Here is a 56,387-nt window from a genome sequence, read left to right as displayed (position 1 = left end):
CGAGGGTTCGGCAAAAAAGCATTCCTGCCTCATGACATCTGAAATGCTCGATGACATCGACCGACGCATCCTGTCGGTTCTCGCCGGCGATGCGCGACAATCACTTAAGGAACTCGCCGCTCAGGTCGGCTTGTCCTCACCCAGCACATCGGAACGGCTGAAGCGCCTGGAAGAGCGCGGGGTCATTCGCGGCTTCACCTTGGACATCGATCCGGCTGCGCTCGGCTATTCGCTTCAGGCGTTGGTGCGCATCCGTCCGCTGCCCGGAAAGCTCCACGTCGTTCAGCAGCTGATCGAGGACCTGCCCGAAATCGTGGAATGCGATAAGGTGACGGGCGAAGATTGCTTCTTCGCAAGGCTCCACGTGCGCACGATCGGCGATCTCGACGGGATACTGGACCGCATCGCCGACAAAGCCGAAACCAACACCGCCATCGTGAAGGCACAACCGGTACGCCGGCGTATCCTGCCGTTGGATCGCTAGAGCACTCGCCGCCGAAGTGAATGCCGGTTCGGCGGAAGGCCGCGCGTCAAACCGAGGACTGAGGGCCGGAATGAATTTCAAATCTCACCCGATCTGAAAATCACGGATCTCGGCGCCCGCTTTCATCGATCGATCGCGGCGACCACGTCATCCAAGCCCGGTCGCCGCTCCGGATCGGACTGCAGGCAAGCCTCTGTCAGAGCCGCCAGCCGGTCCGGCGCCGCGTCGCAGCGGTCGAGCAATTCGCCGAGCAAAATACCCACTGCCCGTACCTCGATCCGCCTCAGCGCCGCCCCGCCCTCCCCGGCGGGCAGCGCCGAGGCGGCGCCGAAATCGCTGAGCACGGCCGCGCCGGTCTCGGCATCCCAGAGCGTGTTGTGAGCGTAGACGTCGCCGTGCAGCAGGCCGCGCCCGTGCAGGTGGGCGACGGCCTCCGCGACGGCGCGGGCGATCCGCAACGCCTTTCCGGTGTCGAGCCGCAGGGCCGGGTCGTAGACATCACGGCTGCAACTCGCGAGGCTCGGCGGGCCGGCCAGCACGCGCCATTGCGCCGGCAGCAGCCGCAGCAGTAGCCCCTGCGCGCCGTCGGGATGGTCCACGAGCCGGCCCAGGGCGCCGGTGAGGGCCGGATGGGTGCCGGCGGCGAGGCAGGCCTCCATCTCGCGCTCGGGCAGACCATCGCTGGTCATCGCGCCCTTGAACAGCTTGAGCGCCACATTCTGTGGCTCAGACGGTCCGTGCCAGACGGCTCGGTGGACCCGGCCCGACGCCCCCTCCCCGAGCAGATCGCCGACCTCAAGCGCCGTCCATGGCACAGGTGTCGCCACAATGGCTTCCGTCGCCGGCTCGGCGGGGTTGCCGGCATAGGAAATCCAGGCGAGGCGCGGCAGGCGCGCCAGCCAGGGCGGCAGGGCGTCGAGACGGTTGCAGGACAGGCGGATCAGCTCGAGGCTGTTCGCACCGGCGAGGCCCTCGGGCAGATGCCCGATCCGGTTGCCCGCCAGCATCAGCTTCTGCAGCAGGGGCCGCTCGCCGAGGGCGTCCGGCAGGGTCTCGATTTGGTTGTCGGTGAGGGTGAGCCAGCGCAGGTCGCGCGGCAGCGACTCCGCCGGAACCGCCCGGATGCCGCATCCGCGGAAGCCGAGCTGGCTCAGCGTCGGGCAATCGCCCAGCACCGGCGGCAGGCGCTCGAAGGGATTGCCGGAGCAGAACAACACGCGCAGGCGGTGCAGGCGGCCGAGATCGGCCGGCAGGTCGGTGAAGCCGCCCCGGCCGAGATCCAGCACCTCCAGGGTATCGGCGAGGCCGAAGATCTCGCGCGGAAACTCGGCGAGCCCGTCGGGCAGCCGCAACTCGCGGGCGCCCGCGAGGTCGCCGCGCCGCAGGGCGGCGAGGGTTTCGGTCCGGTCCAAGATGTCAGTCCCGCTTGAAGAAGGCGTCGGCCGCGCCCTGCGCCGCCTGCTTGGCCGCCCGCGCCGCCTCGATCCGAGCGATCTCCTCCCGCAGCAGCGCGATGCGCGCGTCGAGGTCGGAGAGCGACAGCGTGTCGAGGGGCTGACCGATCTCGTGGGCGACGGCCTTGCGCGGCCTGTCGTCATCGTCTCGCATGGTGCGGCTCCCTACAGGAACGGTCGGCCGGCGCCGTCCCAGGGAAGCCCAAGATGGGCCGCCAGGGTCGCGCCGATATCGGCGAACGTGTCCCGCCGGTCGATCGCCCGGGGGGCCACGCCGGGGCCGAAGGCCAGGACCGGCACCTGCTCCCGCGTGTGGTCGGTCCCCGTCCAGGTCGGATCGTTGCCGTGGTCGGCGGTGATCACCGCGAGGTCGCCGGGCCTGAGGGCCGCCAGGATCGCGGGGACGCTTGCGTCGAACGCCTCCAACTCGGCGGCGTAGCCCGGCACGTCCCGGCGATGGCCGTGCTCGGTATCGAAATCCACTAGGTTGACGAAAATCAGGCCGCCATCGGGCAGGTCGGCCAGGGCGTCGAGCCCGGCCTGCAGGCAAGCGGCATTGGCGCCGGGCTTGATCTCGCGGCCGGTGGCGCGATGGGCGAAGATGTCGCCGATCTTGCCGACGCTGACCATGGCCCTTCCCTCGGCCTCGGCCCGGTCGAGCAGGGTGCGGCCGGGGGGCGCGACCGCGAAATCCTTGCGGTTGCCGGTGCGGCGGAAGCCCGTCTCCGCCGAGCCCACGAACGGCCGGGCGATCACCCGGCAGACCCGGTAGGGGTCGCACAGGCGGCGCGCAACGCGGCACAGCTCGTAGAGCCGCTCCAGCCCGAACGCCTCCTCGTGGGCCGCGATCTGGAAGACGCTGTCGGCCGAGGTGTAGCAGATCGGCTTGGCCGTCCGGACGTGCTCGGCCCCCAGTTCATCGATGATGGCGACACCGGGCGCGTGCCGGTCCCCCAGGATGCCGGACAGGCCGCCTTCGGCGATCAGCGCCTGGACCAAAGCGGGCGGGAAGGCCGGCCGCGTGTCCGGGAAATGGCCCCAGGGCGCCGTCAGCGGCAGCCCGGTGATCTCCCAATGGCCGGAGGGCGTGTCCTTGCCGGCGGCCGTCTCCACGGCATGGCCGTAGACGCCGCTGGGATCTCCCGTGGGCGCGAGGTTCGGCGGGATCCGGCCGGAGGCCCCGGCGGCGGCGAGGCCGAGCCCGAGTTCGGCGAGATGGGGCAGGCGAAGGAGGCCGCTGCGAAGGGCCGCCCGGTCTCCGCGCCCGATCGCGCAGGCCTCGGCGATGTGCCCGAGCGTGTCGGACCCGGCATCGCCGTAGGCGGCGGCATCCGGGGCGCCGCCGATCCCGACGGAATCGAGCACGATGAGGAGGGCGCGGGCCACGTCAGGCGGGCTCCAGCTCATTGGCGACATCAGAGTCGAGGGCGAAGGCGGCCTTGAACAGCGCCTGGGTATAGGGCGTCTGCGGATCGGAGAAAATCGTTTCGGCGGGGCCTTCCTCGACCACCCGGCCGTTCTGCATCACCACCACGTAGTTCGCGAGTGCCCGGACCACCTTCAGGTCGTGGCTGATGAACAGGTAGGCGAGGCCCCGCTCGCGCTGCAGGTCGCGCAGCAGCGTCACGATCTGCGCCTGCACGGAGCGGTCCAGCGCCGAGGTCGGCTCGTCCAGCACGACGAAGCGGGGATTGAGTAGCATGGCCCGGGCGATGGCGATGCGCTGGCGCTGGCCGCCGGAGAATTCGTGCGGATAGCGGTCCATGGCGGCCGGGTCGAGCCCGACATCGGTGAGCGCCTTGGACACCACCGCCCGGCGCTCGGCCCGGGAGCGCGCCGCGCCCTGCACGATCAACCCCTCGGCGACGATGTCGGCCACCGACATGCGCGGCGACAGCGAGCCGTAGGGGTCCTGGAAGACCACCTGCATGTCCTTCCGGAGCGGGCGCATCTGCCCCACGGTGAAACCATCGATGGCCTGTCCGAGGAACACGATCGGGCCTTCGGAACCGGTGAGCCGCAGCAAGGCGAGGCCGAGCGTGGTCTTGCCCGAGCCGGATTCGCCGACGACGCCGACGGTTTCTCCGGCCCGGACCTTGAGCGAGACCCCGTCCACCGCCTTGACGTGGCCGGTGACGCGCCGGAACGCCCCCGATTTCAGCGGGAACCAGACCTTCAGCGGCCCGGCCTCCACCAGGGTCGGCGCATCGGCCGGGACCGGGTTGGCCCGGCCCTTCGGCTCCGAGGCGATCAGGCGGCGGGTGTAGGCATGCTGCGGGTTGGCGAAGACCGACTTGGTCTCGCCGGCCTCGACGATCCGACCTTTGAGCATCACGCAGACCCGGTCGGCGATGCGCTCGACGATGCCGAGATCGTGGGTGATGAACAGCAGCGCCATGCCGAGCCGCTTCTGCAGGTCGGCGAGCAGCGCCAGGATCTGCGCCTGCACCGTCACGTCGAGCGCGGTGGTCGGCTCGTCGGCGACCAGCAGGTCCGGCTCGCAGGCCAGCGCCATGGCGATCATCACCCGCTGGCGCTGGCCGCCGGAGAGCTCGTGCGGGTAGGCGCCCATGCGGCGTTCGGCATCGCGCAGGCCGACCAGTTCCAGCAGCTCGAGAATTCGCTTGCGCGCGGCCTTGCCGGACAGGCCGCGGTGCAGCCCCAGCACCTCGCCGATCTGCCGCTCGATCGTGTGGAGCGGGTTGAGCGAGGTCATCGGCTCCTGGAACACCATGGTGATGTCGGCGCCGCGCACGTCGCGCATCTGGCGCTCCGGCAGGCTCACCAAGTCCCTGCCCTGGAACAGGATTTTCCCGCTCTGGCGGGCCGCGCCGTCGAGCAGGCGCAGGATCGCCAGGGCGGTCACCGACTTGCCGGAACCCGATTCGCCGACCAGCGCCACGGTCTCGCCCCGGTGAATGGTGAAGCCGATCGAATCGACCGCCGCCGTCTCGCCCTCCCGGGAGCGGAAGGCGACGGACAGGCCCTCGACGGACAGGAGCGGCGGGGTTTCGGCCTCGGACATGGCACCCTTATAGCGCGGCCGGGACCCTAGCCTACCCGGCCGCGGATGCGCGATCATGCGCCCAGCCCGCAGCTCGGAGACGCACCATGCCGGATCTCGTCGAAGACTTGGCCGCGCAGATCCGGCTTCCCCGCGAAGACCCTTCGCGGGGAAGCCGGATCACCGGGGCCGGCGCCCTCCCCTCCGCGTTCCGGGTCACCGAGCTTGCCGCGGCCTCGATCGCGACCGCCGGCTTGGCGCTCGCGGACGTTGTGGGCCTCGACGGATCGATCGCGGTGGACCGGCGGCTCGCTTCCGCCTGGTTCGCCACGTCGCTGCGGCCGGACGGCTGGCGGGTCCCCGCGCCCTGGGACCCGATCGCCGGTGACTACCGGACCCGGGACGGCTGGATCCGGCTCCACACCAACGCCCCGCACCATCGGGCGGCGGCCGAGCGGGTGCTTGGCGCCCAGGCCGACCGGGCCGGCATGGAACGGGCGGTGGCCACCTGGGACAAGGGCGACCTGGAGGCGGCGATTCTGGCCGAGGGCGGCTGCGCGGCCGAGATGCGCGGGCCCGACGCCTGGGCGGCCCATCCCCAGGGTCGGGCGGTGGCGGAAGAACCCCTGGTGGCGTTCGAGCCGGCCGCCGACCGGACCGCGTCGCGCTGGCGGCCCCGGCCGGAGCGGCCGCTGGCGGGCTTGCGGGTGCTCGACCTGACCCGGGTGCTGGCCGGCCCGGTGGCGACCCGGTTCCTCGCCGGGTTCGGGGCCGACGTGCTGCGGATCGATTCGCCCGACTGGAGCGAGCCGGCCATCGAGCCCGAGGTGACGCTGGGCAAGACCTGTTCCCGCCTCGACCTGCGCCGGGCGGCCGACCGGGCGACCTTCGAGGCGCTGCTGGCGGGGTCGGACGTGCTGGTCCACGGCTACCGCCCCGGCGCCCTCGACGGTCTCGGCTACGGCCCGGAGGCGCGGCGCGCCCTGGCCCCGGGCCTCGTCGACGTGTCGCTCGACGCCTATGGCTGGACCGGCCCCTGGGCCGGACGGCGCGGCTTCGACAGCCTGGTGCAGATGAGCTGCGGCCTCGCCCAGGCCGGCCAGGTCTGGCGGCAGGCCGAGGGTCCGGTGCCGCTCCCGGTCCAGGCGCTCGACCACGCCACCGGCTACCTCATGGCGGCCGCCGTGCTTCGGCTGCTGGCCCGGCGGCTCCAGGACGGCACCGGCGGCCAGGCCCGCCTGTCGCTGGCCCGAACCGCGGCGTTCCTGATCGCGGCCGGCCCGGCCGAACCTGAGCCGGCGCTCGCGCCCGAGACGCGCGAGGATCTCGCCCCGGAGGTCGAGGCGACATCGTGGGGGCCGGCGCACCGCCTGCGGCCGCCGCTGACGGTGCCCGGGATTGCGATGCGCTGGGACCGGGCCGCCCGCCGGTTGGGGGATGACGCGCCGGCCTGGGCGGTGGAGCCGGCGGCAGCCGGGCGGTAGGAAGCGGATATCGGCCGTCTTGCGGTCGAGCGGACGGCGTTGGCGAAACGTCGGGTTCGGCGCCGTCCGTGTTTCGACCCGTGTCGGGCCTGCCGAAGACCGTCGGGGTTTTGCAAACGCGATCCCGTGTCGGCCGCCGTGCGAGGTCGGCTCGGGATCGAAAGCGAAAAACGAAACCGACCTTGAGACGCCCCGGATCGGTGATCGAGCAGGACGGCGCGTCGAGGCCGGTGCCGCCGTCGCGTCATGCGGCGACGGGCCTCACCACCACATCCTCGGGGTAGACCAGGGTTGCCATGACGCCGGACTGGATCTGAGCGAAAACCTCGCCGAGATCGCCTGTGCTCTGCATCAATAAGGCGCAGGAGAGGGCGATGATGTGCGGGGTGAAGTCGGTCCCATCGGCCAGGAAGTCACGGATCGCGTCGCCGAGGGACGCGCTCGCATCCTCCTCCGACAGGGAACTGAGGACCTGCGCGCAATCCTGCCGGAGTGACGCGATTCCGCCGTCCACGACCGAAACCCATTGCCGGTTATGGTCGTAAATGACCCAGCGCACCGACCCGGTCGCCACGGGGGCTAACCCTGCGAGATAGCGCTGAGCGGCTGCGTCATCGAACATGGCGTGGGCTTTAACGTCCGCCCTTCGGAACGCCAACGTGTCGTCTGACCCATGTGGAGCACGACGGATCCGCCTCGACAAGTCTCCACGCTCGGTGGCGCCTGGAACTCTGCCCTTCGGCTTGAAGCGGTCGTTCCGACCTGGCCGAGTTCACGTGCCGTTTTCCGGAAATCTCGCTAGAAAACTGATCGTTTTTTCGTGTGGAAACGCCGGCTCTTCAGGATGAACGCCCCAGCGCGCGATCTCTCTGCGGGCGCTGAATTAGACCGTTCTCCCTACGAGCGGTATGAGTATCGATGAAAGCCGCCGCAACGGCCTCTAGATCGGAGGCCGGGCTGGTAGCGTCTCCGGCCATACCTGCAGAGCCGCAAGCTCAGAATGTAAATATTTTACCTTCGAGTAATATCATAAGTATAGTATTTTTCTGACGTTTTTACAACTGCTCTTGCAATGCTAGGGTGTATTCGTTGCCGCGATCCGCGGCGTTCTGGCGAAACAGAACCACCATGGATATGCCGACGCCCAGCCCCCCGGGCTCGAAAGCGGATCATAAGTCACGGGCCAAGCTCGATGAATTAGCCAGAACACTCGGTTGTTCAGCGGACACGTTTTTCCGCACACCGAGCTATTCCAAAGCCGCTGATGCTGCTCAGCTTCTCCAGATGTGGCTGGCCATCCGATGCAGCGAAGGACGGCACACCATACTCACTCTTGTTCGTGAGCTGACGAAATCTCAAATACGGTAAGTCGCCACGATCTGATGACTTTCCGTGTGGAAGCCATGCCCAATTCGCTCGATCATGATCACGACGGCGTCGAGCGGTCCTTCACGAAACGACCGAGACCTATTCGGAATCGCGGCAACCCAAGTGCAGGTAAGTCGGGTCGAATTCCGCGATTGCTGTCAGCCGATCCCAGTCGTGAACCGTCAGTCGCCGACTGCGCAGGGTGATCAATCCAGCCTCTGTCAGATCGCCGAGGGTTCGATTGACGTGGACCGGCGTGATCCCGAGCGCATCGGCCAGTTCGTGCTGCGTCATGGGCAACGAACAGGTTCGCTCCGGCGCCAACCCGACCACGTCCAGACGTGTCATCACTTCGCAAAACAAATGGGCCATGCGAGGATAGGCTTCGCGCCTGCCGGTATTGAGGATCCACTGGCGAACGAGGGCGGCATCGATCAGCGAAATTCGCCAGAATACATCGCCGATACGCGGATGAGCCTGAAACAGCGCTCGCATCGCATCGTGCTGGACAAAGCCCACCCTGCACGGACCGATCGAGGAAATGCTGTTGTCGAGCAATTTCAGATGCAGGCTCTGGATATCCGGCACATCCCCAGGGACGTGGAACGCCGCGATCTGCCGCTTGCCCGACAGCGTGGTCTTGTACGTCGAGACGAAGCCGTCCAGCACCGCAAAACAGCGGGCGGGACGATCGCCTTCGCGCACGATGTCTCGATAGGCGTCGAACTGTGCGACCTGCATGGGTAACGCGCAAAGCGCCGCTCTCTCATCCTCGGTGAGGGTGAAGAGGGCGACACTCTCCACCTTGCGCACGAATGGATGGGGGGCGGATCGGCGCGGTAGGGCGGTCATGGCGGCTCCTCCCGAGCGAGGGCGTAAAACCCGAAGCCATCACCGCCTAAATTCAAATATAACAATGATCAATTGCGAACTTTAATCGCGAAGATGCAAATATCAATCTATGTTAGTACATTTCCCGATGTCGCATGGGACGGTATTCGATCGCCGGAATGGTCATTCTAATTCGCCATGGCCCATTCATCAGTTGTCACTTGATCCTTGTCGAGGAAAAAATGCCACGCTATTTCTTCGATATTCACGACGGATCGTTCGCACGCGATCACGAGGGGGTCGATTGCGCTGACCTCGACGCTGCACGCCGGCAAGTCAAACGGACGTTATCGGATTTCGCCAAAGACTTCCTGCCGAAAGATGGTGAGCAGCACTCGTTTTCGATCGTGGTTCGCGATGAGCAGAACCGCTCAGTCTACACGGCCACGCTTGCCTTCAACGGGTTCTGTCTTGAAAATCCCGTCGCGACGTAAGGCAGCCCGTCGAGGGAGCATCCGTTGCAGCGCTCCGGTATGAGCGGGCCGCGATCATCGGCGTCGTGGTCCGGCGCTGATCCGGCTTCCACCGCGCTTCGCTCACGCCTCAGGATGAGGGCCTGGGTGGGATCTCCGGAGGGCCTGCGCCGCGTCATCACCCCCCAACCGTACGGATTGATCCCCCCGTGCGGCCCGCTACAAGCGGTTGTGTGATCGCCCCCCGCCTGCGCGTCTGCGCCCTTCTCCCGCTCCTCCTCGCTGGCCCGGCCGCCGCGGCCCCGTCCGAGGGCGCGACCGAGACCGTCGAGCAGGCGCTCTGCCGCCTCATCGACGCGTCCGCCAAGGCGCGCGGGCTGCCGGTGCCGTTCCTGACCCGGCTGATCTGGCGCGAGAGCAGCTTTCGCGTGGGCGTCGTCAGTTCGGCGGGCGCGCAGGGCGTCGCGCAGTTCATGCCCGGCACGGCGCGCGAGCGCGGGCTGCTGGATCCGTTCGATCCCGAGCAGGCGATCCCGCACGCCGCCCACCTGCTGGCGGATCTCAAGACCCAATTCGGCAATCTCGGGCTGGCGGCGGCCGCCTATAACGGCGGTGCTGCCCGGGTGAGCAAATGGCTCACCGGCGATGGCGGCCTGCCCGCCGAGACCCGGGCCTATGTCGCCGCCATCACCGGAGCGCCCGCCGAGGATTGGCGGGGCGGCGCGGCGATCACCTATCCCGAGGGTGGCGCGCCCGAGGCGAAAGAGAAGCCCGAGGCGCCGGCGACCTGCCTGCAGGTCACCGCCAGCCTGCGCATCCCGTCCCGCGGCGACCGCTTCGCGATCGGGCCGAACGAGGGGCCAGCCGCGCCCTGGGGCATCCAGCTCGCCGGCAACTTCTCGAAGGCTTTGGCGCTGCAGAGCTTCAACCGGACCCGGACCGCCTATGCCGGGGTGATCGGCGAGGCGCGGCCGATGATCATCGGCACCCGCCTGCGCAACCGCGGCACCCGGGCGTTCTACCGGATCCGCCTCCCGGCCCAGAGCCGGCAGGCCGCCGACGACCTGTGCGGCCGGATCCGCAAGGTCGGCGGCGCCTGCATCGTGCTGCGCACCTGATCTTTTCGCCCTCCGGCCGCGCTCCGGTCATGAATCCGCCCCGAGCGGCGCTCTGAATGGGCCGATCAGGGCAACCGGACGGGATATGACACGGCTCCTCATCGCGCTTGCCAGCCTTCTCGGGCTCGGGCTCGCGGCCTACGGCTTCAGCGCCGCCTCGCCGCTGACCCTGTTCGACGCGATCGGCCCGCGCGATGCCGGCGGGCGCCTCGCGGCCCGCGACCAGCCCTTCGGCGAGGGCAAGCGGCGGCGGCTCGACGTCTACGTGCCCACGGTGGCGGCCGAGCGGGCGCCGGTGCTGGTGTTCTTCTACGGCGGCTCCTGGCAGAGCGGCGCCAAGGACGATTACGCCTTCGTCGGCCACGCGCTCGCCGCCCAGGGCTTCGTGACCGTGCTGCCGGATTACCGGCTCTATCCGGAGGCGGCGTTCCCGGGCTTCCTCGAAGACGGCGCCGCGGCGCTGGCCTGGGTGCGCGACAACATCGCGGCCTATGGCGGCGACCCGCGCCGGATCGTGCTGGCCGGCCATTCGGCCGGGGCCTACAACGCCGTGATGCTCGGCCTCGACCCGCGCTACCTCACCGCCGCCGGGGTCGATCCCAAGGCGATCAAGGCGGTGGCCGGCCTGTCCGGCCCCTACGACTTCCTGCCGCTGGACCAGGACACCACGCTCAAGGTGTTCGGCCAGGCCCCGGACCTGCCGCTGACCCAGCCGATGACGTTTGCCGGCCCGCTCTCGCCCCCGACGTTTCTCGCCACCGGCGAGGCCGACACGGTGGTGAAGCCCCGGAACACGATCAGCCTCGCCGCCAAGCTGCGCGCCGCGCATGTGCCGGTGCAGGAGCGGGTCTATCCCGGGCTCGACCACAAGGACACGCTGCTCGCCCTCTCGGTGACGTTCCGCTCCAAGGCCCCGGAACTCGCCGAGATGGCCTCGTTCCTGATGCGCCAGGCGGCCGGGCGGTCGCAGTATACGATGCGGCGGTGAGGGGTTCGGCGCGCGTCGGTCACGCCAGCAGCGGCACGTGCGGGGCGCTCGTCCGGGGCAGGATGCCGGTGAGCCGCGGGTCGGGCGCCACCTCGACCGTGACGGCGCAGGGCGTGAAGCCGGAGCGCTTGTAGAAGTTGAGCGCCCCGGGGTGGTCGAACGTGCAGGTATGCACCCAGAACCGCCGGATCGGCCGTGACCAGGCCCGCGCGATCGCCGCGTCGATCAGGGCCCGTCCGAGCCCCTGCCCGATCGCATTCGGGATGAGGCCGAGGAAGGCCAGCTCGCAGCTGTCCGGCTGGCGAAAATCCAGCTCGAGCAGGCCGAGATCCGTGCCGTCCCGGCGGAGCGCCAGGATCTCCACCCGCGGGTCGTCGAGGATCGCCCGCAGCGCCTGGTCCGACAGGGTCAGCCGGGAGAACCACAGCCAGTCTGCGCCGACCGCCCGGTACAGCCCGCGATAGGTCTCGCAATCCGGCCGCACGAGGCGGTGCAGCGCCATCCCGTCCGGGACGGGTTCGGCCGCGCGCGGGGCCGGCGGCCCGACCATCTCGAGGCTGGTGACGATGGCGGCGATGTGGCCCGGCGGCACCGGCGAGAAGCCGATGGGGAGCGCCGGGGTGGCTGGGTTCGTTGGCATCGGCTCGGCGCTGGGGCGGTCGCGAAGGCCGCGAGCCTAGAGGCGAGCCCGATCGCGTTGCAATCGGGCTCGCCTCCAAGTCTTTGATGTGACGCGCTCGCTTGCGCCGAACCGGTATCCACTTCGGCGGCGCGCGCTCGACCCGATCACGGCCCCTCAGATCTGGATGCAGATCTTGCCGAAATGCCGGTTGCTCTCCTGGTGCCGGAACGCCGCCACGAGCTCGGCCAGCGGGTAGACGCTGTCCACCACCGGCCGCAGGCCGCAGGCCTCGATGCCGCGGATCATCGCGATCTGGTGGCTCCGGCTGCCGACCAGCACGCCCTGGAGCCGGATCTGGCGGATCAGCGCCGGGACCAGCGGCAGCGGGCCGGCCACGCCCGTCAGGATCCCGATCACCGAGATATGGCCGGCGACGCGCACGGCCTCCATCGACTGCTCCAGCGTCCCCGGGCCGCCGACATCGAGCACGTGGTCGACCCCGCGCCCGTCGGTGAGCCGCTTTGCGGTCGCACCCCAGGCTGGCTCGGCGCGGTAGTTGATCAGGTGGTCGGCCCCGAGGCCGCGCAGGCGCTCGAGCTTCGCGTCGCTGGACGAGGTCGCGATCACCGTCGCGCCCGCCGCCTTGGCGAATTGCAAGGCGAACAGCGAGACGCCGCCGGTCCCCTGCACCAGCACCACGTTGCCGCTCTTGAGCCCGGCATCGGCGTGGAGCGCGCGCCACGCGGTCAGTGCCGCCGTGGTCAGCGTCGCCGCCTCGGCATGGTCCCAGCCCCGGGGGGCGTGGGTGAAGGACGTGGCCGGGGTCGTGACCCGCTCGCGGGCGTAGCCGTCGACCCCGTCGCCCGGAACGGTGGAAAAACCCTCGACCTGCGGCGTGCCGTCGAGCCAGGTCGGGAAGAAGGTGCTGACCACCCGGTCGCCGACCGCGAACCCGTCCACCCCGGGACCGACCGCCTCGACCTCGCCCGCCCCGTCCGACATCGGCACCCGCAGCTCGCTCGGCCCCCACAGGCCGCTGACCACGGCGTAGTCGTGATAGTTCAGCGAACTCGCGCGCAGGCGCACGGTGATTTCGCCGGGTCCCGGCTCCGGGACGGGGCGCTCGCCGAACCCCACCGTGTCGAACCCGCCGCCGGGCTGGACGATGACCGCCCGAGATGCCGATTGGCTCATGGTGCACCTGTTCGTTGCGCGGGGCCGGCGGGTGTTCCCACGATCCCGGCCCGACCGAACTGGCCGCTACGCCCGATGCAGGAGCGGCGGCAAGAGCATTCTGCTCGATGAAGCGTCACATCCAAGAAGTCCTGCCTCAAAGAAGTCCTGCCTCAGCGGATCAGCTCGATCGTGACACCGGCGGCCCCGGCGATGTCCGGCCAGCGCCGATCCGCAGTGAGAGCGGGCACGCCTTCTCGCTTCGCCAGAGCCAAGCAATAGCGGTCCCCCAGCGATAGGCCGCCTTCGAGCGTGATCGAACGTAAGAGGCCCGCATCGTAGGACAATGCCGCATCGACGGGAAACAGGCGGATCGGCAGGGGCTGCAGCAGCATCTCGATGTCGTGGCGTCCAGCGCCAAGCTTGGCGTAGTGGCTGACCACCTCGGCGAGGTTGACGGTCGTCATGACGGAACCGTCGAGCCCGGCCTTCACCGTGTCGGCCCCGCGCTCTCCGAGCAGAAGCGCGAGCAGCGCGGAGGCATCGAGGACGAAGCGCGTCATTCGCGCTCGGCCTCGCGGGTGCGGTCGACCAGGAAGTCTTCGACGGAGGCGCCGACTTTGCCGCCGATCAACCGGCGGCTCATGTCCTGCGCGCGTGCCACCACCTGATCCAGCGTCCGGAGCACGATGGCGTCGCCGATGTCCTCGACGATGACCTCGCCGCCGTTGCCGAGCCCGTGCCTCCTGCGAAGGTCGGCGGGCAGACTCATCCGCCCATCCGGCATCACCTTGGCTTTCATGGGGCGCCTCCATGTTATGCCGTAAACGGATCTATACGCCAGGAAGTATCTTCAATGCCAGATCCGCCACTCTAAGCCGTCACCGTCGCAGGCCCCCTCCCGCGATTGCCCCCGCTAAGGTTATCGCCAGATCTTCCGCTGCAACCGCAGATCGCCCCATCGCCCCGGCGAGCGCAGCCGCTACAATGAGCGGTGCCGCATCCCGCGGCCCCGGCGGTGGAACGGCATGGCTACGGCGGACGCGGCGATCGGGATTCCGGCCGGGACGGCCCGGCACGACAGAGTCGGGCGCGACGTGCCGGATAGCCTGCGCGTGCTTCTGAACGGCGTGGTGTTCGTTCTGCTGTGGAACCACGTCTGGTTCGAGGACCTGTCCGACCGCTCCGCGCTCGCGGCCTCCGAGGCCGGAAGCCTGCTGACCCAGGTGCTGTTCGTGGTGGCGGGTCTCGGCATGGCGGCGGCGCTCCACCGGATCGGGTTTCGCCACCTGCGCCCGCTCGCGACCTGGCCGCTGATGCTCTGCGCCGCCTGGCTCGGGCTGACCGCGCTGCTGTCGGTCGAACCGAGCCTGTCGCTGCGGCGGCTCGCCCTGTTCGCCATCGCCGCCATGCTGTCGGCCGGCGTGCTGCTGGTGGCCCGGTCGCCGCGGCAGCTGGCCCTGACCCTGGCCGGCTCCGCCCTGGTGATCCTGGTGTCGTCGTATCTCGCGGTGGCCCTGGTGCCGGATCTGGCGATCCATTCGGCCTTCGACGTGAATTCCGATCCGAGCCATCCGGGCCTGTGGCGGGGTATCTTCCCGCACAAGAACGAGGCCGGGGCCGCCATGGTGATCCTGGTGATCGTCGGGCTCTACGTCGCCTCCGCGGCGAGCCGGGTGCTCGGCTGGAGCATCGTGCTCCTCGCCATCGGCCTGCTGGTGGCGAGCGGCTCGAAAACCGCGATCCTGCTGCTGCCGGTGATCCTCGCCATCACCGGCCTGTGCCGGATCCTGACCGGCGGGATCTTTCGCACCCTGCTGCTGCTCGGGCCGATCGTCGGGTTCTCGCTCATCTCGATCGGCTCGATCCTGGTCCCGGCGATCCAGGACGCGATCGGCGCGCTTCTGACCGACGCGACCTTCACGGGCCGCAGCGAGATCTGGCAATTCGCCCTCGACAACATCCTGGTCCGCCCCTGGCGGGGCTGGGGCATCGGCGCCTTCTGGATGACCGAGCGGACCATGTATGGCGGCTCCGAGGAGCTGACCTGGGTCAACACCGCCAACCACTCGCACAACGCCTATCTCGACACGGCGCTGATCGGCGGCTTTCCGTTCCTGGCGCTCACGATCGTGGCGTTCGTGCTGGCGCCGATGCGCGACCTGCTGCGCGTCGCCGGCGGCCGAGGGCTCGACGCGGAGACGCTGCTGTTCCTGCGCCTGTGGTTCTTGGGGCTCGTCTCGGCCTCGTTCGAGACGGTTTTGTACAACGGCAACAACGCCACCTGCTGCATGTTCATGATGGCGGTGTTCGGCCTGCGGCTGCGGACGTGGTACGCGATCGCACGGGGGGCGCCGCAGCCAGACGGGCGAAATCGAGCGGGCTGCTGAAATCGTCCGACAAAGTGGAAAAATCTTCTTTTGGCCATTCAAGTCGTCAGCGCGCGAGACCACTTCCCGACCAAGAGGTTCGCCAGCGACGTGGCTTGTCGGCATCATGCGCTGGCCGATGGAGAAGATTCTACCCCGATCCGGGGCTTTTCCCTCAGCCTGTTAAAATATGCGCGGAATCCAGCACAACAAGATCGCAACAAGTACAGAAAATAGGAGAAGCCCAATCGACGCAATGCCGATAAGAATTTTTATAAGTAATGAGTCGCTTAATTCCGCGCCCTCGTACCAGAGTGGATTCTCGTTGCGCGGGAGCGGGTCTTCGTCGCGCATGGCCAGATCATCCTTGTGCATGATTTGTTCTGGGCCGGGACGCAGACATCCCCAGCCCCCACTGGAGTGGGCGCGACATTTATCGAGTACAATTGTATTGATTGATTGTCGAATACCGTACTGTCCGACGATTCACAAGCCGGATCAAAAATATTAAAGCAAGTTAATAAACAATCGTACTATCACGAAGATTTATTTCGTCAATATTTTTGTAATGGCGTTTTGCTGACGTATAAAACTCGAATAGATAAGTCCATTTCCAAGATGGCCGAGGGCGTTGCAATCGTGGCCGTCAAGTATGTCGTGTGAGTTGTCGTATCCGTATTATCAATGAAACGACGTGCCGGCAAAAATACATAAACGATTTGGTTTTATTATTAAACATACGCAATTTTTCTATCAAAAATTAATTTTAGTGTTGAGATATGAATGATTGCCTCGATGAATTCAAGAACGGTCGGACTTTACGCAAGAAAAAATCAAAAATATTCACATAACTGCTCTTTTCGTCTTGTTGTCCGCGCACTGACTTTCTCGAGAGAATCGACGTCATGCGACGGGATTAGCCCGCGTTCGGCACCTGCTTCTCCTCAAGGCTCACCACCATGGAGAGCCTCATTCAGGACACCGGCTCTGACCGGCGACACCCACGGCATCCTGGGCTGCGCCGGAGCCCGCCTCCTGCGGACCGGTTGAGCGGGGATCCAGCGCCGGGTTCGACTGTCCTGGCACACCGAACGGACTAGGTTCGTGCATGCGCCTCGATCGCCTCGCAATGGTCGCAAGGCTGGGACGGTCAACCCCAAATCCTCCGCTCGGGTAATCCGCTCAGATCCCACCGTCTTCCGGCGGCACCGGGCGCGGGCGCCGATCCTCGCCGATCGCCACGAAGGTGAACGTCGCCTCGGTGACCTTCATGGTGATCTCGCTCGCCCGCTCCCGCCGCCAGACCTCGACCTGGATGCGCAGGGACGAGCGCCCGACCTTGATCAGCCAGGCGTAGAGGCTGACCTCGTCGCCCACGAAGACCGGGTGGTGGAAGGTGATCGCGTCGACCGCAATGGTGGCGCAGCGCCCGCGCGAGCGTCGCGCCGCGACGTTGCCGGCCGCGAGGTCCATCTGAGCCATCAGCCAGCCGCCGAAGATGTCGCCCGCCGGGTTGGTGTCCGCGGGCATCGCGATGGTGCGGATCACCGGCGCCCCGCGATGGCTCGGCTGCGTGTCCGCACCCGCCTGCGCGCGGTTTGCGCTTCCCTCGTCAGCCATCGTCCGGATGAGTCCCCACCGCAATCGGCTGGAACTCTTCCAGTTAAGCTGAGGGGCGGTCAATCGGGCAGCGCGAAGACCAGCAGTGCGTCGCCGGTGCCGAACCCGGCCGCCTTGGTGTAGGACGCGCCGCCTGCTGCCACCGCCAGGTACTGCTTGCCGTCGAGCGCGTAGGTCATGGCCGGGCCGCTGATGCCGGCACCGCACTGGAACTGCCAGAGCAGCGTGCCGTCGCGGGAATCGTGGGCGTCGAGATGGCCGTCCTCCTCGCCGGAGAAGACCAGGCCGCCGGCGGTGGCGAGCGTCCCCCCCGAGAGCCGGCTGCCGGAGCGCATCGTCCAGGCGATCTTGCCGCCGTCCGTGAGGTCGACCGCGGTGAGCGTGCTGAAGGACGGCTCGCCCTTCGCCTCACCAGTCTCGGTGTAGCGGATTTCCGGCCTATCCCCGGAAGCCGGCACGGTCTTGACCGTGTAGGTCGTCGCGCCGTGGCGGACCTGCACGTAGGCGAGGCGCCCGTCATAGGCGGTGGGCGGCCACGAGACGGCGCCCAGCGGCCCCGGCGCCACCACGGTCCCCTGCGGGGTCGGCGGCGCGAACAGGTTCTTCTGCTCAAGCAGCGGGGCCGAGCGTTCGAGCAGCTTCCCGGTCGCGCGGTCGTGGACGTAGATCCAGCCGGTCTTGCTCGCCGAGGCCACGGCCTTGGCGCCGCTCGGCCCGTCGAGCAGGAACGGCGGCGCGGCGACGTCGTAGCCCCATTCGTCGTGCGGCACCTGCTGGGAATACCAGCGCAGCTGCCCGGTGCGGACGTCGAGCGCCACGAGGCACATCGTGTAGAGGTTGTCCCCCGGGCGCGAGAGGCCGAAATTCTGCGGCGCCGGGTTGCCGGTGCCGAGGAAGATCAGGCCGAGATCCGGGTCGTAGGCCGGGGTCATCCAGAGGGAGCCGCCGCCGACCCGCCAAGCCTCGCGGTTGGCCGGCGCCGCCGCCTTCTCGGCGGCGATGTCGCGCTGGAGCGGTACGCCGTCCACGGTCTGCGCGACGAAGCCGCCCTCCCAGCCCTCGGATGGGGTAACGTACCAGCGCCAGCGCTCCGCGCCGGTCTTGGCATCGTAGGCCGCGAGCCAGCCGCGCCGTCCGTAGCCGCCCTCGATCCCGACCACGGCGCCGCCGTCGAGCCCGCCGGCCTCGTCCTCGACATGCAGGCCGTAGCCCGCCCCGGTGACCCCGACGATCACCAGCCCCTCGGCCACCAGCGGCGGCATCTTGAAGCCAAGCCGGCTCGACCCCTGCACCGCCTTGCCGCCGAGCTTGCCCGCCAGATCCGAGGCGGTCTCGCTCTCGCCCTCCTCCGGGCGCACCGCCTCCTTGTCCCAGACCACCCGGCCGGTCTTGGCGTCGAGCGCGATCAGCCGCCCGTCCATGGTCGCCTCGAACACGAGGCCGTCCGACACCGCGAGCCCGCGATTGGAGGGCGGGCCAAAAATCTTTTCCGTGCGCGGCTTGTGCACGTAGGTCCAGAGCGGCCGGCCGGTGCGGGCATCGAGCGCCGCGACGTTGTTCTGGGTCGTCGACATGTAGAGCGTGCCGTCGACCATCACCGGCTGGGCCTGGAAATAGCCGGTCACCCCGGTCTGGAACATCCAGGCCGGCCGCAGCCGCCCGACGCTGGCGCGGTCGATCTGGGTGAGATCGGAGAAGTTGCGGTTGCTGTGGTCGTGGCCGAAGGCGGGCCAGGGGGTCTCGGCGGCGATGGCCGGGAGGGGTAGGAACGTCGCGAGGGCGATCAGCGCGGGGCGAAATCCGGTCATGGGCGGCACGGCGTTTCCTTCTTATGTGTCGTTTCTCTAGTCATTCACGCGCTTGGCACGCGAACACAATGCGCGGCCTCCTAAACCCGCAGGGCCCTCGCCATCCCGGGCAAGATCGAACGGCGCCCATGCCTTTGGCTCGTCTTCGCATTGCAGTCGTCGCACCGAGTTTCCATCCTCGATGGGATCGCCGCAGCGGATCGCCTGGAAAGCTTCGGAGAACAGATCGGTTCGACGTCCTGGATTCATCATCCCATTCGGACAGCGATCGACGACCCGCACCGGCATCTATGCTACGATCATCTTTGGCCCGATATCTGTTTCGAACGTGGATCGTCCTCATGCGCGGTAGGGCACGGACATGATCGGTACTGAAATCTCCCCGACGCTACAGGCTGCGATCGAAGCCGTCATTCGGCAGGAGCTTGGCCGTTTTGGTGTCAGCGAGGTCGAGGTCATCGACTCCGAGGATGCCGATGGGGACCCCGTCATCCTCGTCAACGTCCATTATCGGGATCCCGAAGCCGAGCCGGATTTCAAGGTGGCCTCCGAGGCACTCACGAAGCTCAATGACAAGCTGTTTGAACTAAAAGAGCCGCGCTTCGCCTACATAAGGCACAAGGTGCCGGAAGCCACGCCTGAGCCGCGCGGCCCGCGGTGAGCCGAGAGCTTCTCGGGACTGCTCGGCGATTGGCGCGGGCGCATCTCGGCAAACCGCGGCAGTCGGATCTCAAGCGCGCGATCAGCACAGCCTATTACGCGCTCTTCCATGCGCTCGCGAAAGAATGTGCGGATCGGCTTGTCGGCACGGGGCGGGACCGCCCCGACAAGGCATGGCGGCACGCGTATCGCGCCCTGAATCACGGGGACGTCAAGAATGCCTGTAAACAGCTGCGCAGCCTCGGGTTCCCGCCCGAGTTGATCCAGGTCGGCGACATCTTTCAGGGGCTTATGGTCCAGCGACACAGTGCGGATTATGACCCGACGCATCGCGTGACCCGTGCCGATGCCCTCGCGGTTATTGCACTGGCCGAAGAGGGTATCGCAAAGCTCGGGTCTGCGCCCGTCAGGGATCGCGTGGCGTTGGCGATCCAACTGCTCTTGAAGCAAAGGTCGGCCTGACCCTCGCCGTCGTCCCGGCGGCGCCTGCCAACACTCCCTGACCCTCACCCCGCCGGCCGTGCCGCCGCGTCGAGCTGCCCTGGTGTCGCTTGGGCGCCCATGGCCCGGGCCATGTCGGCGGCGCTCTGGCCGGAGGCGTCGCGGTAATCCGGGTCGGCACCGTGCTCGAGCAGCAGGGCGACCATCTCGGTGCGGTCGAACATCGCCGCGGTCATCAGGGCGGTGCGGGTTCCAGTGCCGGTGCCGTCCACCGCGGCGCCGTGCCGGAGCAGCAGCCGGGCGATCACGATCTCGTTCTTGAAGGCGGCGCCAGCCAGCGGGGTCTGGCCGCGGTCGTTGGCGAGTTCCGGGTCGCCGCCGGCCTCCAGGATCACCCGGGTCGCGTCCGCCTGGCCGTTATAGGCGGCGAGCATCAGCAGGCTGTCGCCCTTGTCGTTGCGCAGGTTGGCCGGAAGCCCCTGACCGAACAACTCGGCCAGCTCCTCGGCATGGCCCATCCGGGCGTACTGGAAGACCCGGCCCGCGAAGGCCAGGGTCTCGTCGTCGAGCACCGGGGGCGTGTTCGTCTCGGGATTCATCGTCGCTCGCCTGATTCAACCATCGGCCGATCTGGGACGGGACCACGATCCTGTCCAGCATCCCCCGGGAACGTTTTCGCCCGGATGGCCGTTGCAGCCGCCACCCGGGCCATCCTGTCCCGACGCCGTCGGAGCGACGACCATGCCGCGCCCCTATGAGCCGTTCGCCGATGCCCTGCGTATCGCCCGCGAGATCGTCCGCGACCGGGTCGGCGCGGTGACGCGGGCGGCCGTCCAGGCGGATCCGCATGCCTATGACGAGGCCTGCAACGCCCTCGCGCTCCGGATCGCCGAGGCGCTCGTGGACGAGGGCGAGGCGGTGGCGAGCCGCTATGCCGGCCGGGACGACCGGGCCGCCTGAAGGCTGCGGGCCTATATACGGGTCTGAGCCGCAGTCGCTCCTGCAGGGCTCGACGCACCCCCTCTCCCGAGCGGGAGAGGGTTGGGGTGAGGGATCAGGTCTTTCCGGATAAAGCGCATCCCTCACCCTGTCCCTCTCCCGCACGGGAGAGGGGACTCGCGCCTCCTACGCCTACGGCATCACCGCGGCTACGACCGAGACCTGTGTAGCCCGTCAGGACCTGACGTAGGCGGTCAGCCCCGCTTCCGCCCGCCCCCGCCCTTGTATTTCGGCTTCTGGCCGCCGAGCCCCTGCGTCGAGCGCGGCTTGGGCCGATCCTGCCACGGCACCGCGTCGGCCGGCATCTCCCGGTCGGTGCCCGGGCCCATATTGTCGAGGTCGGGCTTGGAGATCCGGGTGCCGCCCGCGCCCCGGGGCGCCTTGCGGCCGTACTTGCCGGCCTCGCGCTCCACGTCCCCCTGCCGGGCCATGGGATCGTCCGAGACCAGCAGCTCCGTGGCCTGGAGGCGCTTGAGCTCGTCGCGCAGGCGCGCCGCCTCCTCGAAGTCGAGATCCGCGGCGGCCGTCCGCATCCGCTTCTCCAGGTCGGCCAGCACCGCCTTGAGATTGTGGCCCACGGTGATCGCGTCCTTGGCCAGGCCGGTATCGACCTGGACGTGGTCGCGCTCGTAGACGCTGTTCAGGATGTCGCTGATCCCGCGCTTCACGCTCTGGGGCGTGATGCCGTGCTCCGCGTTGTAGGCGAGCTGCTTGGTCCGCCGCCGCTCGGTCTCGGCCATCGCCCGCTCCATCGAGCCGGTGATCGAATCCGCGTACAGGATGCAGCGCGCGTCGGCGTTCCGGGCGGCCCGGCCGATGGTCTGGACCAGGGAGGTCTCGGAGCGCAGGAAGCCCTCCTTGTCGGCGTCGAGGATCGCAACCAGGGCGCATTCCGGGATGTCGAGACCCTCGCGCAGCAGGTTGATGCCGATGAGGACATCGAACGCGCCCAGCCGCAGATCGCGAATGATCTCGATGCGCTCCAGGGTGTCGATGTCGGAGTGCATGTAGCGCACCCGCACGCCGTTCTCGTGCAGGTACTCGGTGAGGTCCTCGGCCATGCGCTTGGTCAGCGTGGTCACCAGCGTCCGGTAGCCGGCTTGGGAGACCGCCTTGACCTCGCCCAGCAGGTCGTCGACCTGGGCGCGCGCCGGGCGGATCTCGATCACCGGATCGACCAGGCCGGTGGGGCGGATCACCTGCTCGGCGAAGACGCCGCCGGTGCGCTCCATCTCCCACTTGCCGGGCGTCGCCGAGACGTGGACCGTCTGCGGCCGCATCGCGTCCCATTCCTCGAAGCGCAGCGGCCGGTTGTCGAGGCAGGACGGCAGGCGGAAGCCGTATTCGGCGAGCGTCGCCTTGCGGCGGAAGTCGCCCCGGTACATGCCGCCGATCTGGGGCACGGTGACGTGGCTCTCGTCGGTGAAAACCAGGGCGTTGTCGGGCAGGTACTCGAACAGGGTCGGCGGCGGCTCGCCGGGCCGGCGGCCGGTGAGGTAGCGCGAATAGTTCTCGATGCCGTTGCAGGCGCCGGTGGCCTCGATCATCTCGATGTCGAAGGTGCAGCGCTGGTCGATGCGCTGGGCCTCGATCAGCCGGCCCATCCTGGTCAGCTCCTCGATCCGGCCGTTCAGCTCGTTCTTGATGCCCTTGATCGCCTGCTGCAGCGTCGGCCGCGGCGTGACGTAGTGGGAATTGGCGTAGACCTTCACGAATTTCAGCTCGGCGATCTTCTTGCCGGTGAGCGGGTCGAACTCGACGATCGACTCGATCTCGTCGCCGAACATCCCGATCCGCCAGCCGCGATCCTCCAGGTGGGCCGGCCACAGCTCGATCGAATCGCCGCGCACCCGGAAGGTGCCGCGGGCGAAATCCGCCTGGATGCGCTTGTACTGGAGGGCCACGAGGTCGGCCACGAGCTGGCGCTGCTCGATCTTCTCGCCGAGCGTCACGGTGAACGACATCGCCGTGTAGGTCTCGACCGAGCCGATGCCGTAGATGCACGACACCGAGGCGACGATGATCACGTCGTCCCGCTCCAGCAGGGCGCGGGTGGCGGAGTGGCGCATCCGGTCGATCTGCTCGTTGATCGAGGATTCCTTCTCGATGAACGTGTCCGAGCGCGGGACGTAAGCCTCGGGCTGGTAATAGTCGTAGTAGGAGACGAAATACTCGACGGCGTTGTCCGGGAAGAACGACTTGAACTCGCCGTAGAGCTGCGCCGCCAGGGTCTTGTTCGGGGCGAGGATCAGTGCCGGGCGCTGGGTCTGCTCGATGATCTTGGCCATCGTGAAGGTCTTGCCCGAGCCGGTGACCCCGAGCAGGACCTGGTCGCGCTCCAGCGCGCTGATGCCGCCGACCAGTTCGGCGATGGCGGTCGGCTGGTCGCCGGCCGGCTCGAACTCGGATTTCAGCGTGAACCGGAGGCCGCCTTCGGATTTCTGCGGCCGGTCCGGCCGGTGCGGCACCCAGGTCTGGCCGTCCTTGAACAGCGGGTTGCCCTCGATCAGCAGCCGCTCCAGGGCCGTCACGGTCGCCGAGGCGCCGCCGTCGCCGCCCGGATCCGGCAGGTCGGCCCCCTCGGGCGCCGGCCCGTCCTCCGGCGGTGTCAGCCCGAGCGCCTGGGCGAGGCGCGGATCGACCTCGGCCGCGTCGCCGAGCGTGTAGCCGGCCTGCGGCGCCTCGGCGAAGCCGTTGCCGCCCTTCTCCACCGGGCCGGTTGCAGCCTTGCCGCCTTTGGTTGCGCGGCCTTTCGGCTTGCCCGGACGAGGCTTCTCGGGCTCCGGCGCGATCGGCGGCGGCCGGTTGCGGTTCAGCGCCGGGTTCAGCAACTCGGCCAGATAGGTATCGAGCGGCTTCAACTCGGGCTTCGACGCCTTGGCGGACGAGGCCGAGACGGACACGGCGCGCGGTTTCTTCGGAGCGGGCATGTTCTTCGGAGAAGGCATGGGATCAATATGGGCCGCGCATGCGCCGCGAGAAACCCTCCGCGGCGCGGAGTTTTCCGGCTTCCACGACAGGAGCTCTCGATGACCGCACCGATCCATCCAGAGACCCGCATCGGCCACGTCCACCTCAAGGTCGCCGACCTGGACCGGGCGCTCGGCTTCTATTGCGACGTGCTCGGCCTCGGCCTGACCCAGCGCTACGGCGAGCGCGCCGCCTTCGTCGCGGCCGGGGGCTACCACCACCATATCGGGCTCAACACCTGGGAGAGCCTGGGTGGCCAGCCGCCGGCGCCGGGCACCACCGGGCTGTACCACCTCGCCCTGCTCTACCCGACCCGGGCCGCCCTGGCGGATGCCCTGCGCCGGGTCGAGGCCGCCGGCATTGCCCTGGACGGCGCCAGCGACCACGGCGTCAGCGAGGCGCTGTACCTGCGCGATCCCGACGGGAACGGCGTCGAGCTCTACCGGGACCGGCCGGAGGCGGAGTGGCCGCGCGACCCGGACGGCGCCCTGCGGATGGTCACGGCCCGGCTCGATATCGACAGTCTCCGTCGGGAAGATGGGTAATTACAACTCTTAGGTAGAATTCACCGTGCATTGGCCTCAACCATCCGCCCCGATGCTGAGAAAATTCGCCATGATGACCGGGCGAATTGGCTTGCGGTGACCGGAGCCGGTGGGTACTTTGCGGTGCAAAGCATGATGCAGCGCGGGGGCTGAAGCTCATGCAGGACCTGGACAAGGCGTTGGCCGACATCGTCGCGATCCGCTCGCAGATCGCCCGCGAGACGGCGTTCCGCGGATTGGGCGCGGCCACGGTCGCCGGCACGGGCGGCTTGGCGCTCGCCTGCGCGGTCGGCCAGGCCCTCTGGCTCGGCGATCCGGCCGTGCGGCCGGTCCTGTTCTTCGGCCTCTGGATCGCCGCCGCCCTGGTGGCCTTCGCGCTGATCGGCGTCGAGGCGGTCCGGCGCAGCCGCCGGCTTCATTCCGGCCTCGCCGACGCGATGGTCTGGAACGCCATCGAGGTGTTTTTGCCGGCTGCCGGCACCGGGGCTTGCCTCGCCCTGGTGATCGCCCGCTTCGCCCCCGGCGAGGTCTGGATGCTGCCCGGCCTGTGGCAGGTCCTGGTCGGCCTCGGCCTGTTCGCCTCGGCGCGGATCCTGCCCCGGGCGGTCCAGGGGGTCGGCGCCTGGTACCTGCTCACCGGCCTGGCCGTGCTGGCGATCGCGGCCGAGACGCATGCCCTGTCGCCCTGGGCGATGGGGCTCCCCTTCCTGGTCGGCCAGGGTTGGCTGGCCGGCATCATCCATCGCGGCGCCCGGGCGTTCGACGATGACCTCTGACCGCGACGACGGGCGCTTCTCCTACGAGGGGCTCGACCGGATCATCCACGAGCGCGCGCGGCTCAGCGTGCTCACCTCCCTGGTGGCCCATCCCAAGGGCCTGCCCTTCCCCGATCTCAAGCGCCTGTGCGGGCTGACCGACGGCAACCTGAGCCGGCACCTCGCCGTTCTCAGCGAGGCCGAACTGGTGAGCCTGGAGAAGGGGTTTTCCCTCAACCGAACGCAGACGATCTGCCGCATGACGCCGACCGGGCGCAGGCGTTTCATCGGCTATCTCGGGGTGCTCGAGCAGGTGGTGCGCGACGCGGCCGTGGCGGCGGAGCGAAGTCCCGAGGGCGGGGTGCGCGGCCTCGATCCGGCCACGAAACCGGCCTGAGACCGCCGGATCGCGCAGAGATTGTCAACGCAAACCGCTTAAACCTCAACGCTACGCCCATGCCGGGAGACTTTACGATGCAAAGCGAAGCGGGGCCGGGGGGGCTGCACGCCGCGATCATCATGGACGGCAACGGGCGCTGGGCGACGCAGCGCGGCCTGCCGCGGCTGGCCGGCCACCATCGCGGCGTCGAGGCGATCCGGCGGACCGCCGAGGCCTGCCCGGATCTCGGCATCGGCACGCTCACGCTCTACGCCTTCTCGGCCGACAACTGGCAGCGGCCGGACGACGAGGTCGGCGGCCTGATGCGGCTGCTGCGCTCCTACCTGCGCAACGAGACCCAGCGGCTCGCCCGCACCGGGACCCGGCTCAGCGTCGTCGGCCGGCGCGACCGCCTGCCCCGCGGCATCCCCGAGGCGATCGCCTCCGCGGAGGAGGCCACCGCGTCCGGCACCCGCCTGCACCTGCGCATCTGCGTCGACTATTCGGCCCGGGACGCGATCATCGCGGCGGCGCAGCGCCTCCAGGGCGGCGACGCCACCCGCGAGAGTTTTGGCGCGCTGGTCGCCGGGCAGATGCACGGCTCGCCAGTCGACGTCGACCTGGTGATCCGCACCGGCGGCGAGCAGCGCCTGTCGGATTTCCTGCTCTGGGAGGCGGCCTATGCCGAACTCCATTTCACCGACCGGATGTGGCCCGATTTCGGCGCCGACGACCTCGCCGCCGCGGTGGCCGAGTTCGCCCGCCGGGACCGGCGCTTCGGCGGCCTGAAGACCGCGGCGGTCCCGGCGGCGGCCTGAACGCCTGCGCCCGCTTGACGGGCGCGATGCCTCAGGCAGAGGCTTCCAGCCATGACCGAGACCCTCGCCAACCGCCGGATCCTGCTCGTCATCGGCGGCGGCATCGCGGCCTATAAGGCCCTCGACCTGATCCGGCGCCTGCGCGAGCGCGGTGCCAGCGTCTGCCCGGTACTGACCGCAGGCGCGCAGGAATTCGTGACGCCGCTCGCCGCAGCGGCGCTCGCCGGCGAGCGAGCCCATACCGACCTGTTCGACCGGGCCGAGGAGGCCGATATCGGCCATATCAAGCTGGCCCGGCAGGCGGATGCCGTGGTGGTGGCGCCAGCCACCGCCAACCTGATGGCCCGCATGGCCGGCGGCCACGCTGCCGACCTCGCGACCACGATCCTGCTGGCCACCACCCTGCCGATCCTGATCGCCCCGGCCATGAACGTGCAGATGTGGGCGCATCCGGCGACCCGGCGCAACCGCGCCACCCTGGAGGGCGACGGCGTGCGCTTGGTCGGCCCCAATGCCGGCAGGATGGCCGAGGCCGAGACCGGCCCCGGCCGCATGGCCGAGCCCAACGAGATCGCCGACGCCGTCGAGCGGATGCTGGACGAGGCCGGCGCGCAAGCTCCGGGTCTCGGCTTCCTGTCGGGCCGCTCGAGCGCGTCCGCCCGCCCGCTCGCCGGAAGGCGGGTAGTGGTGACCTCCGGGCCGACCCACGAACCGATCGACCCGGTGCGCTACCTCGCCAACCGCTCCTCCGGCCGCCAGGGTCACGCCATCGCGGCCGCCGCCGCCGAGGCCGGCGCGACCGTGACGCTGGTCTCCGGGCCGGTGTCGATCCCGGATCCCGCAGGCGTGCGCGTCGTCCGGGTCGAGACCGCCCGGGAGATGCTGGTCGCCGTCGAGGCGGCCCTGCCCGCCGACATCGCGATCTTCGCCGCGGCGGTCGCCGATTGGCGGCCCGAGACCGAGGCCGGTTCGAAGAAGATCAAGAAGGACGGCAGCGGCCCGGCCCCGATGCCGCTCGTGGAGAATCCCGACATCCTCGCCACCGTCTCGCACCGGGAATCCGGGCGCCCGCCCCTGGTGGTCGGCTTCGCCGCCGAGACCGACACGGTGCTGGACCACGCCCGGGCCAAGATCGCCCGAAAGGGCTGCGACCTGATCGTCGCCAACGACGTCTCGGCCGCGGGCGGCGTCATGGGCGGGACCGACAACACGGTCCACCTGATCCACCGCGACGGCACGCTGGAGACCTGGCCGCGCCTCGGCAAGGACGAGGTCGCCCGCCGCCTCGTCGCGCATCTGGCCGGTCTGTTGGGTCGCTGAACCGGCGTCACGCCGGCACAATGCAACCGGGCGGCGACGATTTCGCCGCGGGTGTGGCCGCGAGTCCTCGCTCGGTCGAACAGTTTCCAGTTGACGTATTGCCCGCCGCACGACCGCGATGAGGCGGCTGCGTACCGATACGAAATCGGTTTCGGCCCGCAACATTGTCGGAGAAAGGCATTCCAAAACCGCAATTTTCTGCAAATACTCTATCGTAAATCATCGAACCCATATTAAAAATACTTCATTGTTTCGAGAAAAGATTTGAATGGGTGAGTTCAACATTTTATGTATCAATTAAATTGATATTTATAAGAAAATAAATACTCAGAAAAATTTGCAATCCTCCGTTTTTAGCGCCTCTAAAACCCTGGTGCCGAACAGAAAACTGTCGGCTTGGGGGCTTTATGGATCATGGCACGTAGATTTATCTCAAGATGGACAGCCGCTTTGCTGGTCATCGGGTCGAGTCCATTTGTCGAGACGGCGCGGGCTCAGCCTTCGGCGCCCGAAGACGCGGAAGAATCAACGCTTCTTCCGGCTCCGAACGCGCCGCAGCGATTGCCCCTCGAGCGGCCTCCAACTCCGGCCCCGAACACGCGTCCCGCCGCCGGCTCGGCGGATTCGCAAAATCCAAAGCCGCAATACGGGCTGCTCGGGAATCTCGGCGGGGTCCGCGACCTCCTCTGGGATCGCGGCGTCCTGTTCAACATGGATTACGTCTACGAGGCTGCCACGAACGTGGCAGGCGGGGATCGCGGGCCTCTGTTGCTCGGAGCCGGCCAGCTCGCGATACGCGGCTTGTTCGACTTCCAGAAAATGTTCGATTGGGAAGGCGCTTCCGGCGGGATCACGATCAGCCATCGCGAGGGGCGCAGCCTGGCGCTGGACGCGCATCTCGACACGCACACGAGTGTTCAGGAAATCTACGGACGCGGCCGGATCTGGCGATTGAGCCAGTTCTGGTACGATCAGAAGCTAGGCCCGTATGTCGATCTGAAATTCGGTCGTCTTCCGGTGAACGACGATTTTGGCGGCTTCGCCTGCGAATTTCAGCTCAATTCGCTGTGCGGTTCCGTAGTCAGCAAGATTGCTTCAAACTACATCTATACCTTTCCGGTCAGTCAATGGGCGACCCGTCTCCGCATCGGGACACCGGATAGTGTCTATCTGCAAGTCGGTGCTTATCAGGTCAACCCGGACGATGTGAACGAAGGGTTCAACTTCGGTTTCAGCAATGCGACCGGCGCGCTCATCGTCACGGAGGCGGGCTGGTTTCCGAAAATCGGCGGTGATGCTTTTTCGGGAAGCTACAAGATCGGTGGCTGGTATGAGACCGGCGGCGGCAACGACGTCTATTTGAACGACAGGCGTCTCCCGCTCGCGATGTACAAGGGGCAGCCCCTTCACCGCGGTGATCGCACCGGCTTCTACTTCACCGGCGTTCAGGAGATTTATCGCCCGGATCCTGCGAACAAGACGCGCAACCTCTCGGCTTTCGTCCGGGCGGCCGCCGCCGATGAGGAGACGGCTACCTATTCGTCGTTGGTCACGGCCGGGGTGATCTACAAGGGCTGGTGCGCCGAGCGCCCCAACGACTGGCTCGGGTTCGGCGTCGGTCAGACCACGCCCAATCCCAGGCTGGTCGAGGCCATTTCGATGGCTAATTTGCTCAGCGCCAAGGCCAGAAAAATTCCGACCCAGGAGCGGTACATCGAGGCATTTTACAGCATCGACGTGGCTGAAAATATTATCATTCGACCGAACGTGCAGTACATAATCAGAAACGGTAGTCCGCTGCGGAAAACCGACGCGGTGGTGCTGGGTTTGAAGTCGCTGATCACCTTCTGACGCGTCGTCCCGAACGGCTTTTGCCGGCTTTCGAGACGCGGCACTCGCGAAGACCGAAAGCATCGTCGCGGATCCAGGATCCGGGATGATGCTTTTTTGTTGGAGCGTGCGCCGCCGAACCGGCCGTCTCATACGGTTTCCGGCCGAAGGGCTCGCGGGCGGCCGTCACCGTCTTTTCGAGCAGAGCGAAGCGACCCCGTGAGTCCCGTGGTCCCGGCTGGGATCCTTGAGCGGCGCGTGTCGATGGGCCGCCTCGCTGCGCGCGAGATGATGACGGCGCGGGATGGAAGACCGAACGCCTCAACTGGAAACCGTCTGAGAGCCTGCGGAGCCGGATGGCCGGAACGCGGGCGGCTTCGCCTCCGCATGACCGGCTGGACGTTGGGGCGCCTGATCGCTGAAAGATCGGTATCAATCTGATTCAAGAAATTAAAAACGGCATGAAGTTGATGTGATTTAAACAAAGCCGGCAAACATATTTGGTAAAAACGGAATAAATACGTTCAGACGCCAGCAATTGAGAAAGTTTTAAGCTTCATTTGAACGAAGATCGGAAGGGATCGAGCTTATATCGATCGACAAAGGCGATCATATCGGACATTACCGCGTCACCGTCGGGCGTCCGGAGCTGTGTGATGAGCCGTTTGCAGAACATTTCAATCCGAACAACGATGAGTGTTGTCTTCTTCGTCTTAGGTCTCATCATCTTTACCTATGCCACGAGCGCACTCATCGGGGCTCGAACGGACGCGGTCCAGGCCGAATCCGGCATCTCGCTTGTTCGGGCGAGCCGCGCGCTGCTCCAGACCCTGTACGCGACGCGGCTTGAGCGGGGCGCCACCCTGCAGTTCCTCGCCGCCGACCAGCCCATGGACGCGGAAACCCTGTCCTCGCTCTACGCGGAGCGGCAGCGGGCCGTTGCCGGCATGGCCTCGGCGACGACGCTGGTGGGCGACCTGGACCTCTCAGCCGTCAGGGCGACGCTCGGCCCGCTCCAGGCGGCGCGCGAGCGCGTCGAACGTCTCCGGCCCCGGGTCGATGCGGCTCTGAAGGTGTCCAAGGCCCAGCGCGACACCGCCGTCGTCCCCGAGGCGCAATCGGCCTACCTGGCCATGCTCGACACGCTGACGGCGACGACGGATGCGGTGGATGCCGCGATCCCGCGCACCGACCTGATCCTCGAGCGCAACCTCGCCCTCAAGCGCTCGGCCTGGGCGACCCGGATGGCGGTCGGCGCCGTCGCCCTGCGGATCCAGACCTCCCTGTCGGCCGGCACCCCCTGGTCTGCCGCCGAGACCGTGGCCGCCGCCGAGGAGCGCGGGCGGCTCGACGCCTTCTGGAAAGCCGCCACGGAGACCGCCACGAACCTCTCCGAAACGGTTCGCGCGGCCTTCGAGAAGGCCCGGACCAACAATTTCGAGGGGGCGCCCCTGGCCCGACGCCTGGCGGTCTCGACCGCGCTGGCCCAGAACGAGCCGCCGCGGATCACGCTGCAGGAAGCGCGCAAGCTCGACACGCCGGAACAGGCGACCCTCGTCGACCTTGCTTACGCTGCCCTCGACGAAATGATCGCGCGGGCCGAGACACTCGCCCGGGAGGCGCGCAGCGTCCTGGTCCGCAACGTCGCGGCACTGTTGATCTCCACCCTGCTCGTCGCCCTCGCGCTGGTTGCCCTGTTCCGCTTCGTGCTGCGGCCGATCCGGACCATGACCGGGACCATGCAGGCCCTGGCCGACGGCGACGCGTCGGTCGAGGTGCCCCTGCGCGACCGCGGCAACGAAATCGACGCGATGGCGCGCACCGTCCAGGTGTTCAAGGACAACCTGATCCGCACCCGCGCCCTGGAGGAAGAGACCGCGCAGGCGCGGCTGGCCGCCGAGGCGCAGCGCAAGGCCGGCATGCGCCAGATGGCCGAGAGCTTCGAGGCCGCGATCGGCGGCATCATCGGTATGGTGTCGTCCTCCGCCACCGAACTCCAGGCCACCGCTCAGACCATGACGGCCACCGCGACCCATACGGCCAACCAGTCCACCACGGTGGCAGCTGCCGCCGAGCAGGCCGCCAGCAACGTCAACACGGTCGCGGCCGCCGCCGAGGAGCTGGGCACATCGGTCCAGGAGATCGGCCGGCAGGTCGACGGATCGGCCAAGCTCGCTTTGGGCGCGGCCGCCGAGGCCGGGCAGACCGCAACCCTGGTGCAGGAGTTGAGCAGCGCCGTGGCGCGGATCGGCGACGTCGTCGGGTTGATCTCGTCGATCGCCGGCCAGACCAACCTGCTGGCGCTGAACGCCACGATCGAGGCGGCCCGCGCCGGGGATGCCGGCCGCGGCTTCGCCGTCGTCGCCTCGGAGGTGAAGGCGCTCGCCGAGCAGACCGCCAAGGCCACGGAGGAGATTTCCGGCCAGATCGCCCGGATCCAGGCCTCCACCGGCGGCGCGGTGTCGGCGATCGGCTCGATCACCGCCCGCATCCAGGAGATCAGCGGCGTGGCGACCTCGATCGCTGCCGCGGTCGAACAGCAGGGCGCGGCGACGCAGGAGATCGTCCGCAACGTCGGCCAGGCCGCGCAGGGCACCGGCGAGGTGACCGACAACATCACCGGCGTGGCCGATGCCGCCGACGAGACCGGCAAGGCGGCGGGCCAGGTTCTCAGCGCGGCGACGGAGCTGTCGCGCCAGTCCGAGACCCTCACCGCCGAGGTGGCGCGCTTCCTCGACACCGTCCGGGCGGCCTGAGCGGCCTCCCGAACGGGGGATCGCCCGCCTCCCTGGCCTGGACCGGCCTGAGTCGATAGAAGGCCCCCCGACGGCCGGCGCGGACGGCGCCGGCTCCAGGGAGTTCCCATGCCTCGCCTGTCCCTCATTGCCGGAGCCGCGTTCATCGCCATGACAGCAGCCGCGAATGCCGAGATCGTCACCCTGCCCTCGGGCCTGAAGTACCAGGACGAGGTCGTGGGCACCGGGCCCGAGCCGAAGGCCGGCCAGCAGGTCACCGTGCAGTACACCGGCTGGCTCGACGAGGGCGGCAAGAAGGGCAAGAAGTTCGATTCCTCGCGGGACCGCAACCAGCCCTTCAGCTTCCCGCTCGGCGCCGGCCAGGTGATCCAGGGCTGGGACCTCGGCGTTGCCACGATGAAGACCGGGGGCAAGCGCACCCTGATCATCCCGCCGGAGCTCGGCTACGGCGCGCGCGGCGCCGGCGGCGTGATCCCGCCGAACGCCACGCTGATCTTCGACGTCGAACTGCTCGGCGCGAAGTAAGGCTTCGGCTGCGCGAGCGCGAGAGTCCCAAAAGAATGCTGTTCGCGCAGCTGCCCGACGAGCTGTTCAAGCCCCTGGCTTCGCCGAGCCGGGGCTTCAACGCGGCCCTGCTGCTGCACCTGCACCGGCGCGTCCTCGGGGCGGAGCCGGTGCGCAAGGCCGAATTGCTGGCCGAGATCGGCGATTTCGCCGCCGGCTGGAGCGATCCGGAGATTCTGGGCGACGAGCCGATCTCCGCCGATCCGACTGAGCGCCGCACCGCGCTGTACCGCCGGCTCCTCGAGACCGGCTGGCTGATCGAGCGCCGCGAGCGCTACGTGCCGGTGGTCGAGTTCGACCCCGAGGCGCGCCTCCTCCTCGAAGAGCTGTCGCGGCTGGAGCGTGGCGAGACCCGCTCCTATGGCGGCGCGGTGCTGGAGGTGCTGGGCGGGCTGGAGAGCGCCGTCTCCGATCCGGGCAGCCGCTCCGAGGCGCTGTCCAACGCCGCTCGGGCATCCGCCGCCTTCCTGGCCCATGTCCGCGGGCTCGCCGCCGGCATGCGCAAGGTCGAGGAGCGGATCCTGCGCGAGCCCGATCGGGCCAAGACCTTCCGGCTGTTCTTCGAGGATTTCGTCGAGCGCCACCTGATCAGCGACTACCGGACGCTGCACACCCGCTTCAACCCGTTCCGGTTCCGCGCCAGCGTGGTCCGCGAGGCCGGACGGGCGCTCCGCGACGCCCTCACGGTCCGGGCGCTGGCCGAGGGCCTGATCCGCGAGGGCCGCAGCCCCGATCTCGACACCGCCCAGCGGGCGGTCCGGGTGGATCTCGCCCAGATCCTCTCGGTGTTCGAGGGGCTCGACAACCATCTCGACGCGGTCGACGCCGTGGTGGCGCGCCTGGAACGGCGGATCGGCGCCGCGCTCCACGCCATGGACCGGCCGGATCCGACGGGAATCGAGCGCACCGCCGCGATGCTGCGGGCCGTCGGCGCCGCCGAGGTGGCGCCGGACGTGCCGCCGGTGGTGTCGCTGCTGCGCCCTCCGATCGGCCAAGCCCACCTGCAGGCGCCCCGCGCCCGCCGGAGCGCCATCGATGTCGAGCCGCTGCCGGATGTCGATGACGACCCCGCGGTCGATGCCTTCGCGGCCGCCAAGGCCGAGTTCCGCCGCCGCACCACCGTGACGCCGGAATCGATGACCGCCTTCGTCGAGGCGCGGCTCGGCAAGGCCGTGTCGCTGCGCGGCTCGCAGATCACGATCGACGGCGTGGACGACTTCGTGGTGTTCCAGCGCCTGCGCGAGATCGACGTGCTGTTCGATGCGCGGCTGCGCGACCGCTACGCCGTGGTCCGGCTGCCCGAGCGGCTGGCCAACGGCTGGCTGGATTGCCCGGATTTCTTGCTGGAGCGTCGCGCCGGTGCTTGAGGGGTTTCGCGCGATCATCGACGGCGACGAGCCGCCGCCTCCGGGGGCCCGCGCCCCTGACGCCGAGGAGTTGTGCCGCGCCCTCCAGGTGATGCTCAAGGGGCAGGTGATCTACGCGGACACGCCGGGAATCGGCCGCTCCTACGAGCTGGCCCGGCACTATGCGCCGTTCTTCACCGACTATTTCGCCTGCCTCGGCTACGCGCTCACGGTCTCGCACCGCGACCAGATGGTGTCGCTGAGCCCGGCCGCGGACGCGCCCCGGCACGACATCGCCTCCGAGCGCCTGCGCAAGGACGAGACCCTTGTGCTGCTGGCGCTGCGGCTGCTCTACGAAGAGGGCCTGCGCGACAACCGCGCCAGCACGGACGGGATCGTCGAGTGCACCACCGACGAGATCGTGGAAAAAATCCGCGCGGCGGCGCGCAATGATCCCCCGGAAGAGGGCCGCCTCGCCGACATCCTGCGCCTCTACGCCCGCCGCGGCGGCCTCCGGATGGGCGAGCGCGACCGGGTCGAGCGGGTCACGCCGCTGTCGCTGCTGCCGGGCCTGGCGGTGCTGGCCTCCGACGCGTGGCTGGAGCGCCTGCGGGCGTGGTCGGAAGCCGGGGAGCTCTGAGAGTTCACCGTCATTGCGAGCGCAGCTAAGCAATCCAGGGTGGAGCGTGCTTCCAAGATGTTGCGCTTCTCTGGATTGCTTCGCTGCGCTCGCAATGACGGCGTGATGCCTCAGGCCGCCCGCACCGTCGTCAGGAAGTGCTCCACCTCCTCCCCGAGCTGCGCCGCCTGCCGGGCCATTTCCGAAGCGGAATCGAGCACCTGCCCGGCCGCATTCCCGGTCGCCTCGGCGGCGCCGGCGACCCCGGTGACGTTGGCGGTCACCGCCTCGGTGCCGGTGGCGGCCTGGGTGACGTTGCGGACGATTTCTTGAGTCGCCGCGCCCTGCTCCTCGACAGCGGCGGCGATCGCGGTCGCCATGCCGCTGATCTCTCGGATGCGGCCTGCGATGCCGTCGATCGCCCGTACCGCCTCGCCGGTCGAACCCTGGATCTGCGCGATCTGCGCGGAAATCTCTGCGGTGGCCCGGGCCGTCTGGGCGGCGAGCGCCTTGACCTCGGTGGCGACCACCGCGAAGCCGCGCCCCGCCTCTCCGGCCCGCGCCGCCTCGATGGTGGCGTTCAGCGCCAGCAGGTTGGTCTGGTCGGCGATCGAGGAGATCAGCGCGACGACCTCCCCGACCCGGTGCGCCCCGGCGCTCAGCGCCTGGACCAGCTGCGCGGTCGCGGCCGCCTCGCGGACGGCGGTCTGGGCCAGGTCCGCCGAAGATCCGACCTGGCGCCCGATCTCGTCCACCGTCGAGCCAAGCTGCTCGGCCGCCACCGCCACGGTGGTCACGTTGGTCGAGGCCTGCTCGGCCGCCGCCGCGGCGCTGGTCGACTGGCCGGCGGTCTGGGTCGCCGTCGCGCTCAGGCCCTGGGCGGTGGCCTGCAGCCGCGTCGCGGCCATCGTGACCGAGCCGACGATGCCGCCGATGGCGCTCTCGAACCGGTCGGCCAGGGTCCGCGTCGCCTCCCGGCGCTGGGTCTCGGAATCGGCGCGGGCCTGGGCCGCCTCGGCCTCGAGGGCACGTGCGTGCAGCAGGTTCCGCTTGAACACCGCGACGGTGGCCGACATGGCGCCGATCTCGTCCCGCCGGGTGGCGTAGGGAATCTCTGCCTGCGTGTCGCCGTCGGCCAAGCGGCGCATGGCCCGGGTCATGACGGTGATCGGCCGCGAGACGCCGACGAAGCTGTAAACGGTCGCGCCGAGCGCGATCAGCAGCGTGACGCCCAGCATGATCACGGTGGAGCGGACGGCCTCCGCCTGGCTCCGGCGCGCGTTCCGGCCGGCCTCGTCGCCGGCCTTGATGTTCATCTCCGCGAGCGCGTGCGCGGCCCCGGCGGCGGCGACGTAATGGCCGTTCATCGTCCCGCGGAAATACGACATCGCCGGATCGCGCTGGTCGAGGGTGAAGCCGCGCAGGCGCTCCCAGTCGTAATGCTGGACCTTGAGCTTGGCGAGCAGGTCGTCGAATCGCGCCTTCTCGTCGGGCGACGCGATCAGCGCCCGATAGGCTTCGACCTTGGCGTTCCGCTCCCGGGTCAGCCCGTCGACCTCCTTCACGGTGAGCTGCCGCTCGGTCTCCGCTGCCGCGGTGACGAACCGGACCTGGGCGAGCCGCGTGCGGATCACCAGGGCCTCGACCGCCTGCGCCTCGTTCATCGACAGGACCGCGTGGTCGAGCAGCGCTTCGAGCTGGCGGTCGAGGGCGACCATCTTATGGATCGCGAATCCCCCCTGGAGCGCGGCCGCGAGCAGGAGCAAAGCGAATAGGCCGCTTAATTTGAGCTTCAGGCTGGCGCGCATGGTTTTTATCAATCCCCCCGAACGGGGACGATACAGACGCGCAATTGTCTGACAAGTCGCGAATCCCGGCCCCGGTGACAGTGGGGTGCCAGGAAGGCCGAAGCTTGCATGCGCGGCCGAACCCGGCCAACTGGGCGACGCGTTTTCTTGCAGTGGCCCGGCCTTCCGACATCGTGTACGTCCTCACCGACATCGCCCTCTCGAACTGGTACCTGATCCGGCGGGAGCAGATCCGCCTGCGGGGCGCCGCCGCCCTGGTCGGGCCGACGGGGGCCGGCAAGTCCACGATCTTCGACGCGGTCGGCACGGTGCTCGCCGGCAACAACGCCAGCCGGCTGGCGCTCAACGCCTCGGCCTCCGGGCGCAGCGCCCGCACGGTGCGCGACTATTGCCTGGGCTGGATCAGCGACCCGGCCGAGGGCGGCCGGCCGACGCGGGAATCCTGCGAGACCGTGCTGGCCCTGGTGTTCGAGAACCCGGCCTCCGGCCGCACCGTCACGGTCGGGCTGGCGCTCGCCGCCCGGGCCGTGGAGCCCCGCGAGACCGTGCTGTCGCGCTTCATCGCGGTCGGCCACCGGTTCGAGATCGCCGACTATGCCCGCACCGCCCCGGGGGGCAGCTACACGGCGCCGTGGAGCGAGATCGCCGCCGATCTGCGCGCCCGGGCCGCGAGCTTCACCGAGTACCGCACCTCCGGCGAGCGCTTCACCGCCGACATCCTGGCGACCCTGCGGGAGGGCGCGCCCGCCCCCGAGCCCCGGCACTTCCTGCGCAGCTTCGCCAACGCGGTGGCGTTCAAGCCGATCTTCGACACCAGCGCCTTCGTGCGCGCCTTCGTGCTCGATCCGGAGCCGCTGGATGTCGAGCGGGTGCGGCTGTCCATCGCCAATTGGCGCCGGCTGCTGGAGACGATCGGCGAGCTGGAGAGCCGGCTCGCCCGGCTGCGCCGCCTGCGCGACCGCTACGACGCCTGGAGCGAGGCGGTGCTGGCCGCCGCCAACCACGAGTTCCGCGCCGCCTGCGCCGAGCTGCGCCGCCGCAGCCTCGACCTCACCGCGGTCCGGCTGCGCCTCAACGAGGGCGCCGACATCCTGCGGATCGCCCGGGAGCGGGTCGCGGCGAGCCGCGGGCACGTGCGCGAGATCGACGGCGAGATCGCCGAGAAGAAGGCCCTGCTCGCCGGCAGCGCCGCGGAGGGCCGGCTCGCCGCCTCGACGCTCGGCCTGTCGATGCTGGAGCGGGACCGGAAGGAACTGGTCGCGCGGATTTCCGACCTCGTCGGCCTCGTCGGCCAGATGGGCAAGCTCCAGCCGGTCGCCCCGATCCTGCGCCAGGCCTGCCCGCCGGCGGCGCGGCTCGCGGAATCCTGCGCCCGGGCGGGCCTGCGCCGGGAATCTTCACCGGAAGAGATCCTGCGCCCGGACGGCCCCCTGGCCGAACTGGTCGACGGGCTGGCGCGCCTGCCGGAGTTCGACGAGGCCCTGGAGCGAGCCGCCGAGGACGCCGCGCTGAAGGCCCGCGCCCAGGAGAGCGAGGCCGAGCGCACCGCGCCCCGCACCGGGGGCGGCCCTGCGGCGCGCCTGTCCTCCGACACGGTGGCGTTCCGCGGCGAACTGGAACGGCGCGGCATCGACGCGCTGCCGATCTGCGAACTGGCCGAGATCGTCGATCCGACCTGGGGGCCGGCGCTGGAAGGCCTGCTCGGGCGCGCCCGCGAGGCCCTGGTGGTTTCCCCCGACCGGCTGAGCGAGGCGCTCGGCGTCCTCCAGTCGGGCCGCGACCGGTTCCACCGCTGCATCCTGGTCAAGACCACCGACACCGCCAAGCAGCGCCCGCGCCGCTACGATGACGGGCCGCTCACGGTGATCGAGACCAGCGACCCGCACGCCGAGGCGTTTTTGGGGGTGCGGCTCGGGGGCTACGACCTCGCAAAGGACGATGCCGAGCTGGCCCGCCTGTCCCGCGCGGTGGCGCCGAGCGGCCGGACCACCGCCGGCATGGCCTATTCGGTCACCCGCAGCGTCGACCTGCTGATGACCCGCGGCCATCGCGGCCCCACGGTCGACAGCCGCCGGGCGCACGAGGCCGCGGTCGCCGAGGCCCGCCGGCTGCGCGGCGAGGCCGCGGTCCTGCGCGAGGCCGCTCGGACCGCCGCGGCGGTTCGCGCCCGGATCAGCCGCGGCCTCGACGATATCGACGCCCTGCGGGGCGAGCTCGACGGTCTGGAGGGCCGGCGGCGCACCCTCCAGACCGAGCGTGAGGGCATCGAGAAGCGCGACACTGCCGGCCTCACCGCCGAACTCGCCGCTCTGACCACCGAGCGGGTCGGTTACCTGCGGGAATTGTCGGAAGAGCTGGAGCCGAAGCTCGACCGCCTGCTCGCCGACGAGGCGGCGCTCCGGGCGCGCCTCGGCACCGTGCGCGAGGCGGCCCGGGCCGCCCTGGCGGCGCGGCGCTCGGCCCTGCGGCAGCTCATGGGCGGCGACGCGGCGCGGGTGCGCCTCGCTCGCGCCGAGCCGTTCAGCGTCGGGGTGATCGCGCAGGCGCGGGGCGCGCTCGCGGGCCTCGACGCCAAGGCCGCCGGTACGCGGGCCGCCACCGAGCGTGGGCTCGCCCGGGAGGCCGCCGAGGCGGCGCGCTCGCACGGCCGCGTCGCCGAGCGGGAGCTGACCGAGGCCTGCTCGGCCTGGCGGGTGGAGAATCCGCTGAACGCCGGCGACGCCCCGGCGATCGACGGCTACGCCTGGGTCCGCAAGGAATACGAGGCCGTCGAGGGCCACGAGCTGCGCCGCTATCGCGCCCAAGCCGAGCGGGCCGAGGTCGAGATGCGCCGGCTCATGACCGAGGACCTGCTGACCCGCCTGGCCGACCGGTTCGAGCGGGTCCACGCGAGACTCGCCGCCCTGAACGAGCGGCTCTCGGCGCGCAGCTTCACCGGCCAGACCTATGCGTTCGAGGCGGCGGTGGACCGGCGCTACGCCGCCGTCCATGCGCTCGCCACCGAGACCGCGCGCTCGCCGGAGGCCGCGCAGGCGCTGCTGGCGGGCGAGACCGAGGGGCCGATGGCGGCCGCTTTGGAGGAGATCACGGCGCTGATCGCCGGTCAGGAGGATGCGGCCCGGCTCGCCGATTACCGCAACTACTTCGTCTACGAGATTGGCATGAAGGACGCGGCCGGCAACCGCACGACCATGTCGGCGCGGGCGCTGCGCGGATCGGGCGGCGAGGCGCAGGCGCCGTTCTACGTTGCGATCGCGGCCTCGCTGGCCAGCGCCTATTATCCGGGCGACCGGCCCGGCGACGAGAATCCGGGGCTCGGGCTCTGCCTGCTCGACGAGGCGTTCTCGAAGCTCGACGTGCGCAACAGTCAGGCGCTGGTCGATCTCTACCGCGCCTGGGGGCTGCAGCTGCTGATCGCCGCCCCCGAGGACAAGCGCACGACGCTGACCGAGGTGATGGACACCATCGTCACCGTCTACAAGAGCCCGGATCTGACGTCGGTGCGGATCGAGGCCGAGCATCCGCTGGAGGCGGCGCGCCGGGCGCTGCACGCGATCAATCCGGAGCAGGTCGGGATCGAGGGATTCCGCCGCTCGGACGCGGCGGAGTAAGCGGCGGGGCAGCCGGACGAGGCGGTTCGCGATCCCCGATATCCCCGCTGTTGCGAAGATGCGAGCGGGTTCGCTCAGTGCAGGCCCCGCGCCAGGGCCACGAGGCCGCCGACGATCACGAGCGCCTGGAACCCGATCGTGCCGATCATCCACTTGATGAGCTCGGCCTTCGTGTCGGCGAGGTCGGCCCTGTTGGCGAGCCGCAGCGCTTCGATATCCGTCCGGACCGCGGCGATGTCGGTCTTGGTCGCCAGATCGTTCTGGATCGCCTCAGCGATGGCGTCGGCCAGACCCTCGGCCTGCTCCGAGGACATCTTGGCCTTGTCGCGCAGCGTGCGGACGAAGCGCAGGGTGTCGAAGGCAACGGCGGTCACGGACGCGGCTCGCGCTCTCTAAACGAGGCTTGCCTGACGTGTAGCTACAGGCCCCGTCCGTCTAGCATAGGAACAGCCTCGGCGCACGGGCGACGTGACCTTGGCACCTCGGCCGACCGCAGCGCCGTCATGCGATGCGGGTGGCACGATTGTTCGGCACTTCGTCACGGCGCCGTCGCTCGGCGGGGCTCTGCGCCGCGAGGACCCCCGCAGGTCGATCCTCGTCGCGCAAAGCCACTTTAGAATCCGCTGAAACCGCTCAGTTCAGGTAGGTGCGGATCCAGTTCGGGGACAGGATCTCGCCCTCCTCGGTGATGATCCAGGGCTGCTTGGCCGGATCGGTCAGGGCGCCGGCGGCGGCGGCGATCGCCTCGCGCAGGGTGCCGTACCGCTCGGGCTGGGCCAGCGGGGCGCTCGCCGGGGCCGTGCGCCAGATCGTGAGATCGGCCGGGCGTTCGAGAGCTTCGGTTTCCATGATGTCGTGTCCTTCCGAACCGTTTGGGACCGTTCAGATCCCCGCGGCCCGGTCGAGCCGGCGTGCTGCGGGGACTGAAAGGCTGAGCGTCAATGCAAGCATCTCTGCGGCAGCTTTGCGATCAATTTGGGCATTCGAGGCACCTGCATTGAGTCCTATGACGTAGGACAAAGTGCGGTATCGTGTTCCATGCCCAAATCGGCCCTGTCTGATCCGCCGTGAACTTGCGAGAATTGTGGCCATCGATTGATGACCATTTCGTTAGCCAGTACGCGCCAGTCGCCGACGTGCGCTAGAACACGTCTGGCGCCTTGCGGCGACCGCGCTCCCTCCGTGTTGACGCCCTGATCCTGAACGCGCACTTAAGGGCCGCGCCCGTCCTCGGGCCCTGACGGGAGACAGACCCTTGCCGGACCGTACCGTGCGCATCGTGCTCGCCGCGGTCCTGGTCCTGCTGGCGCTCTACGTCGCGCAGCCGTACCTGCAGCCGCTGCTCTACTCCGCCGAGGCGCCGCGGGTGGTGGCAGCCCGCGGCGATCTGGCCCAGTCCGAGCAAGCCACCGTCGCGCTGTTCGAGCGGGCGAGCCCGTCCGTGGTCCACGTCTTCGCGCAGAGCGCCGCCAATGGGCGCGACCTTCTGGATGCGGACGACGAAGGTGGGGAGCAGAGCGGCACGCAGACCGGCACAGGCTTCGTCTGGGACGGCGCCGGCCACGTCGTCACCAACACGCATGTGGTGCAGAACGCCGCACAGTCCGGCGGCTCGGTCTCGGTTCGGATGAGCGACGGCGAGGTGGTCTCCGCGACCCTGGTCGGGCTGGCGCCGTCCTACGATCTCGCGGTCCTGCGGCTCGGGCGCGTCGCCAAGATGCCGCCGCCGCTGGCGATCGGAACCTCGGCGGATCTCAAGGTCGGGCAATCGACCTTCGCGATCGGCAACCCGTTCGGCCTCGACCACACCCTGACCACCGGCGTGATCAGCGCCGTGCGCCGACGGATGCCGACCAGCGCCGGGCGCGAACTCTCCGGGGTCATCCAGACCGATGCGGCGATCAACCCCGGCAATTCAGGCGGACCCCTGCTCGATTCCGCCGGGCGGCTGATCGGCGTCAACACCGCGATCGTGTCGCCCTCGGGCGCCAGCGCCGGGATCGGGTTCGCGATCCCCGTTGACGTGGTCAACCGCGTCGTCCCGGAGCTGATCCGGGTCGGCCGGGTGCGCAATCCCGGCATCGGCATCATCGCCGCACAGGAGGCCGCCGCCGCCCGGCTCGGGATCGACGGCGTGGTTGTGCTGCGGGTCCTGCCCGGCTCCCCGGCGGCCCAGGCCGGCCTGCGCGGGGTCGACCCGCAGACCGGCGATCTCGGCGACGTGATCGTGGCGGCCAACGACCGGCCGGTTCATCGCCTCGCCGACCTGACGGCGGCGATCGAGGAGGCCGGGCTGGGCGCGCCGGTGACCCTGAAGGTCGAGCGCGACGGCCGGATCCGATCGATCCGGATCACCACCGCGGATGTCGCGGAGAACCGCCGGTGACGCGCCTGGCGGTTCTCGCTGTCACGCTGCTCGCCGCCAATGCTGCAGCGGCAGCCGAGCAGCCGGTGCGCTCCCGGCTCTGCCCGGAGGACCTGCCGGAGGGCGTGCGCCTGCCGGCGCGCCCCGGATGCGACCTTCCGGCCCACAAGCCGACCACGCCCCGGCGCGGTTTCTACGATCTCGGGGACGGGACGACGGTACAGATCGGCGGCCGCGTCGGTGCCGAGTTCGGCGCGCGGCGGTAAGCGATGGTGTTGTTTGCGGCCCTTCTGGCCGGCCTGACGCTCTGGTGGCTCTCGAAGAACGGCGACGGGTTCGGCGGCCGGCTCGGGCGCGCCTTCGGCAAGAGCCTGAGCGCCATGGTCGGCGCCGTCCGGCCCCAGAAGATCGGCGGCGTCCTCGCGCTCGGGGCCGGCGGGTTCCTGCTTCTGCACGGGAACTTCGTGCTGGCCGCGCTGCTGGGGCTTGCCGGAATCTGGATGATCGAGGGACAGCCGGCGATGACCGCGCGCCTCACACCGCTCCTGAAACCCTGGTTCGACCGGGGGCGTCGGCATCGGACGGCGCTGATCGAGATTCGCCGGCGTTCGGACGGTAGTTTTGGCGAGGGCCGGGTGATCGCTGGACCCCGCGCCGGGGCCTGGCTCGATGCCCTGCCGGTGGCGGTCGTGGTCGAGCTGCTCGCCACCTGCCGTCAGAGCGACGCCGAAGGCGCGGCCCTGCTAGAGCCGTATCTCGACCGCCGGGCGCCCGGCTGGCGTGTAGACACTGAGCGTGATCGAGACCCGCGGCCTGGACGCCCGACGCACCCAGGGACGATGTCGCAGGAGGAGGCGTACCAGATCCTGGGGCTTCAGCGCGGGGCGACCGCTGAGCAGGTCCGGACGGCCCACAGGTCGTTGATGAAGCTCACCCACCCCGATCAGGGCGGAAGTGCCGAGAGGGCGGCGCGCGTCAACGCGGCCCGGGACAGGCTTTTGAACCGACATCGCTGAACTCCACGCGCGTTGTCAGAGGCTGACTGATTCGCAGCCGCAGGCAAACACAGCCGCGGCTCCGCCGTGCCGGCGCGCCCGTCAGGCGCGACGTTGGTTGTCGAGGTCGTTCAGCTGCGGGTCGCGAAGCAGCTGAAGCCGCTGCGCTTCAGGGCCGTGCAGGCGTCCTGCGCCGAATCCTGTTCCGCGAAGCCCGAGAAGCGGGCGCGGTAGAGGGTGGTCCCGCCATGCTCGACCTTGACCGTGTAGGGCGCCGCCTTCGACAGGCTGCCCCCGGCCTTGGCGCGGGCCTCCGACAGCATCGAGCGGGCCTTGGTCTCGTCGTCCATGGCGCCGAGCTGGATCACCCAGGCGGTCGGGACGACGCGGCTTCCGGTGACGGCCTTGGGCGGCTCGTCGCGCTCCGCGGAGGCCATCCGGGCGACGGTCTTGGACGCACCCGGGAACGGCGCCTGCGCGCTGCTGCTGCCGGCATAGGCCTGCGCGGCCTTCGGCAGAGAGGGTGAAACGCCCTGCGGACCGGGCTTCCAGGTGCCGCCTGGCGTCGTGGTGGCCCGCGAGGGCATCAGCTCCAGCGGCTCGCCCGTGGTGCCGGTGGTCTCGACATCCTCGTCGTCGGCCGAGGCGACCTGCGTGCGGGTGCGCGAGACCGCATCCGCCACCACGGCCGGGCGGGCCCGCTCGGCGACCTCTGTCACCGCCGGCGCCTGGCGGGCGCCCGCATACGCCCTCGGCAGGCTGGAGCGGACTAGATCGGCCATGATCCGGTCGCGGCTCCCGCCCGACTTGCCGCCGAGCACGATCGCCACGATCTGGCGGCCCTCGGATTTCGCCGCGGTCATCAGGTTGAACCCCGAGTCGCGGGTGTAGCCGGTCTTGATCCCGTCCACGCCCTGGACGTTGCCGAGCAGGTGGTTGTGGTTGCCGATCACCCGGCCGCGGAACGCGAAGGACCGGGTCTGGAAGTAGCGGTAATAGTGCGGGAACCGGTCCTGGATCGCCCGGGCCAGCACGGTCAGGTCCCGGGCGGTGGTGAGCTGGTCGGGATCCGGCAGGCCCGACGCGTTGGCGTAATGCGTCCGGCTCATGCCGAGCGCATGGGCCTTGGCGGTCATCATCTGGGCGAAGCGCTCCTCGGAGCCGGCGATGTTCTCACCGATGGCGCAGGCCACGTCGTTGGCCGACTTGGTGACGATCGACTTGATGGCGTCCTCGACCGAGATGGTCTGGCCGGGGCGCAGGCCGAGCTTCGACGGCGCCTGGGCGGCGGCGTGAGCCGAGATCGTCAGGTCGGAATCGAGAGCGAACTTGCCGCGCTCCATCTGCTCGAACAGCATGTAGAGCGTCATGACCTTGGTGATCGAGGCCGGGTGGCGCAGCGCGTCCTCGTTGACCGCGTGCAGCGTCTTCCCGCTCTTCACGTCCACCACCATGGCGGCGTAGGGCGGGTTGTAGCCGCCCCCGGACGCGTGGTGGTGGTGATGCCGGCCCCGCCGTGCCTCGGCCGGGGCGGCCAGGGCGGTCAGGACCGCGGCGGCGGCCAGGGCGGCCGGCAGCGCGGGGGTCGTCCGAAAGCGGCCTACAACGCTACGCATCACGCCCGATTGCCTCGCGAGACCGGCGCTGGCCGGTCGTAACTCTGGTGCCGGCCGGCGCTGATCGCGTGGCCCCGCTGCATCGCTTGAGAATTAGGCGGGTGCAGTTACAGGCCCGTTAATGCGAACCCCGCGACTTCCGAATCGTGTCGATCCGGGCGCGGCTTGACGATGGCGGATGCGACGCACAATCTTCCGTGAGACCCGGTTTCGCTGACCGTGTCGGTCGCGTCAGGCCGACCCGGCGGCGCCAAGGAGGCCGGCCATGCAGCGCTCCCCCGCCCGCCTCTCGGCCTACGGACTCCGCATGTCGGGGGCCGGATGTTTTGCGGCTCGCCGGGGCATCACCACCGTCATGACAGAGTCGCGTGATGCGTGACGCCCGCAACCCCTCCGGTGAGGCCAGCCCACCACCCTCCCCTGGTCCCGGTGGCATCGGCGCCGCGACGGCGATGCGCCGGGCACAAGCTTTGCGGGGCGGACAAGTGCGCGCAGGCGTCTGGCGAAGTCGCCTCACGGTCTGTAGATTAATGTCCGCTGACCCAGACGCCGCTCCCGGCAGGGTCATGACAGGATCGGATTGGGGGACGGCGACGCCCGCTCCAATCGAGGGATCGGTTCGACGCACATGACACAGGTTCCCCTGCAGGGCACCGCGATATCGACGACGCTTCATCGGCCGGCGCGCCTCGCGATCACGGCGTCCGGCTCGCGCGCCCCGGGCGGCGACGACCGGTCCAACACCGCGATCATCACCCGCACCAAGCCGAAGACCAAGAAGCCGAGCCTCTACCGGGTACTCCTTCTGAACGACGACTATACGCCGATGGAATTCGTCGTGCTGGTCGTCGAACGCTTCTTCAACAAGAGCCACGAGGACGCCTACCACATCATGATGCACGTGCATCAGAATGGGGTCGGCGAGTGTGGGGTCTTCACCTACGAGGTGGCGGAGACCAAGGTGACGCAGGTCATGGACTTCGCGCGCAAACACCAACATCCTCTCCAGTGCGTTATGGAAAAGAAATAGGCGCCGTTCGCGGTAGGCACCCACACAGAGGCCAGCTTTGCCAAGCTTCTCACGCAGCCTAGAACAAGCCCTCCACCGAGCCCTGGCGCTCGCCGGCGAGCGACGGCACGAATACGCGACGCTGGAGCATCTCCTGCTCGCCCTGGTGGACGATCAGGACGCGGCGGCGGTCATGCGCGCCTGCAACGTCGAGATCGACACGCTCAAGCGCAGCCTGGTCGATTACGTCGACACCGAGCTGTCGAACCTGACCGGCGACGGACGCCAGGACGCCAAGCCGACGGCGGGCTTCCAGCGGGTGATCCAGCGGGCGGTGATCCACGTCCAGTCCTCGGGCCGTGAGGAGGTGACGGGCGCCAACGTGCTGGTGGCGATCTTCGCCGAGCGCGAGAGCCACGCCGCCTACTTCCTGCAGGAGCAGGACATGACCCGCTACGACGCGGTGAACTACATCAGCCACGGCATCGCCAAGCGCCCCGGCGCCTCCGAGGCGAAGCCGGTGCGCGGCGCCGAGGAGGAAGGCACCCCCGAGCGTCCGAGCGACGAGGGCGATCCTCGCGGCGGCGCCAAGAAGAAGGGCGACGCGCTCGACGCCTACTGCGTCAACCTCAACAAGAAGGCCCGGGACGGCAAGATCGACCCGCTGATCGGCCGCCATTCCGAAGTCGAGCGCACGATCCAGGTGCTCTGCCGCCGCCAGAAGAACAATCCGCTGCTGGTGGGCGATCCGGGCGTCGGCAAGACCGCGATCGCGGAAGGGCTCGCCCGCAAGATCATCCAGCACGAGGTGCCGGAGGTCCTGGTGGACGCCACGGTGTTCTCCCTCGACATGGGCACGCTGCTCGCCGGCACCCGCTACCGGGGCGACTTCGAGGAGCGCCTCAAGCAGGTGATGAAGGAGATCGAGGCGCACCCGAACGCGATCATGTTCATCGACGAGATCCATACGGTGATCGGCGCCGGTGCGACCTCGGGCGGCGCCATGGACGCGTCGAACCTGCTCAAGCCCGCGCTCGCCTCGGGCACGCTGCGCTGCATCGGCTCGACCACCTACAAGGAGTACCGCCAGTACTTCGAGAAGGACCGCGCCTTGGTGCGCCGGTTCCAGAAAATCGACGTCAACGAGCCGTCGATCCCGGACACGATCGAGATCGTGAAGGGCCTGCGCCCGTACTTCGAGGAGTTCCACAAGCTCAAGTACACGACCGAGGCCGTGAAGGCCGCGGTGGAGCTGTCGGCCCGCTACATCAACGACCGCAAGCTGCCCGACAAGGCGATCGACGTGATCGACGAGACCGGTGCCTCGCAGATGCTGGTGCCGGAGGCGCGCCGCAAGCGCACCATCGGGATCAAGGAGATCGAGGCGACCATCGCCACGATGGCCCGCATCCCACCCAAGACCGTCTCGAAGGACGATGCGGTGGTGCTCCAGCACCTCACCGAGAACCTGAAGCGGGTGGTCTACGGCCAGCCGAGCGCCATCGAGGCGCTGACCTCGGCGATCAAGCTCGCCCGGGCCGGCCTGCGCGATCCGGACAAGCCGATCGGCTCCTACCTGTTCGCCGGGCCGACCGGCGTCGGCAAGACCGAGGCGGCCAAGCAGCTCGCGTCCTCTCTGGGCGTCGAGATGCTGCGGTTCGACATGTCGGAATACATGGAGCGCCACACGGTCAGCCGCCTGATCGGCGCGCCCCCCGGCTATGTCGGCTTCGACCAGGGCGGCCTGCTCACCGACGGCATCGACCAGCACCCGCATTGCGTGCTGCTGCTCGACGAGATCGAGAAGGCCCACCCGGACCTGTTCAACATCCTGTTGCAGGTGATGGACCACGGCAAGCTCACCGACCACAACGGCAAGCAGGTCGATTTCCGCAACGTCATCATCATCATGACCACCAACGCGGGTGCCTCGGACTTGGCGAAGTCGGCTTACGGCTTCACCCAGACGAAGCGCACGGGTGACGACGTCGAGGCGATCAACAAGCTGTTCGCGCCGGAATTCCGCAACCGCCTCGACGCGATCATTTCGTTCGGCCACCTGCCGAAGGAGGTGGTGGCCAAGGTCGTCGACAAGTTCGTCCTCCAGCTCGAGGCCCAGCTCGCCGACCGCAACGTCACCATCGAGCTGTCGGACGAGGCTCGGGAGTGGCTGGTCGAGCACGGATACGACGACGCGATGGGCGCCCGCCCGATGGCGCGGCTGATCCAGGCGACCATCAAGACGCCGCTCGCCGACGAGGTCCTGTTCGGCAAGCTCAAGGATGGCGGTGCCGTCAAGGTGGTGGTGCGCAAGCCCGAGGACGAGGAGGCCAAGGCCGGCGCGAAGGACAGCCTCGCCTTCGAGTTCCCGGCCGGGCCGGTCACGCCCAAGCCGGAGGCGGACGTCACCAACGCGGCCAAGCGGCACAAGCGGGCCAAGCCCCGCGCCGCCACGCGCAAGAAGACCCCGAAAGACGACAAGGGCGGCGGCGGTGAGGGTGGCGGTTCCGGCGGTGGGATCCGTACCGTGCCGAAGGTGCCACTCGTGCGCGCATAAGGCACGCGGGCCGGCCGGCAGGCTTCCGGACACAGCCTTGCCGGTCTATGACCGCCGCGACGCGAACGCGCCGCGGCGAGGAGGCGCCTGATGACAGAAGACTTGCACGAGGGGCCTCTTTCCCCCGTTGCGCATCCTGCGCCCCCCCAGAAATTGACCCGGCGCGAGGAGCGCCGCCGCCGTCGGCAGCGCCGCCGGCGGGGCGAGGAGGTGCTGGCCTGGGTGCTGGTGCCGCTGATCTGCTTCGGCCTCTATTGGGGCGTCTACGCGACCTTCGACTTCTTCGGGACCTCGCCGGGTGTGGTCTGGGACCAGATGATGCAGGTCAAGACGATGATGGAGAAGCGCTCCAACAGCCAGGGTGCCCGCGGCTAGCGAGCAGCCGACGGGCGATCCGGGCGCGGCTTCGACGCATCGGGCTTCGCCCGAAGGCGCTGCGTTGTCCGACAACGGACCATGGGACCTGGGCGGGACGCGATGACACCGACCCGACGCGCGATCCTGGCCTCCGCGCTCCTGACGGCCCCCGCCCTGCGCGCGACGGCGCGCGACGGAACGGTGGTCGTGATCGGCGCCGGGGCCGCGGGCCTGGCGGCGGCCGCGACGCTTCGGGCGGCCGGCCGGAGCTTCACCCTGATCGAGGCGCGGGATCGGATCGGCGGCCGCGCCTTCACCGACCGGACGCTCGGCCCGGATTGCCGCTTCGATGCCGGTGCCGAGTATATTCACTGGGCCGAGCGTAACCCCTGGGCGCCCATCGCCCGGGCGGCCGGCGTGCGCTTCGCCCAGGAGGGCGGCTGGGCGCGCACGCTGACGATCGACGGCCGGCCGGCGACCGAGGCCGAGAACACGAACCGGCGCGCCGGGTTCTCCGGGCTCGACGCCCTGCTGGCGCCGAAGGGCGGCGACCTCTCGTTGGCCGAGGCGGCCCGTTCCGGCGGCCCGAATGCCGAGCTGGCCGCGGCCGGACTGAGCCGGCTGTCGCTCGGCGAGGATCCCGAACGGGTCTCGGCTGTGGATTACGACCGGCTGTGGTCCGGCACCGACCTGTGGGTCGACGGCTACGGCGACCTCGTCGCGCGGCGGTTTTCCGATTTTCCCGTGCGTCTCAGTTGCCCGGTGCGGGCCATCGACTGGTCCGAGACAACCGTCCGGATCGAGACCGAGAGCGGCACCCTCGCGGCCGCGGCCGTGATCGTCACGGTACCGGTGGGCGTCCTGAAATCCGGCGCGCTCCGGTTCACGCCGCGGCTGCCCGCTCCCGCGGAGGCGGCCCTCGATGGCCTCAGCATGGGCGCCTACACCAAGATTGGCCTGCGGCTCGACTCGGCGAAGATCGATCCGGCAGCGCTGGGCGACGCGGTGTCGGTGATCACCGGCGGCCCGACCCTGTATTTCGAGATGGGACCGTTCGGCCGCCCTATCGCGGTGGCCAATCTCGGCGGCGACCTCGCCCGGGACCTGTGCCGCGCGGGTGAGCCGGCGGCCGTGGCGCTGGCCACCGAGCGGCTCGGCGCGATCCTGGGATCGAAGGCGCAAGGCGCTGTCCAGGCCGGGCGCCTCGCCGGCTGGTGGACCGATCCGCATGCCTGCGGCTCGTACTCGATCGTCGCCCCCGGCCACGCCGAGGCCCGCGACCGCCTGCGCGATCCGGTCGGCGAGCGCGTGTTCTTCGCCGGCGAAGCGCTCGCAGGCGGCGGCGCCATGACGGTGGGCGGGGCCACCCTCGACGGCGAGCGCGCCGCCCGCGACGTGTTGAGGGTGCTCGGCGCCTAGAGGCGTTTTCGGATTGCCGCCACCGCCAGGGGCGCGTCGCGACCCCGCAGGGCGTGCGCTCCGAGATCCTCGGCCACGAGGTCGGGCGGCAGCGGGCCGATCCGGTCCAGAAGGTCGGCCGAGACCAGCACATGCACGCCGAGGCTCTTGGACAGGGTCTCGAGCCGGGCGGTGGTGTTCACGACATCGCCGAAATACGCGATCTTGTGGCGCTCCAGCCCGACTTCGGCCGTGACCACCGAGCCGCAATGCAGGGCCGCGCGGAATTCCGGGACCTGCCCGAACCGCCGCGTCCAGGCCTCTGACTCCTCGGCGAGCCGGGCGGCGAAGTCGAAGACGCAGCGCAAGCAGGCCGCGTCCCGGGTGCCCCGCTCGATGGTCCAGGTGACCAGCGCCATGTCGCCGATATAGTCGTCGATCGAGCCCCGCGAGCGCGAGACCGGCAGGGCCAGGGCGTTGAACACCTGCCCGAGATAGGCCTGTGCCGCCCGGTCGCCGTGTCGGTCGGCGAAGCGCGTGGAGCCGGTCACGTCGAGGAACAGGAAGATCCGCTCCTCGCTGATCGGGCGATGATAGCGGCCGATCAGCAGGTTGGCGAAGACCCCCGGGCCGATCAGGTCCCGCACCCGGAACACGAACACCGTGAGTACCGAGATGCCGAGGGCGTAGAGCACGCCGGATTGCGACATCAGCATCGCGTTCCGCTCGCTGTACATGAAGCGGAACAGGCGGTTCAGCACCGTGCTGGCGGCGGCGTTGCCGACCACGATCGTCAGGATGTAGAGCGCCACCGTGGCGAGCAGGAACAGCGGCGTCGCCATCTGGCGCACCCGCTCGCGCATATGCGGCCACAGGAGCCGGCGCTCGTAGAGCAGGATCGGCGTGCCGATGATCGCGCCGCGGATCGCCGAGCCGAGCAGCGGACCGACCGCGAAGATCGATCCGTAGAGCAGGCCGGCCAGGGCGCCGAGCCCGGGGGCCACGAGGAAGAACCAGCGCGGGCTGAAACGCATCCGGGCGTCCTCACCCCACGCGCCGGTCTGCGGCGCCGAATCTCAGTCCTGCCGGAGCGCGTGGACCGAGAACAGGCCTTCCGGATCGGTCCAGACCTGGATCCAGGTCCAGCCAGCCCGCTCCACGAGGGCCCGGAAGGTCTCGACCGTATACTTGTAGCTGCTCTCGGTGTGGATCGTCTCGCCGTCCGCGAACGCGACGGTGTCGGAGCCGATCCTCACGTCCTGTGCACCCTCCGAGACGAGGTGCATCTCGATCCGCGAGGCTTGCGTGTTGAACACGGCCCGGTGGGAGAAGGCGCCGAGATCGAACCGGCCGGCAAGCTCCCGGTTGATCCGGGTCAGCAGGTTGAGGTTGAACGCCGCGGTGACGCCGGCGGTATCGTCGTAGGCCCGCTCCAGGATCGCAGCGTCCTTCACGAGGTCCACGCCCACGATCATGTGAGCGCCCGCCCCCAGGATCCGTCCGAACCGCCGCAGCAGCTCCTCGGCCTCGCTCGGCTCGAAATTGCCGATGGTCGAGCCGGGGAAGAACCCGGCCCGGGGCATGTCGCGCAAGCTCGCGGGCAGGTCGAAGTCGCGGGTGAAATCGGCGACCACCGGCTCGACTCGCAGATGCGGGAAATCGCCGCTCAGCACCTCCGCCTGCGCGCGCAGGAATTCGCCGGACACGTCCACCGGCACGTAGGCGGCGAGCTTGTCGAGATGGCGCAGCAGGCGGCGCAGCTTGTTGGTCGAGCCGCTGCCGAACTCGACGAGGGCGGCCTTGGCCGGCAGCAGGGCGGCCATCTCCGGCCCGCTCCGGTCGAGGATCCCGACCTCGGTGCGGGTCGGGTAATATTCCGGCAGCCGCGTGATCGCCTCGAACAGGTCGGAGCCGGCGGAATCGTAGAAGTATTTGGGCGAGAGCGTCTTCTGCGGCCGGGACAGGCCGTCCCGCACGTCGGCGAGGAAGGCGAGCGCGGGCGTGTCGAGGGCGACCGGGGTCGCGTCGGGGAACGTGGGCTTGACGGTCAAGGGAGGCTCCGGGGCGCGTCAGGCGGCGTCGGCGAGGCGCAGGCCGGTGAACTGCCAGCGCTGGTGCGGATAGAAGAAGTTGCGGTACGGCAGCCGGGCATGGCCCTCGGGCGTGGCGACCGACGAGCCGCGCAGCACGAACTGGCTGACCATGAACTTGCCGTTGTATTCGCCCAGGGCCCCCGGCAACGGCCGGTAGCCCGGATAGGCGACGTAGGCGCTGCGGGTCCATTGCCAGACGAGGCCGAACGCGTCCGGCAGGGCACCGTCCCGGGCCGCGACCTCCCACTCGAACTCCGTCGGCAGGGTGCGGCCGGCCCAGCGGGCATAGGCGTCGGCCTCGTAGTAGCTGATATGGGTGACCGGCGCGTCGAGCTCCACGGGGCGGAGGCCGCCGAGCGTCATCGTCGCCCAGCCCTCCCCGGCCCGGCGCCAGTAGCCCGGCGCCTCCCAGCCCTCGGCCTGGCCGGCATACCAGCCGTCCGAGAGCCACAGCTCGGGCTTGGCGTAGCCCCCGGCCTCCATGAAGCCGAGCCAGTCGCGGTTGGTCACCAGCGCCTTGTCGATCCGCCCGGGCAGGATCAGCGCCTCGTGGCGGGGCGATTCGTTGTCGAACGAAAACCCGTCGCCCTCATGCCCGATCCAGGCGATGCCGCGGGCGAGCGGGGCCTGGCCGCCCTGCCCCGAGGCCGCCGGGAAGCGCCATTCGGAATCGTAGACCGGCCCGAGCGGGTTCTGCGCGAAGGCGTGCAGGATGTCGGTGAGCAGGAGCTCCTGATGCTGCTGCTCGTGATAGAGCCCGATCTCGAGGATCGGCAGCACCGCCTCCAGGGCGCCGTCGGCGGCCTGGCCGAGCAGCGATTCCACCGCGCGGTCGACATGCGCCCGGTAGGCGGTCACCTCCGCCATGGTCGGGCGGGTGATCATGCCGCGCTGGATCCGCGGCTGCCGCGGGCCGGCCGCCACGTAATACGAGTTGAACAGGTAGTGCAGGCGCTCATCGTAGATGGCGTAGCCCGGCAGGTGCTCGCGCAGCAGGAACTGCTCGAAGAACCACGTCACATGCGCCCGGTGCCACTTGGTCGGGCTGGCATCGGCCATCGACTGGACCTGCTGATCCTCGGCGGAGAGCGGCGCGGCGCGCCGCTCGGTCTCGCTGCGGACGAAGCGAAAGGCCGCGATCCAGGCGGCGCGGTCGATCGGCCGGGCCGCGACGGGCGGCGGCGGGAACGCCGATGCTCCCTGCACGCGCGTGTCGCCGGAGCGGAGTGCCGCCGTGGCTGCCATGCGGATCTTCCCTTATTGGCGTCTATCCTGGGATCGTCTTGTCGACACCCAGCTTGGTCGCAGAAGATATGTCCCCGCGGTGGTCAGACAACCTCTGGCGGTGATTCCGCTTTCGCCCAGGCCGATCCGCTTATTCGCTGGTGCGGCTGCCGCGGTTAACCGGGAGAATCGGGGATCGCGGGTCTTTCTTGCGCCGCAGTGAGGAGGTCTTAACCCTCGACACCGAGATTCGAGGCGCTGAGTGCGGAGTCCAGAATTTCCATGCGGATCGATCTGATGGCCGGGGCGACCTTGTCCGCCGCGGCATTCCGCGTATCGCCGGAGCCCACCATCCTGGTCTTCGATTCCGGCCTGGGCGGGCTCACCGTCCTCGATGCCGTGCGCCGGGCGCGTCCCGACGGGCGCTACGTCTATGCCGGCGACGACGCCGCGTTCCCGTATGGCCGGCTCGGCGAGGCACCTCTGGTCGCCCGGGTACTGGCCGTGATGGAGCAGCTCCTCGCGACGCACCGGCCCGACTTGGTCGTCATCGCCTGCAACACCGCCTCGACCCTGGTCCTGCCGGCCCTGCGCCAGCGCTTCGCGACCCCGTTCATCGGCGTGGTGCCGCCGATCAAGCCGGCCGCGGCGGCGACGCGCTCGGGCCTGATCTCGCTGCTGGCCACCCCCGGCACGGTGGCGCGCTCCTACACGCACGACCTGATCGCGACCTATGCCGGATCCTGCGCGGTCACGCTGATCGGCTCGCCGAATCTCGCGGGCTTCGCCGAGGCCGAACTCGCCGGCACGCCGATCGACGACGCGGCCCTGGCCGCCGAGATCGCGCCCTGCTTCGTCACAGATCCGAATGGACGGCGCACCGACGTGGTCTGCCTCGCCTGCACCCACTACCCGCTGCTGCTGCCGCGCTTGGAGGCCCTCGCGCCCTGGCCGGTGACCTGGATCGATCCGGCCCCGGCCATCGCCCGGCGGGTGGTCCAGCTGATCGGCCCGGCCCGGCGCGATGCGGACCATGACGGGACCGTGCACGGTGCCTTCACGGCCGGGACCTGCCTGACCGCGCCGCTGCGCGCCTCGCTGGCCGCCCGGGGTATCGGCGAGATCGCCGTCGAGGCACTGCCGTTGCCGATGCAGTAGGCCGCCCGGACCCTGCGCGGGTCCGGCGCCCGATGCGGCTGCGCCTCTTCCTGCGCTGCGTCGCGGCCAGTCCGGCACGTGGCGACAACAATGCGCGCTTGCATAATCAATCGATCCGGTTTTCTATCCCCCTTATCGGAATGATTATATTGATTTCGGGGGCGTCGCATGGCTCTGCGAGCAGCGCTGCTGGCGGCTGCACTGATGTGCGCCGTCCAGCCATCCACGGTCGCCCTGGCGTGCGGTGATGGCGAGGCGCCGACCTCCTGCGACGATCCGAGCCCGAATGGTTTCGCCTCCTGGATGCTCGGGCGCGTCGGCCGGGCTCTTCAGGCCGATCCCGCCAAAGCGCTGACCGAATTCACCACGGGGGCGAACGGCTTCCGCACCGCCGACACCTACGTGTTCTGCGTGGGGCCGGACGGCGTCATGAGCGCCCATCCCAACCCGATCCTGAAGGGGCACGACGTCCGCGACCTGCACGACAAGACCGGCAACCACTTCATCCAGACGATGCTGGATACGGCCAAGCCCGGGCAGATCGCGGTGATCCACTACCTGTTCCCGAAGCCCGGCAGCACGATCGAGGAGCCGAAGACCACGTACTACACCAAGGCCGGCGACCAGATGTGCGCGGTCGGCGTCTACGATACCGACCAGGCGGCGCCGTCCGCCGCCACCCCGGATGGCCGGGTCGCCCTGCTCCGGCAGAAACTCGACGAAAAGATCCCGAGCCCGGTGCGCGCGGATTGGATCGCTTTCCTGGAGGCGCTCAACGCGCAGGGAGACGCGAAGGCGGCGGCCATCGCACAGGCCCGCCGCGACATCCGGGCCGCCACGGCCGCCCTGGACTCGACCGGTCTGAAACCGGCAGGGACCGAATAGCGGCGTTTCCGGGCCGTCCGGCATGGGGATGGTGCAGATTCTCCCGCTGACCGAGGCTGCGACCTTCACGGTCGGGTGCGCCGTGCTGCAATCGGCCCGGATCGATCCCGAGCGGGTCGCGGTCGTCCTGGTTCTGGCCGCTGCAATCCTCGCGGTCGCCGTGCTGATCGGCCTGACGCCGATGGACCTCGCCGGCGATAGCCTGTCCCTGGACCCGGCGAGCCTTTGGCCCCAGCCCCCCTGATCGGCCGGGAAGGCCGGCTACCGGATTGTCGTGACGGCGCTGGCGGCCTCGCCGGAGGCTTCGGCCTCGGCCGGCACGACCAAGTGGACGAACAGCATCCCGGCGGCGACGACCAGCGCCAGGGCCAGGATCCGCCACAGCTCCATGATCGGCTCTCGGGTGGTCGTCTCGGTCTCGCGCGGCATCACGTGCGTATCCTTGGTTTCGCGGTCTGTCCTGCGGACTGGGCCTCGGCCCGTCGAAGAAGGCGTGGTCCACCGAGGCGTGGT

General features: G+C 69.2%; 52 protein-coding genes. 30 read left to right on the top strand and 22 right to left on the bottom strand.

The genetic code is table 11. The annotated features are described in order from the left end of the window. Positions 1 to 43 precede the first annotated feature (43 nt). Positions 44 to 484 (top strand): Lrp/AsnC family transcriptional regulator, encoded by a 441-nt coding sequence (locus tag MKL09_RS13130; RefSeq protein ID WP_244020682.1) that lies wholly within the window; start codon positions 44 to 46, stop codon positions 482 to 484. A gap of 122 nt (positions 485 to 606) precedes the next feature. Here the strand turns inward: MKL09_RS13130 and MKL09_RS13125 are convergent, their stop codons facing one another. The 4 genes from MKL09_RS13125 to MKL09_RS13110 are packed head-to-tail and all read right to left on the bottom strand — an operon-like array spanning position 607 to position 4,963. Next, complete coding sequence (locus tag MKL09_RS13125; protein ID WP_244020681.1) at positions 607 to 1,896, bottom strand: leucine-rich repeat-containing protein kinase family protein; 1,290 nt, start codon at positions 1,894 to 1,896, stop codon at positions 607 to 609. 4 nt (positions 1,897 to 1,900) lie between these two features. Then, positions 1,901 to 2,092: a DUF1192 domain-containing protein gene (locus tag MKL09_RS13120; protein WP_244020680.1), complete on the bottom strand. Its 192-nt coding sequence runs from the start codon at positions 2,090 to 2,092 to the stop codon at positions 1,901 to 1,903. A gap of 11 nt (positions 2,093 to 2,103) precedes the next feature. Then, positions 2,104 to 3,324, bottom strand: a complete 1,221-nt coding sequence (locus tag MKL09_RS13115; protein WP_244020679.1) for a phosphopentomutase — start codon at positions 3,322 to 3,324, stop codon at positions 2,104 to 2,106. Position 3,325: 1 nt separating this feature from the next. Then, positions 3,326 to 4,963 (bottom strand): ABC transporter ATP-binding protein, encoded by a 1,638-nt coding sequence (locus MKL09_RS13110; RefSeq protein ID WP_244020678.1) that lies wholly within the window; start codon positions 4,961 to 4,963, stop codon positions 3,326 to 3,328. A gap of 86 nt (positions 4,964 to 5,049) precedes the next feature. Here MKL09_RS13110 and MKL09_RS13105 point away from each other — a divergent pair, with 86 nt between their 5' ends. Then, positions 5,050 to 6,426, top strand: a complete 1,377-nt coding sequence (locus tag MKL09_RS13105; RefSeq protein ID WP_244020677.1) for a CoA transferase — start codon at positions 5,050 to 5,052, stop codon at positions 6,424 to 6,426. A gap of 244 nt (positions 6,427 to 6,670) precedes the next feature. Here MKL09_RS13105 and MKL09_RS13100 read toward each other — a convergent pair whose 3' ends face one another. After that, positions 6,671 to 7,048: a hypothetical protein gene (locus tag MKL09_RS13100; protein ID WP_244020676.1), complete on the bottom strand. Its 378-nt coding sequence runs from the start codon at positions 7,046 to 7,048 to the stop codon at positions 6,671 to 6,673. A gap of 845 nt (positions 7,049 to 7,893) precedes the next feature. Beyond that, positions 7,894 to 8,646: a Crp/Fnr family transcriptional regulator gene (locus tag MKL09_RS13095; protein ID WP_244020675.1), complete on the bottom strand. Its 753-nt coding sequence runs from the start codon at positions 8,644 to 8,646 to the stop codon at positions 7,894 to 7,896. Between the two features lie 221 nt (positions 8,647 to 8,867). Here MKL09_RS13095 and MKL09_RS13090 point away from each other — a divergent pair, with 221 nt between their 5' ends. The 3 genes from MKL09_RS13090 (at position 8,868) to MKL09_RS13080 (ending at position 11,204) form a co-directional block, all read left to right on the top strand. Next, complete coding sequence (locus tag MKL09_RS13090; RefSeq protein ID WP_244020673.1) at positions 8,868 to 9,119, top strand: DUF6894 family protein; 252 nt, start codon at positions 8,868 to 8,870, stop codon at positions 9,117 to 9,119. Positions 9,120 to 9,331: 212 nt separating this feature from the next. After that, positions 9,332 to 10,216: a lytic transglycosylase domain-containing protein gene (locus MKL09_RS13085; protein WP_244020670.1), complete on the top strand. Its 885-nt coding sequence runs from the start codon at positions 9,332 to 9,334 to the stop codon at positions 10,214 to 10,216. 85 nt (positions 10,217 to 10,301) lie between these two features. Then, entirely contained in the window at positions 10,302 to 11,204 is a 903-nt protein-coding gene (locus MKL09_RS13080) for an alpha/beta hydrolase (RefSeq protein ID WP_244020668.1), read from the top strand. Between the two features lie 19 nt (positions 11,205 to 11,223). On the opposite strand, the gene MKL09_RS13075 is transcribed toward MKL09_RS13080, so the two are convergent. The 4 genes from MKL09_RS13075 to MKL09_RS13060 all read right to left on the bottom strand — a co-directional run bounded on the left by MKL09_RS13075 (position 11,224) and on the right by MKL09_RS13060 (position 13,801). After that, on the bottom strand, positions 11,224 to 11,844 hold the full coding sequence (locus MKL09_RS13075) for a GNAT family N-acetyltransferase (protein ID WP_244020666.1): 621 nt from the start codon (positions 11,842 to 11,844) through the stop codon (positions 11,224 to 11,226). 156 nt (positions 11,845 to 12,000) lie between these two features. Beyond that, positions 12,001 to 13,020 (bottom strand): zinc-dependent alcohol dehydrogenase family protein, encoded by a 1,020-nt coding sequence (locus MKL09_RS13070; RefSeq protein ID WP_244020664.1) that lies wholly within the window; start codon positions 13,018 to 13,020, stop codon positions 12,001 to 12,003. A 152-nt stretch (positions 13,021 to 13,172) separates the two neighbouring features. Then, entirely contained in the window at positions 13,173 to 13,562 is a 390-nt protein-coding gene (locus tag MKL09_RS13065; RefSeq protein WP_244020662.1) for a type II toxin-antitoxin system VapC family toxin, read from the bottom strand. After that, the gene (locus tag MKL09_RS13060) at positions 13,559 to 13,801 is read right to left on the bottom strand and encodes an AbrB/MazE/SpoVT family DNA-binding domain-containing protein (RefSeq protein ID WP_244020661.1); all 243 of its coding nucleotides are present in this window, start codon (positions 13,799 to 13,801) and stop codon (positions 13,559 to 13,561) included. The genes MKL09_RS13065 and MKL09_RS13060 overlap by 4 nt, the downstream gene beginning before the upstream one ends. A gap of 226 nt (positions 13,802 to 14,027) precedes the next feature. Here MKL09_RS13060 and MKL09_RS13055 point away from each other — a divergent pair, with 226 nt between their 5' ends. Further along, positions 14,028 to 15,389, top strand: coding sequence for an O-antigen ligase family protein (locus MKL09_RS13055; RefSeq protein WP_244020659.1), 1,362 nt, complete (start codon positions 14,028 to 14,030; stop codon positions 15,387 to 15,389). Positions 15,390 to 16,550: 1,161 nt separating this feature from the next. Here MKL09_RS13055 and MKL09_RS13050 read toward each other — a convergent pair. Next, entirely contained in the window at positions 16,551 to 16,988 is a 438-nt protein-coding gene (locus tag MKL09_RS13050) for an acyl-CoA thioesterase (RefSeq protein ID WP_244020657.1), read from the bottom strand. A gap of 59 nt (positions 16,989 to 17,047) precedes the next feature. Beyond that, a complete protein-coding gene (locus MKL09_RS13045) occupies positions 17,048 to 18,796 on the bottom strand; it encodes a pyrroloquinoline quinone-dependent dehydrogenase (RefSeq protein WP_244020656.1) in 1,749 nt (582 codons plus the stop codon). A 361-nt stretch (positions 18,797 to 19,157) separates the two neighbouring features. Here MKL09_RS13045 and MKL09_RS13040 point away from each other — a divergent pair, with 361 nt between their 5' ends. Together MKL09_RS13040 and MKL09_RS13035 are read left to right on the top strand one after the other, a co-directional pair. Beyond that, on the top strand, positions 19,158 to 19,457 hold the full coding sequence (locus tag MKL09_RS13040) for a hypothetical protein (protein ID WP_244020655.1): 300 nt from the start codon (positions 19,158 to 19,160) through the stop codon (positions 19,455 to 19,457). 29 nt (positions 19,458 to 19,486) lie between these two features. Next, positions 19,487 to 19,918 (top strand): hypothetical protein, encoded by a 432-nt coding sequence (locus MKL09_RS13035; protein WP_244020654.1) that lies wholly within the window; start codon positions 19,487 to 19,489, stop codon positions 19,916 to 19,918. 44 nt (positions 19,919 to 19,962) lie between these two features. On the opposite strand, the gene MKL09_RS13030 is transcribed toward MKL09_RS13035, so the two are convergent. Then, the gene (locus MKL09_RS13030; protein WP_244020653.1) at positions 19,963 to 20,496 is read right to left on the bottom strand and encodes an ankyrin repeat domain-containing protein; all 534 of its coding nucleotides are present in this window, start codon (positions 20,494 to 20,496) and stop codon (positions 19,963 to 19,965) included. A 142-nt stretch (positions 20,497 to 20,638) separates the two neighbouring features. Between MKL09_RS13030 and MKL09_RS13025 the strand changes: the two genes are divergently transcribed. Then, positions 20,639 to 20,857: a hypothetical protein gene (locus tag MKL09_RS13025; protein ID WP_244020652.1), complete on the top strand. Its 219-nt coding sequence runs from the start codon at positions 20,639 to 20,641 to the stop codon at positions 20,855 to 20,857. A gap of 233 nt (positions 20,858 to 21,090) precedes the next feature. On the opposite strand, the gene uvrB is transcribed toward MKL09_RS13025, so the two are convergent. Continuing rightward, positions 21,091 to 23,826 carry an excinuclease ABC subunit UvrB gene (gene uvrB / locus MKL09_RS13020; protein ID WP_244020651.1) on the bottom strand — a complete coding sequence of 912 codons (2,736 nt, stop codon included), beginning with the start codon at positions 23,824 to 23,826 and terminating at the stop codon, positions 21,091 to 21,093. Between the two features lie 99 nt (positions 23,827 to 23,925). Between uvrB and MKL09_RS13015 the strand changes: the two genes are divergently transcribed. The 10 genes from MKL09_RS13015 (at position 23,926) to MKL09_RS12970 (ending at position 34,819) form a co-directional block, all read left to right on the top strand. Further along, entirely contained in the window at positions 23,926 to 24,411 is a 486-nt protein-coding gene (locus tag MKL09_RS13015) for a VOC family protein (RefSeq protein ID WP_244020649.1), read from the top strand. A 158-nt stretch (positions 24,412 to 24,569) separates the two neighbouring features. Then, entirely contained in the window at positions 24,570 to 25,187 is a 618-nt protein-coding gene (locus tag MKL09_RS13010) for a hypothetical protein (protein WP_244020648.1), read from the top strand. Next, the gene (locus MKL09_RS13005) at positions 25,177 to 25,563 is read left to right on the top strand and encodes a transcriptional regulator (protein WP_244020647.1); all 387 of its coding nucleotides are present in this window, start codon (positions 25,177 to 25,179) and stop codon (positions 25,561 to 25,563) included. The genes MKL09_RS13010 and MKL09_RS13005 overlap by 11 nt, the downstream gene beginning before the upstream one ends. A gap of 77 nt (positions 25,564 to 25,640) precedes the next feature. Next, entirely contained in the window at positions 25,641 to 26,363 is a 723-nt protein-coding gene (locus MKL09_RS13000; protein WP_244020646.1) for a di-trans,poly-cis-decaprenylcistransferase, read from the top strand. Between the two features lie 51 nt (positions 26,364 to 26,414). Continuing rightward, on the top strand, positions 26,415 to 27,683 hold the full coding sequence (gene coaBC / locus MKL09_RS12995) for a bifunctional phosphopantothenoylcysteine decarboxylase/phosphopantothenate--cysteine ligase CoaBC (protein WP_244020645.1): 1,269 nt from the start codon (positions 26,415 to 26,417) through the stop codon (positions 27,681 to 27,683). 450 nt (positions 27,684 to 28,133) lie between these two features. Then, a complete protein-coding gene (locus MKL09_RS12990; RefSeq protein WP_244020644.1) occupies positions 28,134 to 29,534 on the top strand; it encodes a carbohydrate porin in 1,401 nt (466 codons plus the stop codon). 635 nt (positions 29,535 to 30,169) lie between these two features. After that, positions 30,170 to 32,269, top strand: a complete 2,100-nt coding sequence (locus MKL09_RS12985; protein ID WP_409566925.1) for a methyl-accepting chemotaxis protein — start codon at positions 30,170 to 30,172, stop codon at positions 32,267 to 32,269. Positions 32,270 to 32,377: 108 nt separating this feature from the next. Further along, positions 32,378 to 32,794: an FKBP-type peptidyl-prolyl cis-trans isomerase gene (locus MKL09_RS12980; RefSeq protein WP_244020641.1), complete on the top strand. Its 417-nt coding sequence runs from the start codon at positions 32,378 to 32,380 to the stop codon at positions 32,792 to 32,794. Positions 32,795 to 32,829: 35 nt separating this feature from the next. Continuing rightward, complete coding sequence (locus tag MKL09_RS12975) at positions 32,830 to 34,200, top strand: Wadjet anti-phage system protein JetA family protein (protein WP_244020640.1); 1,371 nt, start codon at positions 32,830 to 32,832, stop codon at positions 34,198 to 34,200. Then, entirely contained in the window at positions 34,193 to 34,819 is a 627-nt protein-coding gene (locus MKL09_RS12970) for a DUF4194 domain-containing protein (RefSeq protein ID WP_244020639.1), read from the top strand. The genes MKL09_RS12975 and MKL09_RS12970 overlap by 8 nt, the downstream gene beginning before the upstream one ends. A 110-nt stretch (positions 34,820 to 34,929) precedes the next feature. Here MKL09_RS12970 and MKL09_RS12965 read toward each other — a convergent pair whose 3' ends face one another. Beyond that, entirely contained in the window at positions 34,930 to 36,606 is a 1,677-nt protein-coding gene (locus MKL09_RS12965) for a methyl-accepting chemotaxis protein (RefSeq protein ID WP_244020638.1), read from the bottom strand. Between the two features lie 173 nt (positions 36,607 to 36,779). On the opposite strand from MKL09_RS12965, the gene MKL09_RS12960 reads away from it, so the two are divergent. After that, positions 36,780 to 40,217, top strand: a complete 3,438-nt coding sequence (locus MKL09_RS12960; protein WP_244020725.1) for an SbcC/MukB-like Walker B domain-containing protein — start codon at positions 36,780 to 36,782, stop codon at positions 40,215 to 40,217. Positions 40,218 to 40,291: 74 nt separating this feature from the next. Here the strand turns inward: MKL09_RS12960 and MKL09_RS12955 are convergent, their stop codons facing one another. Together MKL09_RS12955 and MKL09_RS12950 are read right to left on the bottom strand one after the other, a co-directional pair. Next, positions 40,292 to 40,591: a CCDC90 family protein gene (locus MKL09_RS12955; RefSeq protein ID WP_244020637.1), complete on the bottom strand. Its 300-nt coding sequence runs from the start codon at positions 40,589 to 40,591 to the stop codon at positions 40,292 to 40,294. Between the two features lie 259 nt (positions 40,592 to 40,850). Continuing rightward, on the bottom strand, positions 40,851 to 41,066 hold the full coding sequence (locus tag MKL09_RS12950) for a hypothetical protein (RefSeq protein WP_147909957.1): 216 nt from the start codon (positions 41,064 to 41,066) through the stop codon (positions 40,851 to 40,853). Positions 41,067 to 41,472: 406 nt separating this feature from the next. Here MKL09_RS12950 and MKL09_RS12945 point away from each other — a divergent pair, with 406 nt between their 5' ends. The 3 genes from MKL09_RS12945 to MKL09_RS12935 are packed head-to-tail and all read left to right on the top strand — an operon-like array spanning position 41,473 to position 43,598. Beyond that, positions 41,473 to 42,603 (top strand): S1C family serine protease, encoded by a 1,131-nt coding sequence (locus MKL09_RS12945; RefSeq protein WP_244020635.1) that lies wholly within the window; start codon positions 41,473 to 41,475, stop codon positions 42,601 to 42,603. Continuing rightward, positions 42,600 to 42,848, top strand: a complete 249-nt coding sequence (locus tag MKL09_RS12940) for a hypothetical protein (RefSeq protein WP_244020633.1) — start codon at positions 42,600 to 42,602, stop codon at positions 42,846 to 42,848. Before MKL09_RS12945 ends, MKL09_RS12940 begins: the two co-directional genes overlap by 4 nt. A 3-nt stretch (positions 42,849 to 42,851) precedes the next feature. Then, complete coding sequence (locus MKL09_RS12935) at positions 42,852 to 43,598, top strand: J domain-containing protein (protein ID WP_244020631.1); 747 nt, start codon at positions 42,852 to 42,854, stop codon at positions 43,596 to 43,598. Between the two features lie 110 nt (positions 43,599 to 43,708). Here the strand turns inward: MKL09_RS12935 and MKL09_RS12930 are convergent, their stop codons facing one another. Continuing rightward, complete coding sequence (locus tag MKL09_RS12930) at positions 43,709 to 45,193, bottom strand: D-alanyl-D-alanine carboxypeptidase (protein WP_244020629.1); 1,485 nt, start codon at positions 45,191 to 45,193, stop codon at positions 43,709 to 43,711. Between the two features lie 628 nt (positions 45,194 to 45,821). Here MKL09_RS12930 and clpS point away from each other — a divergent pair. From clpS to MKL09_RS12910, 4 genes are all read left to right on the top strand, one after another. After that, a complete protein-coding gene (gene clpS / locus MKL09_RS12925) occupies positions 45,822 to 46,223 on the top strand; it encodes an ATP-dependent Clp protease adapter ClpS (RefSeq protein ID WP_208612073.1) in 402 nt (133 codons plus the stop codon). A gap of 37 nt (positions 46,224 to 46,260) precedes the next feature. Further along, positions 46,261 to 48,759: an ATP-dependent Clp protease ATP-binding subunit ClpA gene (gene clpA / locus MKL09_RS12920; RefSeq protein WP_244020628.1), complete on the top strand. Its 2,499-nt coding sequence runs from the start codon at positions 46,261 to 46,263 to the stop codon at positions 48,757 to 48,759. Between the two features lie 90 nt (positions 48,760 to 48,849). Then, positions 48,850 to 49,134: a hypothetical protein gene (locus tag MKL09_RS12915; RefSeq protein ID WP_243971217.1), complete on the top strand. Its 285-nt coding sequence runs from the start codon at positions 48,850 to 48,852 to the stop codon at positions 49,132 to 49,134. 102 nt (positions 49,135 to 49,236) lie between these two features. Beyond that, positions 49,237 to 50,535, top strand: a complete 1,299-nt coding sequence (locus MKL09_RS12910) for a flavin monoamine oxidase family protein (protein ID WP_244020627.1) — start codon at positions 49,237 to 49,239, stop codon at positions 50,533 to 50,535. Here MKL09_RS12910 and MKL09_RS12905 read toward each other — a convergent pair. The 3 genes from MKL09_RS12905 to egtB are packed head-to-tail and all read right to left on the bottom strand — an operon-like array spanning position 50,532 to position 53,852. After that, positions 50,532 to 51,548 carry an adenylate/guanylate cyclase domain-containing protein gene (locus MKL09_RS12905; protein ID WP_244020626.1) on the bottom strand — a complete coding sequence of 339 codons (1,017 nt, stop codon included), beginning with the start codon at positions 51,546 to 51,548 and terminating at the stop codon, positions 50,532 to 50,534. The two genes, MKL09_RS12910 and MKL09_RS12905, sit on opposite strands and share 4 nt — an antisense overlap. Before the next feature lie 42 nt (positions 51,549 to 51,590). Further along, entirely contained in the window at positions 51,591 to 52,565 is a 975-nt protein-coding gene (gene egtD / locus MKL09_RS12900; protein WP_244020625.1) for an L-histidine N(alpha)-methyltransferase, read from the bottom strand. Between the two features lie 18 nt (positions 52,566 to 52,583). Beyond that, entirely contained in the window at positions 52,584 to 53,852 is a 1,269-nt protein-coding gene (egtB, locus tag MKL09_RS12895; protein ID WP_244020624.1) for an ergothioneine biosynthesis protein EgtB, read from the bottom strand. A 261-nt stretch (positions 53,853 to 54,113) separates the two neighbouring features. On the opposite strand from egtB, the gene murI reads away from it, so the two are divergent. From murI to MKL09_RS12880, 3 genes are all read left to right on the top strand, one after another. Then, positions 54,114 to 54,989 carry a glutamate racemase gene (gene murI / locus MKL09_RS12890; RefSeq protein WP_244020623.1) on the top strand — a complete coding sequence of 292 codons (876 nt, stop codon included), beginning with the start codon at positions 54,114 to 54,116 and terminating at the stop codon, positions 54,987 to 54,989. A gap of 168 nt (positions 54,990 to 55,157) precedes the next feature. Continuing rightward, the gene (locus tag MKL09_RS12885; protein ID WP_244020622.1) at positions 55,158 to 55,874 is read left to right on the top strand and encodes a cache domain-containing protein; all 717 of its coding nucleotides are present in this window, start codon (positions 55,158 to 55,160) and stop codon (positions 55,872 to 55,874) included. A 28-nt stretch (positions 55,875 to 55,902) separates the two neighbouring features. After that, positions 55,903 to 56,118, top strand: a complete 216-nt coding sequence (locus tag MKL09_RS12880; RefSeq protein ID WP_244020621.1) for a hypothetical protein — start codon at positions 55,903 to 55,905, stop codon at positions 56,116 to 56,118. A gap of 17 nt (positions 56,119 to 56,135) precedes the next feature. On the opposite strand, the gene MKL09_RS12875 is transcribed toward MKL09_RS12880, so the two are convergent. Further along, complete coding sequence (locus MKL09_RS12875; protein ID WP_244020620.1) at positions 56,136 to 56,303, bottom strand: hypothetical protein; 168 nt, start codon at positions 56,301 to 56,303, stop codon at positions 56,136 to 56,138. Positions 56,304 to 56,387 lie beyond the last annotated feature (84 nt).

Source organism: Methylobacterium sp. J-048 (assembly GCF_022829515.1).
Lineage (GTDB): Bacteria > Pseudomonadota > Alphaproteobacteria > Rhizobiales > Beijerinckiaceae > Methylobacterium.
Note: the sequence above shows the minus strand (reverse complement) of the source record. Positions and strands in the feature narration are given on the sequence as shown.

Bases quoted from the DNA above. Each gene is read 5' to 3' on its own strand.
- MKL09_RS13120 (WP_244020680.1), bottom strand. From the start codon at position 2,092: ATGCGAGACGATGACGACAGGCCGCGCAAGGCCGTCGCCCACGAGATC.
- murI (WP_244020623.1), top strand. From the start codon at position 54,114: ATGCGGATCGATCTGATGGCCGGGGCGACCTTGTCCGCCGCGGCATTC.
- MKL09_RS13010 (WP_244020648.1), top strand. From the start codon at position 24,570: ATGCAGGACCTGGACAAGGCGTTGGCCGACATCGTCGCGATCCGCTCG.
- MKL09_RS12915 (WP_243971217.1), top strand. From the start codon at position 48,850: ATGACAGAAGACTTGCACGAGGGGCCTCTTTCCCCCGTTGCGCATCCT.
- MKL09_RS13095 (WP_244020675.1), bottom strand. From the start codon at position 8,646: ATGACCGCCCTACCGCGCCGATCCGCCCCCCATCCATTCGTGCGCAAG.
- MKL09_RS12885 (WP_244020622.1), top strand. From the start codon at position 55,158: ATGGCTCTGCGAGCAGCGCTGCTGGCGGCTGCACTGATGTGCGCCGTC.
- MKL09_RS13080 (WP_244020668.1), top strand. From the start codon at position 10,302: ATGACACGGCTCCTCATCGCGCTTGCCAGCCTTCTCGGGCTCGGGCTC.
- MKL09_RS12875 (WP_244020620.1), bottom strand. From the start codon at position 56,303: ATGCCGCGCGAGACCGAGACGACCACCCGAGAGCCGATCATGGAGCTG.
- MKL09_RS13025 (WP_244020652.1), top strand. From the start codon at position 20,639: ATGCCGCGCCCCTATGAGCCGTTCGCCGATGCCCTGCGTATCGCCCGC.
- egtB (WP_244020624.1), bottom strand. From the start codon at position 53,852: ATGGCAGCCACGGCGGCACTCCGCTCCGGCGACACGCGCGTGCAGGGA.
- MKL09_RS12905 (WP_244020626.1), bottom strand. From the start codon at position 51,548: ATGCGTTTCAGCCCGCGCTGGTTCTTCCTCGTGGCCCCCGGGCTCGGC.
- MKL09_RS12950 (WP_147909957.1), bottom strand. From the start codon at position 41,066: ATGGAAACCGAAGCTCTCGAACGCCCGGCCGATCTCACGATCTGGCGC.
- MKL09_RS13030 (WP_244020653.1), bottom strand. From the start codon at position 20,496: ATGAATCCCGAGACGAACACGCCCCCGGTGCTCGACGACGAGACCCTG.
- MKL09_RS13130 (WP_244020682.1), top strand. From the start codon at position 44: ATGCTCGATGACATCGACCGACGCATCCTGTCGGTTCTCGCCGGCGAT.
- MKL09_RS12980 (WP_244020641.1), top strand. From the start codon at position 32,378: ATGCCTCGCCTGTCCCTCATTGCCGGAGCCGCGTTCATCGCCATGACA.
- MKL09_RS13045 (WP_244020656.1), bottom strand. From the start codon at position 18,796: ATGACCGGATTTCGCCCCGCGCTGATCGCCCTCGCGACGTTCCTACCC.
- MKL09_RS13060 (WP_244020661.1), bottom strand. From the start codon at position 13,801: ATGAAAGCCAAGGTGATGCCGGATGGGCGGATGAGTCTGCCCGCCGAC.
- MKL09_RS13090 (WP_244020673.1), top strand. From the start codon at position 8,868: ATGCCACGCTATTTCTTCGATATTCACGACGGATCGTTCGCACGCGAT.
- MKL09_RS13040 (WP_244020655.1), top strand. From the start codon at position 19,158: ATGATCGGTACTGAAATCTCCCCGACGCTACAGGCTGCGATCGAAGCC.
- MKL09_RS13055 (WP_244020659.1), top strand. From the start codon at position 14,028: ATGGCTACGGCGGACGCGGCGATCGGGATTCCGGCCGGGACGGCCCGG.
- MKL09_RS13110 (WP_244020678.1), bottom strand. From the start codon at position 4,963: ATGTCCGAGGCCGAAACCCCGCCGCTCCTGTCCGTCGAGGGCCTGTCC.
- uvrB (WP_244020651.1), bottom strand. From the start codon at position 23,826: ATGCCCGCTCCGAAGAAACCGCGCGCCGTGTCCGTCTCGGCCTCGTCC.
- MKL09_RS13065 (WP_244020662.1), bottom strand. From the start codon at position 13,562: ATGACGCGCTTCGTCCTCGATGCCTCCGCGCTGCTCGCGCTTCTGCTC.
- MKL09_RS13050 (WP_244020657.1), bottom strand. From the start codon at position 16,988: ATGGCTGACGAGGGAAGCGCAAACCGCGCGCAGGCGGGTGCGGACACG.
- MKL09_RS12935 (WP_244020631.1), top strand. From the start codon at position 42,852: ATGGTGTTGTTTGCGGCCCTTCTGGCCGGCCTGACGCTCTGGTGGCTC.
- MKL09_RS13075 (WP_244020666.1), bottom strand. From the start codon at position 11,844: ATGCCAACGAACCCAGCCACCCCGGCGCTCCCCATCGGCTTCTCGCCG.
- MKL09_RS13005 (WP_244020647.1), top strand. From the start codon at position 25,177: ATGACCTCTGACCGCGACGACGGGCGCTTCTCCTACGAGGGGCTCGAC.
- clpS (WP_208612073.1), top strand. From the start codon at position 45,822: ATGACACAGGTTCCCCTGCAGGGCACCGCGATATCGACGACGCTTCAT.
- MKL09_RS13015 (WP_244020649.1), top strand. From the start codon at position 23,926: ATGACCGCACCGATCCATCCAGAGACCCGCATCGGCCACGTCCACCTC.
- MKL09_RS12965 (WP_244020638.1), bottom strand. From the start codon at position 36,606: ATGCGCGCCAGCCTGAAGCTCAAATTAAGCGGCCTATTCGCTTTGCTC.
- MKL09_RS12930 (WP_244020629.1), bottom strand. From the start codon at position 45,193: ATGCGTAGCGTTGTAGGCCGCTTTCGGACGACCCCCGCGCTGCCGGCC.
- MKL09_RS13070 (WP_244020664.1), bottom strand. From the start codon at position 13,020: ATGAGCCAATCGGCATCTCGGGCGGTCATCGTCCAGCCCGGCGGCGGG.
- MKL09_RS13100 (WP_244020676.1), bottom strand. From the start codon at position 7,048: ATGTTCGATGACGCAGCCGCTCAGCGCTATCTCGCAGGGTTAGCCCCC.
- MKL09_RS13000 (WP_244020646.1), top strand. From the start codon at position 25,641: ATGCAAAGCGAAGCGGGGCCGGGGGGGCTGCACGCCGCGATCATCATG.
- MKL09_RS12975 (WP_244020640.1), top strand. From the start codon at position 32,830: ATGCTGTTCGCGCAGCTGCCCGACGAGCTGTTCAAGCCCCTGGCTTCG.
- MKL09_RS12985 (WP_409566925.1), top strand. From the start codon at position 30,170: ATGAGCCGTTTGCAGAACATTTCAATCCGAACAACGATGAGTGTTGTC.
- MKL09_RS13105 (WP_244020677.1), top strand. From the start codon at position 5,050: ATGCCGGATCTCGTCGAAGACTTGGCCGCGCAGATCCGGCTTCCCCGC.
- MKL09_RS12910 (WP_244020627.1), top strand. From the start codon at position 49,237: ATGACACCGACCCGACGCGCGATCCTGGCCTCCGCGCTCCTGACGGCC.
- MKL09_RS12880 (WP_244020621.1), top strand. From the start codon at position 55,903: ATGGTGCAGATTCTCCCGCTGACCGAGGCTGCGACCTTCACGGTCGGG.
- coaBC (WP_244020645.1), top strand. From the start codon at position 26,415: ATGACCGAGACCCTCGCCAACCGCCGGATCCTGCTCGTCATCGGCGGC.